We start from the raw sequence: 55,090 nt of genomic DNA, 5'->3' as shown, positions 1-55,090 counted from the left end.
GTACGCCCTGCGGGAATTGCGACAACTGCCTTACGCCGCCGCAAGTGTGGGATGGCACCGATGCGGCGCGCAAATTGTTGTCCACCATCTACCGCGTGCAGCAGCACAGCGGCATCGGCTTCGGCGCCGGTCACATCATGGACATCCTGCGCGGCAAGGCGACCGAGAAGGTCTCGCAGTTCGGCCATGCCTCGCTCAGTACCTTCGGCATCGGCAGCGAGTTCAGCGAAGCGCAGCTGCGCGGCGTGTTGCGACAACTGATTGCGACCGGCGCCTTGGCGGTCGATGCGCAGGCCTTCAACACGCTGCGTCTGACCGATGGCTCGCGCGCGGTGCTGAAAGGTGAAACGACAGTGATGCTGCGCGAATCGGTGTCGTCACCAGCCGATCGCAAGCCGCGGCGCGAGAAGGCCGCGCGCGGAGCACCTTCGCCGGCCGCCGCAGCGCTCGATGCGACGGGGCAGGCTCGCTTCGCCGCACTCAAGGCCTGGCGTGCGGAGGTCGCGCGCGAGCACAACCTGCCGGCCTACGTGATCTTCCACGACGCCACGCTCGCCGCCATCGCCGAACGCGCGCCGGCCACGCTGGAAGACCTGCAGGGCATCAGCGGGATTGGCAGCAAGAAGCTCGATGCTTATGGGGCCGAAGTCTTGCGGGTCTGCGCGGCATTTTGACGTTCCCAAAGGCGTCGGGACGTGCCGAAATTCGCTCGACAGCCATCGCAGCGCATATCAAGTCGCATGGAAAGTCCCATGGAGCCCCACCGGCAATGCACAGGACAGTTCTGCCTGCGCCACCGGCAGCACGGCGGGCCGCGTCGCGCTGCGACTGATGCACACGATGTCGCGGTATCGCCGGCCGGCCCGAAGCGGATCGACGACCGGAAAATCGCCCTCGACGGACACCACGGTGCTGACGCTGCAGCCACCCCCCGGCTTCAGTGCCACAAGCGTCAGCACGGCCCCCCGCACGTGCTCGTACTCGCCTCCCATCAGCGACCATCCGTTCAACATCCAGCGCGGATCGCTGCCGCACATGCAATCGAGACGGATGACGCCCTCGGCGTCTTCCCAGGCATTTCCAAGGTGGAAAACAATCGCCGGCGGGAACTCGTACCAGCGCGATGTCCATGACCGCTTGTCGATGACCAGCACCCGCGTCGCACGCCCGGGCATCCAGACAACCGATGCGCCGAAGGGACGGCCTGCCGCGAGCCGATCCATCCGCAGCGCCAGCGGAGAGAGGGCGAACACCAGGTGATTCTTCGTGATGGCAAAGTCATGGCCCGGCGAGAGGTCGGCGATCTCGAATTGCCGAAACGAATCAACCACCCCGGCGGCCGTGATGCCGTAGATGCGCAGAACACCGGCGACGGGATCGCATCCGAAGTTCCAGAGCAGTCCGTCCGGCTCCAATTTCGGCTGGGCCGAGAAAGGGCGAATCGGACGCGTCGACCTCCACGGCTTCGCGCCCAGGGTCTGCAGCGAATCCGGTCCAGCAGATAGGCCGAACCCGGCTCCCACAGCGCAAGCAACTCATCGTTGTGAACGCGGGCGTTGATGTTCGCGACGTTCATGCTGTCGATGTCGGTCGTCAGTTCGCTCTGGCCGGCAATGGCCGAGCCGAAGGCCCTGAACTCGAACCGGCCCGATGCGGATTCCTGCACGAACTTCTTCGTGGCGACATACCGGCCTCGATGAGACACCACGCCGTCACGGAAGCAGAAAGCCTGGACCATTCCGTCGCCGTCCCACTTGTGGGCATAGCGACCCGATCCGCGCTCGTGGCGCACAGGACCATTTCGGTACAAGGTTCCTCGAAGATCTCTCGGGATGGACCCGTTCACCTTCAACGTGCCGATTCCAGCGCGTCCTCGTTCATCGACGCGTAGGCCAGCGTCCATGCCTTGCCGCGTGCGGCTTCGAATTTGTTCTTCAACTCGCCGTTGAGCCAATTCACCACGCCAGGCTCCTGGCGATCCATGCGTCGTTCATTCTTCTTCCCTGATGGAGCGCGTATGCGCTTCTCCATATTTCTGCCTTGAAAGCAGAACGCCGGCGCGGAATCTACCAAGCTTCTTCTTGTTCGTCACCTCCGACGCGAAGACCCAGCGCCGCGAAGTGCGCGCTGCCCGGAGAACAACTACATCACGAAGCCCATGCCACGCGACTCGCGCACCTCGGGCTTGATGCGATGTTCGGCATCGAGCTGGTCGAGAAACTCGAGGGCCGAGAATTCTGCAGCCAGGATGTCGGTCTGGCGCTTGACCGCCGCGAAGTCGCCCGGACACAGTTGCGCCAACCTCGCCAGCCGCGTACGAATCTCGCCGGTCATCAGCGCCTCATCACCTGCCAGCGCCTCGGTGACGAACATGCGCTCGCGCTGTACGGGCGTCAGCGGCATGAACTTGATCTTGAAGGTGAAGCGGCGCAGCGCGGCCTGATCGATCCGGTCGAGCAGGTTGGTGGTGCAGACGAAGATGCCGTCGAAGCGCTCCATGCCCTGCAGCATCTCGTTGACCTCGGTCACTTCGTAGGTGCGCTGCGCGCCGCGCCGATCCTGCAGGAAGCTGTCGGCCTCGTCGAGCAGCAGCACGGCCTTTTCGGCCTCGGCCTCCTTGAACATGGCGGCCATGTTCTGCTCGGTCTCGCCGACGTACTTGCTCATCAGGTCGCTCGCCTGCTTGATGATCAGGGGCCGCGCGATGGCCTTGGCGATATGTTCGGCCAACGCCGTCTTGCCGGTACCGGGCGCGCCGTAGAAGCACAGCGTCCCATGGCCGCGCACCTTGAGCGCCTCGACAATGCGCGGGATCTCGAAGCGCGTCTCGACGTTGAGCATGTCGAGGTCGTAGGTGGTCACGCTGCGGCGCGCACCCAGGCCATCGACGGTGCCGAGCGCGAGGTCGGCATTCTTGAGTTGGCGCTCGATCAGGCTTTCGACCGATGCACCCTCGGTCATGGCAAGCTCCGCGAAGCGCACCGCGGTGCGGATCTGCGCCGGCGTGAGGCCCTTGCGTCCGGCCAGCTTGGCAGTGAACGCATCGGACACAGAGACACCTTCGAGCGTCTTGCGAACCAGCTGCTCGCGCGCGCCGGGCGGCGGCGACTTGAGTTCGAGGTGGTAGGCGAAGCGGCGGCGGAAGGCCGGGTCGATCTGCTCGATGCGGTTGGTGACCCAGAGCGTGGGCACGGCATTCGACTCGAGGATCTGGTTGACCCAGGCCTTGCCGCTCACGCTGCCGCTGGCCGGCGAGGGAACCTGTTCGGCGCGCGCCATGAGCTGCGCGGCCTCGGTGCTGATCGGCGGGAACACGTCCTCGACCTCGTCGAACAGCAACGCCGCCTGGGCGCTGCCCTTGAGGAACACCTGTGCGATCTGCAGCGAGCGGTAGCGGTCGCGGCCGGAGAGTGAATTGCCATCCCGGTCGGCGTATTCGACCTCGAAGAGCTCGAGGCCCGCGGCCTGCGCGACGACCTTGGCGAGTTCGGTCTTGCCGGTGCCGGGCGGTCCGTAGAGCAGCACGTTGACGCCGGGCTCCTTGCGCGCGACGGCGGCGCGCAGCAGGGTGACGAGCATCTGCGCGTCGTCCTGCACGAAGGAGAAATCGTGGGTCGTCAGTGCGCTCTTGGCGGAGGGCCGCGTGAAGACAGCCATGAGTTCGTTGTGGTCGCGGTACTCGCGCATCAGCACCGGTGGCAGTTTCTCGCTGACCTTCATCAGGTCGGCAAGGTCGGTGATGTTGTGTTCGGAGATCAGGTTCTCGACCAGGCCGATGCGTTCGAGCCGCGAACCTGCGCGCAATGCCTCGCCCACCTCGGTCGCATTGACGCCAGCGACCTCGGCGATCGCGGCATAGGCCTCGGGCGCATTGTTGACCTTGAATTCGACCAGCAGCGAGCGCAGGTCGCGCTGATAGCGCGCCAGCGTGCCGTAGAGCAGCAGCGCGCGCTCGGCCTTGTTGAGCTGCAGCAGGCCGGCGAGTGCATCGATGTTCTTTTCGACCAGCGTCGATTGCTTGCGCAGCGCATGGGTGAGCCAGTCGCGCGTGACCGAGAGGACGGCGAGCAGATCCTTGGGCTGGTCCTTGGCATATTCGTCGAGATAGAAGAAGAGCGTGCCTTCCTCGTAGGGGCCGCGCCAGACGCCATGGCGGTCGAGCATCGTGCGGCCGTCGAAGTCCTCGATGCCCTTCCAGATCTCGTTGCCAGCGCAGCGGCGGCCGAGAAATTCGCGCAGGCGCTGCAGCACGGGCGCCGGCCAGACCAGATGCCGCCCGGTGAGCGACAACAGGCCGTTGAGGTCGCGCCGCACGTTGAAGCGCGGCCCTTGCTTGGCCGCAAGGGTGAGCACGAAGTGCGAACACATGAGTTCGAGCACCGGCGCTTCCTTGAGTCCGGGCGACGGCAATGCGTGGCCGCGCGAGGCGGCGGCCACCACATCGACACCGGAACGCTTGACCATCGGGCGACCTCCAGCTAGGAGAGTGAAATTCTGAGAGCGACCATAGCGCAGACTTTTGCCTTGGGGAAGTCTTGGGTACGGTAAAAACCCTGATGTTGCGAATCCGTCCACAATCCCGCCCATGATCGGAATCGAAGCCATCGAACGCGCGGCCGGGCGGCTGCAAGGGCAAGTGCTCGACACGCCGTGCGTGGAATCGCGCACCCTGTCGGAGATCGTCGGGGCGCAGGTGTTCCTGAAATTCGAGAATTTGCAGTTCACCGCCTCGTTCAAGGAACGCGGCGCATGCAACAAGCTCGTCGACCTGTCTCAAGCCGGCACGCGCGGCGTGGTGGCCATGTCGGCCGGCAACCATGCGCAGGGCGTGGCCTACCATGCGCAGCGGCTGGGGTTGCGCGCGCTGATCGTGATGCCGCGCTTCACCCCCGGCGTGAAGATCGAGCGCACCCGCGGCTTCGGCGCGGAGGTCGTGCTGCACGGCGATTCGCTGGAAGCGGCGCGTGCGCATGCATTCGCGCTGGCCGAAAGCGAAGGCCTGGCCTTCGTCCATCCCTATGACGACGAGGCCGTCATCGCCGGCCAGGGCACGGTCGCGCTGGAGATGCTCGATGCGGTGCCCGCGCTGGACATGCTGGTGGTGTCGGTCGGCGGCGGCGGGTTGATCGCCGGCATGGCGGTGGCGGCGCGGGCACGCAAGCCGGGCATCGAGATCGTGGGCGTACAGACCGCGCGCTTTCCGGCGATGGTCAACGCGGTCCAGGGCACGCACCACCCGCAGGGACAGAGCACGATCGCCGAGGGTATCGCCGTCGGCACGCCGGGCGTGCTGACGCGCGAGATCATTACGAGCCTGGTCGACGATCTGCTCCTGGTCGACGAGGGCGACATCGAACAGGCGGTGCTGATGCTGCTCGAGATCGAGAAGACGTTGGTCGAAGGCGCGGGCGCGGCCGGACTCGCTGCGCTGCTGCGGCATCCCGAACGATTCAAGGGCAAACGCGTCGGGCTGGTGCTCTCGGGCGGCAACATCGATCCGCTGCTGCTCGCCGCGATCATCGAGCGCGGCATGGTACGCGCCGGTCGGTTGGCCCGCGTGCGTGTCAGCGTGCGCGACGTGCCCGGCTCGCTGGCCCAGATCACGGCGACCGTGGCAGAAGCGGGCGCCAACATCGACGAAGTCCATCACCAGCGTGCCTTCACCATGCTCGCGGCCCAGAACGTGGAAGTGGAGCTGGTGCTGCAGACGCGTGGGCGCGCCCATCTGGCGGCCGTGCTCGACGCGTTGCGCGCGGCGGGTTTCGAGGCGGCAGAGCAGCATTAGCGACTGGAAACCCCCTACGCCGCGCCGTGCAGCGCTGTCGGTAAAATAGTTTCAGTCTTGCGAACCCAAGGAATCCCGATGTCCAACCCTACCCCCGTCGAACCCGGCCATGCGGCCGCCGTTGAAAACGACACCGTCGAGTCGATCGTCCACCTCATGCCCCTGGTGCTGCCGGTGGCTGGCGCCGTCCTGATGCTCCTGCTGGCGTCCATCGCCGTCTTCATGGCCTGACAAGCGGTCGAGGCCATGGGCTACGAGGCGATGGCTCGCCTTCTCCCAAGGTCTTCGCCGGGTCGGACTGGCGTCCTGCAGTCAGCGCGGCTGCAGGCGCTTTGGTCATCACCTCCCGAGAGAAGCGTTTTTTCCAACGGACCTCGCCTGCTTCAGGCGCCGAGTCCCGTTCGAAAAGACGATTTTCAACTTAGGAGACATGATGAACGCACCCGTCAAGGGGCTCGCCGTCCAGGCGCCCGACTATGTCAAGAATGCGAAGCTGATCGCCTGGGTGGCCGACATGGCCGCGCTGTGCAAGCCCGAATCGATCCACTGGTGTGATGGCAGCAGCGAGGAATACGAGCGGCTTTGCCAGCAGATGGTCGAAGCCGGGACACTGAAGAAGCTCAACCCGGCCAAGCGGCCCAACTCCTACCTGGCAAGCTCCGATCCGGGCGACGTCGCTCGCGTCGAGGATCGCACCTTCATCTGCGCCCCCCGAAAGGAGGACGCCGGTCCCACCAACAACTGGATGGCCCCGGCCGACATGCGCGCCACGCTGCAACCGCTGTTCGACGGCTGCATGAAGGGCCGCACGATGTATGTCGTTCCCTTCAGCATGGGGCCGCTCGGTTCGCCGATCGCGCACATTGGCATCGAGCTTTCCGACAGCCCGTACGTGGCGGTCAACATGAAGATCATGACGCGCATGGGCAAAGCTGTGTACGACGTGCTGGGCGCGGACGGCGACTTCGTGCCTTGCGTCCACACCGTGGGCGCGCCGCTCGAACCCGGTCAGAAGGACGTGTCCTGGCCCTGCAACAAGACCAAGTACATCGTCCACTATCCCGAAACGCGCGAGATCTGGAGCTATGGCTCGGGCTACGGCGGCAACGCGCTGCTGGGCAAGAAGTGCTTCGCGCTGCGCATCGCCTCGAACATGGGACGCGACGAGGGCTGGCTCGCGGAGCACATGCTCATCCTCGGCGTGACCAATCCGGCAGGCAGGAAATACCATGTGGCCGCCGCCTTCCCCAGCGCCTGTGGCAAGACCAACTTCGCGATGCTGATTCCGCCTGCCGGCTTCGAAGGCTGGAAGGTCACCACCATCGGCGACGACATCGCCTGGATCAAGCCCGGTGCCGACGGCAAGCTGCATGCGATCAACCCCGAGGCCGGCTACTTCGGCGTCGCGCCGGGAACCAACACGCTGACCAATCCGAACTGCATGGCCAGCCTCGATCGCGACGTGATCTTCACGAATGTGGCGCTGACCGATGACGGCGACGTCTGGTGGGAAGGCATGAGCGAGCCGCCCGCCCACGCGATCGACTGGCAAGGCAAGGACTGGACGCCCGCCATCGCCAGGGAAACGGGCGCCAAGGCCGCGCATCCCAATGCCCGTTTCACCGTGGCCGCGACCAACAATCCAGCGCTCGACGACGCCTGGGACGATCCGAAGGGCGTTGCGATCGACGCTTTCATCTTCGGCGGCCGCCGCTCGACCACGGTACCGCTCGTGACCGAGGCCCGTGACTGGGTCGAGGGCGTGTACATGGCTGCGACCATGGGCTCCGAAACGACGGCCGCCGCCGCGGGCCAGCAAGGCGTGGTGCGGCGCGATCCCTTCGCCATGCTTCCGTTTGCCGGCTACAACATGAGCGACTATTTCCAGCATTGGCTGGATCTGGGCAAGAAGCTGGAAGCTTCCGATGCGCGCCTGCCGAAGATCTACACGACCAACTGGTTCCGCAAGGGCGAGGACGGCAAGTTCGTCTGGCCCGGTTATGGCGAGAACATGCGCGTGCTGAAGTGGATGATCGACCGTATCGAGCAGAAGGCCGAAGGCGTCGAGCATGTGTTCGGCGTCAGCCCCCGCTACGAGGATCTCGACTGGACGGGGCTCGACTTCAGCGCCCGGCAGTTCGATACCGTCACCAGCATCGACAAGGCCGCGTGGCATGCGGAGCTGAAGCTCCACGCCGAGCTGTTCCAGCAATTGGCGCACCACTTGCCGAAGGAATTGCCGGCCATCAAGGCGGCGATCGAGCTGCGTCTCGCGGCTTGAGCCTTTCCGCAACCAAAGAAAAAGCCGCCCTCGGGCGGCTTTTTCTTTGGTTGGTTGTCGATCAGCTCAGGCAGCCGAACGCATCTCTTGCGCTTCGTTGTGCATCGAAATCGCCTGCAGTTCACGCAGCACGCGCGGGTCGAACTGGGCGTAAGCCATGAACTCCGCGTCCGCACGGGCCGCCTCGCGGCGACGCGAAGCCTCACCGACGGCAGCGACCGTACGGACGGCAAAGCTGCGCGCCGTGCCGGCAAAGAACGCGATCCCAGCGAACGCCACGAACCAGAGAATCGCCCAGGCGGCGACCATTCCGCCATCGTCCCAGGTCGAGAGGAGCTTGTCGGCAACGACCACCACCGACGAAACCATGGCGGCGAGCAGCAAGGCGGCCAAGCCGCCGAACTTGCTCAGGCCGCGCCGCGTCGCGCGGATGCGGTCGCCCAAAGCCTCGGCGCGGGCGACGCCCGGATGTGTTGAAGGTTGTTCAACGTGGACAAAACTGGTCATGATTCATTCCTCCATACAAAAAGGCCGAAGCCGATGGAGTGATACTAGGGGTTACCCTGATGTTTTGCCAATTTATCTTGATGATGTCTATCATTCGCCACAGTGATGGATATCAACTTTCGCACGCTCGACCTGAATCTGCTGCGCGTCTTCGACGAAGTCATGGCGGAGCGCAATCTGACGCGCGCCGCGCGCAATCTCGCGATCACCCAGCCCGCGGTGAGCAACGCGCTGCGGCGTCTGCGCGACGTGCTGGGCGACGACCTGGTACGCCGGGCAGGTGCCGGCGTGGAGCCCACCGCGAGGGCGTTGGCGCTCTGGCCCACCGTGCGTGACGCGCTGCGCCAGCTTCAGCACACGCTGGCGCCAGGCGAATTCGACGCGGGCATCGCAGACACCACCTTCCTGCTCGCCATGGCGGACGCCACTGCGGCGGAGCTTGTTCCCGGCCTGGTCAGGATCGTGGAAGAAGAGGCGCCCGCCATCTCGCTGCGCGTGCTGCCGCTGACGACGCGCGATCCCCGCCGCATGCTCGAGAACGAAGAGGTCGACATGGCGGTCGGCTATTTTCCGGCGGTGATTGCCAACCTCGCGGCGCGCGGGCAATCGGGTGTCGGCGTGGCCTTCGAGACGCAGCGGCTGTACGTCGGCGAATACGTGTGCGTGATGCGGCGCGACCACCCGCTGGCCGGTGTGCCCTTGACGCTGGACGCGTTTTGCGCAGCGCGCCATCTGCTCGTGACCTTCTCGGGCCGGCCCTACGGCCTCATCGATCAGACGCTCGGCGCCATGGGACGAGAGCGGCGCATCGTTGTCACGGTCAACCAGTTCTTCACCGCCGGCCGCGTGGTCGCGAGCTCGGACTTGCTGACGGTGTTGCCACGCCACTTCGCCAAGGTCGCGGGCGTCGGCGCGGCGCTGGTCCTGCACGATCTGCCCTTCGATCAGCCGCTGGTGCATGTGGATGCGGTCTGGCATCGTGGCGCGCAGCATGGGCATGCGCACGAATGGCTGCGACAGGCCCTGCTGCGTTCCGCGCACGCGGCCTTTGCCAGCCCGCGGGGCAAGCAGGCGACACGGCAGCCGGCGGTTCCTCCACGGGCACCCTCATGAAGCTTCAGCTGCTGTCGGATCTGCACCTCGAGGTCCATCCCCATCTGCAGATCGCGCCGAACCCCGATGCCGACCTGCTGGTGCTGGCCGGCGATATCGGCTCCTACCAGGAAGGTTCGCGCCTCGCCGCACCGGACTTCGGGCTGGCACGCTTCTCACCCGGTCATGGCTGGCCGACGCCGGCCGTCTACGTTCCGGGAAATCACGAATACGACAACGCCGATTTCGACGCGGTCCATGCCCAGCTTCGCGACACCTGCGAGACGCTGGGCATCCTCTGGCTCGAGCGGGAAAGCCGTGTCATCGACGGCGTGCGCTTCATCGGCACCACGCTGTGGGCCGACTTCGATGCGTTGGTCGATGCTGCAGACGGCATGGCCGAGGTGCTCAAGAAGCGCGGCAAGGCCATGCGCGCAGCCAACTTCTACCTCCACAAGGCGGCGACGACGCGTCACGGGCGACCCTTTCTCTCCGAGGCTCTGAGAGAGCACTCACTCACGTGCCAGGCATGGCTGAGCGGCGCGCTCGCTCGACCGTTCGACGGCACCACGGTAGCGATCACCCATTTTGCGCCGACGTTGGCCAGCGCCGACCCTCGCTATGGGCTCACGCCCGGCACCGCCGGCTTCTGCAATTCGCTTGACGAACTCCTGCCGAAGGCGGAGCTGTGGCTACACGGACACCTGCATTGCCCATTCGACTACGTCAAGGACGGCTGCCGCGTCGTCGCCAATCCGCTGGGCTACGTCGGCAAGGGGGAGCAGGAAGGCTTCAAGCCCGATCTGTTGATCGACGTGCCACAACATCCCGGGCCTCGATCACGACACTGAACTATCCGCCGTGCGCAGCCGCCAGGCACTCGGCGAACAGCTGCGTCGCTCGCGAGGGTTGCGGCGATCGACGCAGCAAGCTGACGAACCGGCAGGCATAGCGAAAGCGCTGGGGCGCCACCGCCTGCATGCGGCCATGCCGCTCGAAGCTTTCCGCGTAGTGATCGGGCAGAAAACCCAGGTAGCGGCCCGAGAGGATCAGCGTCGCGATCGCCTCCTGGTCGAAACCGGTGGCCACACGCGCCAGCCGCGCCCGATGGCTGAGCTCCATGTTGGGTGAGTGATAGCCCAGGCCGGCGAACGAATGGGCCCGGAGCTTCGCCCAGGTGAGCCCCTGGTGCCGGGCGCCGAAGAGCGGGTGATCGGCGCCGCAATAGAGCAGCATGGTCTCGCCGAACAGTTCGGCGTAGGCCAGGCTCCTCGAATTGCGGTGTGCCGGAATGATGCCGACGTGAAAGCTGCCGTCGATGATGCCGCGCTCGATGGCGTTGATCGACGCCACATGCATGCTGAGACGCACCCCGGGCGCCTCGGCGGCAAAGCGCGCAATCGCCTCGCCGATATGCGCCTGCGGATTGCTGGCCGTCTTGTCGAACACCGCCACCTCGAGCTGTCCGCCCATGCGGTGATGGATGTCGTCGATGCTGCTGCGAAACGCGTCGACCGAGGCCAGCAGCCGCAGCGTCTCCTCGTACACGCGCTGGCCCTCCGCCGTGGGCGCGAAACCGGCGCGCCCGCGGCGGCACAGCACCATGCCCAGCCGCGTCTCCAGGTCCTTGATGTGGCGGCTCACGGTGGAGGTGCCGATGTTGAGTTCGAGCTCGGCCGCCGCCATGCCGCCGCATTCGATCACGCTCTTGAAGACCTTGAGCAGGCGCAGGTCCATGTCGCTCAACTGGCCGAGCACGGCGCGATTCTTGGGGCTGGTTTTTACTTTCATGAATCGTCAAGTGAACATTGATATTGCGCCATTTGCAAGACCATTGTCGAGCCCAACAATGCACCATCCCACCACCGAGGCCCGTGCGAACACGCGGGAATGCCATGACCCTCCTGACCGCAAAGTCCCAGACTTCCCCCGTGCGCACCGACGCCGCCTGGCTCGATGCCCACTGGATGCCCTTCACCGGCAACCGCAACTTCAAGGCCGATCCGCGCATGATCGTGGAGGCCAAGGGCGTCTACTTCACCGACGGCGACGGGCGCAAGGTGTTCGACGGCCTGTCCGGCCTGTGGTGTTCGGGCCTGGGCCACGGACGCCCTGAAATCACCGAAGCGGTCAGCCGCCAGATCGCGAAACTCGACTACGCGCCGGCCTTCCAGCACGGCCACCCGCAATCGTTCGAGCTCGCCAACAAGCTGAAGGAACTCACGCCCGCAGGGCTCGACTACGTGTTCTTCACCGGCTCCGGCTCGGAGGCAGCCGACACCTCGCTGAAGATGGCGCGCGCCTATTGGCGCGCCAAGGGCCAGGCCAGCAAGACCCGGCTCATCGGCCGCGAGAAGGGCTACCACGGCGTCAATTTCGGCGGCATCTCGGTCGGCGGCATCGGCGGCAACCGCAAGACCTTCGGCCAGGCCGTGGAGGCCGATCACCTGCCGCACACCCAGCTCGCCGCGAACACCTTCTGCCGCGGCATGCCGCCGCACGGCGCCGACCTCGCCGACCGCCTGCTCGACCTGATCGCGCTGCACGATGCCTCCAACATCGCGGCGGTGATCGTCGAGCCCATGTCCGGATCGGCCGGCGTGGTCGTCCCGCCGCAGGGCTACCTGCAGCGCCTGCGCGACATCTGCACCACGCACGGCATCCTCCTGATCTTCGACGAGGTCATCACCGGCTTCGGCCGCTGCGGCGCCATGACCGGCGCCGATGCCTTCGGCGTGGTGCCGGACATCATGAACGTCGCCAAGCAGGTCACCAACGGCACGCAGCCGCTCGGCGCCGTGATCGCGAAGAAGGAGATCTACGACACCTTCATGGCCGCCGGCGGCCCGGACTACATGGTCGAGTTTCCGCATGGCTACACCTACTCTGCGCATCCGGTGGCCTGCGCGGCGGGCGTGGCTGCGCTCGAGGTGCTGCAGAAGGAAGACATGGTCGGCCGCGCGAAGGCGCTGGCGCCGCATTTCGAGAACGCCGTGCACAGCCTCAAGGGCGCGAAGCATGTGGCCGACATCCGCAACTACGGACTCGCGGCCGGCATCACGCTCGCACCCGTCCCCGGCGAACCCGCGCGCCGGCCGTACGAAGTGGCGATGGCCTGCTGGAAGAAGGGCTTCTATGTGCGCTACGGCGGCGACACGATCCAGCTCGCGCCGGCCTTCGTGACCGAGAAGGCCGAAATCGATCGCCTCGTCAACGCGCTGGGCGACGCGCTCGCAGAGACGGCCTGACGAAGCCGGGGCGGTTCCGGCTGATCGGCCGAACCGCTCGATGAGGCAGGCGCGATGGGCCCCCTCCGTGCGCACCCTATGATCGGCGCGCATCGGCAGCAGAGGGATACGCGTGCTCAACGGCTTGTGGCTTGGCTTTTTTCTGGCGGCGACGGCGGCCGCGCTCGGGCGCTGGCTGATCGGCGGCGACGCGGGCGTGTTCGCGGCGTTGGTCGAAAGCCTGTTCGCGATGGCCAGGCTCTCGGTCGAGGTGATGGTGCTGCTGTTCGGCACGCTCACGCTGTGGCTCGGCCTGTTGCGCATCGCCCAGGCAGCCGGCCTGGTCGATGGGCTCGGGCGGCTGCTCGGTCCGCTGTTCAGGCGGCTGATGCCGGAGGTGCCGGCCGGCCATCCGGCGCTCGGCCTCATCACGCTCAACTTCGCCGCCAACGCGCTGGGCCTGGACAACGCCGCGACGCCGATCGGCCTGAAGGCGATGCGCGAATTGCAGACGCTCAATCCGAGCGCCACCACGGCCAGCAATGCACAGATCCTGTTCCTGGTGCTCAACGCGTCCTCGCTGACGCTGCTGCCGGTCACGATCTTCATGTACCGCGCGCAGCAGGGCGCCGCCGATCCGACGCTGGTGTTCCTGCCGATCCTGCTCGCGACCAGCGCCTCCACGCTGGTCGGCCTGTTGTCGGTCGCCTTTGTTCAGCGCCTGAAGCTGCGGGATCCGGTGGTGCTGGCCTATCTGGTTCCAGGCGCGCTGCTGCTCGCCGGCTTCATGGCGCTCTTGGCCACGCTGTCGGCTGCGGCGCTCGCCTCGCTCTCGTCGCTGCTGGGCAACCTCGTGCTCTTCGGCCTGATCGTCGGCTTCCTGCTGGCCGGCGCGCTGCGGCGCGTCAAGGTCTACGAGTGCTTCATCGAGGGCGCGAAGGAAGGCTTCGACGTCGCGAAGAACCTGCTGCCCTATCTGGTCGCGATGCTGTGCGCGGTCGGGGTGCTGCGTGCCTCGGGCGCGCTCGACATGGTGCTCGGCGGCATCCGCTGGGCCGTCGGGCTGACCGGCTGGGACGCGCGCTTCGTCGACGCACTGCCGACGGCACTGGTCAAGCCCTTCTCCGGCAGCGCGGCGCGGGCGATGCTGATCGAGACCATGAAGACCCAGGGCGTCGACAGCTTTCCCGCGCTGGTCGCGGCGACCATCCAGGGCAGCACGGAGACCACCTTCTACGTGCTGGCCGTGTACTTCGGCGCCGTCGGCATCCAGCGCGCGCGGCACGCAGTGGGTTGCGCGTTGCTCGCGGAGTTCGCCGGCGTGGTCGCCGCGATCGGCGTCGGCTACTGGTTCTTCGGCTAGAGCGCCGGCGACAGCATGGCCGGGGCCGATCGGCCAGAATAGGCCTTCACTCTTCCGCATCCTCGTGACCGCTACTGTCCGGGCGCAGCCGCCCACCTTCTCCTCGGACGAATTCCGCGATGCCCTCGGCATGTTCGCCACGGGCGTGACCGTCGTCACGGCGCGCTCGGCCGGCGGCGCGTTGGTCGGCCTCACGGCCAATTCCTTCAATTCGGTCTCGCTCGATCCGCCGCTGGTGCTGTGGAGCCTGGCGCGCAGCGCGGCCTCGATGGCGGCATTGAGCACCGGTTCGCACTACGCGATCAACATCCTCGCGGCCAGCCAGAAGGACCTGGCAGAGCGCTTCGCGACGAAGGACATCGACCGCTGGGCCGAGGTCGTCTTCAGCGAAGGCCTCGGCGGCGCGCCGGTGCTGGTCGGCGCGGCAGCCAGCTTCGAGTGCTTCAACCGCAGCCGCTACGACGAGGGCGACCACGTGATCTTCGTCGGCGAGGTCGAGCGCTGCACCCACACACCGGGCGCCTCGCCGCTGCTGTTCCACGGCGGCCGCTTCTACACCGAGCATCCGCTCTGATGGCCGGGCGCGACCGGCGTCCAGGCCATTTCGCACCAGCGGGCTACGATCGGTGGATGCCACTTCGTCCAGCCAGCCGGTTTCCGCTGACGCCGCGCGCCTGCCGCAACACGATGGCGGCGCTGCTCGCGACGGCCTGCACGGCGTCGGTGGCGATCGCACAGACCACCGAGACCGCCGCAAGTCCCGAAAAGAAGAACTGGTTCGACGACCCGTTCCTGCAGATCTCCTCCGGCGCACGCGGCTGTCCCGTTCCCGAAGGCCCGCTCTACACCGAGGCGGAACGGCGCGAGCAGATCCATTCGCGGCTCGAGCGCGGCACCACCTGCTGGCTCGCCGGCCAATGCGCCGACAGCAATGCGTACCGCTACGACAAGCCGCTCGCACCGAAGGTGCAGGCCGCGCTGGCGACGGTCCCCGGCGCGCGGCGCAGCAGTGTCTGGGCCATCATCCAGCGGCGCTGGGTCTACCTGCAGGGCTGCGTGCCTTCAGAGGCTGTCGCGCATCGGCTGGAACGCGCCGCGCGCGCGGTGCCGGACGTGGAACTCGTCGTGCCCGATCTGATGGTCGGCACCCGCGGCAAGCCGCCCTACGCCGTCGCGGCATCATGGCAAGCGTCGAAGGACAAACGCCCGCCGCACCACAAGACAAACAACGAATGATCGAACGCAAGGACCACCTCGATACTCGCGCCATCGCCCTTCTGATCGCCTGCTGCGCATTCTGGGGACTGCAGCAGATCCTGATCAAGACCACCACCGCCGAGGTTCCGCCGCTGTGGCAGGCATCGATCCGCATGGCCGGCGCGGTCGTGCTGTTGTGGCTCTGGTGCGCATGGCGCCGCGTGCCGCTTTTCGAGCGCGACGGCACCTTGCCCGGCGGGCTGCTCGCAGGGCTTCTGTTCGCGGCCGAGTTCGTCTGCATCTACATCGGGCTGCAGCACACTTCGGCTTCGCGGCTCACCGTGTTCCTCTACACCGCGCCCTTCGTGGTGTCGCTGCTGCTGCCGCGTTTCGTGCCGGCCGAGCGGCTGCGCGGCGTGCAGTGGATCGGGCTTGCGATCGCTTTCGCGGGCGTGGTGCTCGCCTTCAGCGAGAGCTTCGGCCACAGCAGTTCGCGCCAGCTGCTCGGCGATGTGATCGCGTTGGGTGGCGGCCTCGCGTGGGGGTTGACGACGCTGGCGATCCGCGCCACCAGGCTCGCGACGGCCAGCGCCGAGAAAACGCTGTTCTATCAAATCACCGTCACGGCGCTGGTCTCGCCGCTGCTGTCGCTGCTCCTGGGCGAGCAGTGGGGCTGGTCGTACTCGGGCTATGCCTGGTTCTCGATCGCGCTGCAAACCACCATCGGTGCCTTCGCGAGCTATCTGGCCTGGATGTGGATGCTGCGGCACTACCCGGCCACGCACATCTCGTCGTACACGTTCCTCGCACCGGTTTTCGCGCTGGTGTTCGGCGTGGTGCTGCTGTCCGAACCGCTCACGCTGCGCCTGGTGCTGGCGCTCGCAGGCGTGGCGTTCGGCATCGTGCTGGTGAACCGGCGCGCGAGTCCGAAGGCATGAAGACGCTCGAACGCTTCGTGTCGCGCACCGATCTTTTCAATTCTTGACATCTCGCCATGACAGATGAAACCGAAGCCCCCGGCCCGATCCAGCAAGCCACCCTTTGGAGCGACGAACTCTGGACCGCGCGCGTCATCAAGAACGAGGACGACGACGGCTGGGCCGTCTCGATGACGCGGCAGGGCGACCCGGAACCCGCATTGGTCGGGCCATGGACCATGGGCCGCGACAAGAAGAATCCCAAGCCGCTCGATGCGCCGGCCTTCCACACGCTGGTCAAGACGGCGTCCGAAGTACTGCGCCGCCACGAGCAGCAATTGCACGCGCGGCTCAACAGGAGCGTGAGCGTCGGCGCGGGATCGGAACGCATCCGCGTCTCGCTGCGGATCGTGCCCGACGAAGACAATCCGCATGCGGTGCTCAGCGCCCTCGATGAACTCGGCGCCGAACTCGGCGAGGCGCGTGTGCGGCCCGATTTCAGGCTGAGCGCCGACAGCGCTGCCGCGTGGATCGAGAGCGGCTTCCAGAAGCCGCGCTGAACGCGATCCGACGACAGGCAGCGCGCCCGGACGCGTTCTGGTCTACGCTCGGCCATGCCTCTTTTTCCTGCCGCTCTTCTTTTCCTGCACCTGCTCGCCGCCGCCTTCTGGGTCGGCGGCATGGCCGCGATGCATTTCTCGGTCCGGCCCGCCGCCGTCGCGACGCTGGAGCCGCCGCAGAGGCTGGCCTTCATGGCAAGTGCGCTGTCGCGCTTCTTCTTCGGCGTCTCGATCGCGATTGCAAGCTCGCTCGCCAGCGGGCTGCTGCTGGTCTGGACGATGGGCGGCTTCGCGCGCGTGCACTGGAACGTGCACGCGATGCTGGGCGTCGGCCTGGTGATGATGGCGCTGTTCCTGCACGTGCGCTTCGCGCCCTACCCGCGCCTGCTGCGCGCCGTCGCGGCGCGCGAATGGCCGGTGGCGGCCGCGAACCTGAACACCATCCGCAAGCTGGTTGTCGTCAACCTCGCGCTCGGCGTGCTGGTCTTCGTCCTCGCGATCGTCGGCCAGGCGTTCTAAGCGCGCTCAGGCCTGGCGAAAGGTCTCGAGGATCCGCAGCACACTCTCGGTCGCCCCGTCCAGCGACGCGCGCGGCCGATGCGCGATGCCGAGGCGGCGCACGAGCCGTGGGCTCAGTGGCAGCACCTGCAGGCGCTCATCCAGGCGTTCGTCGTCCGTCTTGTTCAGCGGCAGCACGGCCGCACCGTAGCCGGCCGCCACGAGGCTGCGCATCGCGGCGTCGTAGTTGAGTTCGATGCGCGCGCGCGGCACCTCGCCGGCGGCGGCGAACCATTCCGTCGTGAGCCGGTACATGTGCGTGCTCGCGTCGTTGAAGATCAGCGGCTGTGCGGCCAGCCATGACGGCGTCACACGCTTCGGCGCCTGCCACTTGCGCGGCACGAAGGCCATCATCGGCTGGCTGCGCCAGCGCGTGACCACGATGTCGCGCAGCGGCGGCTGCGGCACCGCGACCAGGCCGATGTCGAGCGTGCCGGTCGCCAGGCGCGACATCGCCTCGGTCGAGCCGAGGATGCTCACCTCGACATCGATGCCGGGGTTGCTGGCTTCCAGCGCTTCGAGCACCTGCGGCAGCAGGTCCACCACCACGCCGGTCGAGGTGCCGAGCCGCACGCGGCCCAGGCGGCCTTCGGCCTGACGCCGCACGGCATCGACCGCATCGTCGGCATCGCGCAGCAGCCGACGCGCGCGCTCCACCAGCGCGGCGCCGGCAGCGGTCGGCGTGATGCGGCGGCTGCCGCGCACCACCAGCCTGGCACCGAGCCGCGATTCGAGTTCGCTGATGTGCAGGCTGACGGTAGGTTGCGCGAGGTGCAACGCCTGGGCTGCGGCGGAGAAGGTACCGAGGTCGACGATGGACACCAGCGTACGCAGCTGATCGAGGTTGAGTTGTCGCATCAGGAAAGCTGATCGGTCGCTACAGAAATCTCAACTTCCACGATAGCACGCCGGACCGGAAGATGGGCGCCTTGTCGGGAGCCGAGTCATGTCACAGAGGAAACCCACCGTCGCCGTTCTTCTTTTCCAGGCGATCGCCCGCACGCTGCGCTGCAGGCGTGACCAGCGGCTGCTGGCCGCGATGAGCGAGCGCGAACTGCAGGATCTGGGTGTCGGGCGCAGCCAGATACCCGGGCTGCTGCGGGGCCTGCCGCGCCAGGGCGGCTGCACGATCCGGTGAAGCGCCGCGCGCCTCAGCGATGCCGCGGCGCCGCGTCGTGCGCGACCGATCCGTGGGCCGTGTGCTGCGGATGCCGGGCGAGCAGTGCGCAAGTGACGCCGTTGGTCCAGCCGAAGCCGTCCTGCAGCGGGTATTCACCGCCACCGCCGCCGGCCGAGCTTTCGTGCTCGACCACGCGCAGCGCGTATTTCTCGACCAGCTTGCCTTCGCGCTCGTACACCGCCGCGACGGTCGCCAGCCAGCGCTTCGCGAGGGTCGCGGACAGCGCCTCCTGCCCATAGTCGGCGAAGCCGCAGATCGCCATCCACTGCAGCGGCGCCCAGCCGTTGGGCTGATCCCATTGCTGGTCGCTGGGGCACTCGGTGGTGGCGAGGCCGCCGTGGGCGAGCAGCCGCTTCGACACCGTCTCGGCCAGTGCCTGTGCCTGGGCCGGCTCGGCGAGACCGACGAACAGCGGCACGACGCAGGCCGCCGTGAGACAGGTTCGCCGCACGCCCTGCTGCCAGTCGTAGTCGAAGAAGGCGGCCTGCTTCGGATCCCAGAAGTGCTCGACGATCGCGGCCTTGCGACGCCTCGCGCGCTCGGTGAATTCGTCCGCGGTGCTGATGTAGCCGCTGTCTCCGGCGAGCTCGGCGATCTTGCTTTCGAGCTTGTAGAGAAAGGCGTTGAGGTCCACCGGCAGGATCGACGTGGTGCAGATGCTCGCCAGCGATGCCGCGCTGCCGGCACGCACCGGCGCGGCCGCGTGCGGCGTGCCGCGCGGCGCCGGCTCGCGCAGCCAGCGGGTGCTGAAGTCCCAGCCCGACTCGCAGGCCGCGCGCAGGTCGCGGTACACCTCGGCCGCATCGCGGTCGGCCGCGCGGGCGGTGGACACGTCTTCCAGCCAGGACTCCTCGCGCGGCGTGTCGCGGTCGTCCCAGTGACGGTTGAGCAGCGTGCCGTCCGCCAAGCGCACCACGCGGCCGCGCGCAGCGCCCGGCGGCAGGCCCTCGCTGCCGTTCATCCAGTAGGCATGCTCCTGGCGCAGTTGCGGCAGGAAGTGGCGCTGCCCCACGACGCCGTGCTGCTCGGCGAGCTCGACCATCAACGCGAACAGCGGCGGCTGCGAGCGGCTCAGGTAGTAGCTGCGGTTGCCGTTGGGCACATGGCCGTAGGTGTCGATGAGGTAGGCGAAGTTCTCCACCATCTCGCGCAGCAATTGCAGATGGCCGCCCGGAACGAGGCCCAGCATGGTGAAGTACGAATCCCAGTAGTAGAGCTCGCCGAAGCGTCCGCCCGGCACCACGTAGGGATGCGGCAGCTGGAGCAGCGAGGCACGCGGCGGATGCGCCTTCGGATGGCGGGTCAGGACGTTCCAGAGGTCTTCGATGTGCGCGGCGATCGGCTGACCCGGCACCGACGTGTATTCGCTGGGCGCAGACCGGATGACCCGGAAGTGCGCATGCACGAAGGCCGCCAGATCGAAGCCCGGCGCATGGCGTGCCGCGCGGTAGGCATCGAGGATCGCGGCCGGCTCGTCGTGCGGGGCGCAGTCCACGAAGGTTTTGCTGTCGGGGAACACGCGCGCTTCCTGCACGGCGACGAAGAATTCCTGGTAGCGGTCACCGGGGGTGAGCGTGTCGGGCGCGGGTGCCTTGGCCGCTTCCGATGATCGCCGCGTGTCGCTGGGGGCACCCATGCCGTCGACCAGCGCCTTCTTGTGCAGGAGTTTCATGAGCCCGATGATGACCGGAAGCCGAAACCCGATAGACCGCTTCCGTGCTCAGGCGTTCCCGGCCATGGCGGATTCCGTCAGACCACCCCGGCCGCGCGCAGCGCCCGCCGCTCCGTCACGTCGAGGCCCAGCTCGGCCAGCACCTCGTCGGTGTGCTGGCCCAGGGCCGGCGGTGCATGGCGCAGCACGGGCGGCGTCGCCTGCAGGCGCAGCGGACTCGCGACGCCGAAGATCTGCCCGATGCCGTCGCCCGCGTCGCGCGGCAGCGAGATGGCCAGGCCGCGTGCCTTCACCTGTTCGTCGTCGAAGGCCTGCGCGATGTCGTTGATCGGGCCGCAGGGCACGGCCTTGTCCTCGAGCAGCGCGATCCATTCGGCCGTGGTGCGCGTGCGCGTCACGGCCTCCATCTGCGGAATCAGCACCTCGCGGTGCCGCACACGCAGCGTGTTGGTGGCGAAGCGCGGATCGGCAGCCCAGTCGGCATGACCGGCGGCGTCGCAGAAACGCGCGAACTGGCCGTTGTTGCCGATGGCCAGCAGCATCGCGCCGTCCTGGGTGTGGAAGTCCTGGTAGGGCGCGAGGCTGGGATGGCTGTTGCCCTGGCGCTTCGGCGCGACGCCGGTGTTGAGGAAGGCGCTGGCCTGGTTGGCGAGGATCGCCATGCCGACGTCGAGCAGCGCCATGTCGATGTGCTGGCCCTCGCCGGTGCGATGCCGCACTTCGAGCGCGGCCAGGATCGCAGTGCTGGCGTAGACGCCGGTGAACAGGTCGGTCAGCGCCACGCCGACGCGCAGCGGCCCGCCGCCCGCCTCTTCGTCGGGACGGCCGGTGATGCTCATCATGCCGCTGGTGGCCTGGATCATCAGGTCGTAGCCGGCGCGCGTGGCATGCGGGCCGTCGTGGCCGAAGCCGGTCACGCTGCAGTAGACGAGACGCGGATTGATGGCGCGCAGGCTCTCGTAGTCGAGCCCGTACTGCCTGAGTCCGCCGGTCTTGAAGTTCTCGACCAGGATGTCGCTCTGCGCGGCCATCTGCTTGAGCAGCGCCTGGCCTTCGGGTGCGGCCATGTCGATGGTGACCGAGCGCTTGTTGCGGTTGCAGGCCGTGAAGTAGGTGGCCTGGTTGGTGTCCCTGCCCTCGGCGTCCTTCAGGAAGGGCGGGCCCCAGGTGCGCGTGTCGTCGCCGACGCCGGGACGCTCGATCTTGACCACGTCGGCCCCCAGGTCCGCGAGGATCTGCGTGCACCACGGGCCCGCGAGCACGCGGGAGAGATCGAGAACCTTGAGGCCCGCGAGGGCGCCTTCCTTGGGCGCTGTCATCTCAGTTCGCGAAGGCCGCGATGCCGGTCTGGGCACGGCCGAGGATCAGCGCGTGGATGTCGTGCGTGCCTTCGTAGGTGTTGACCACCTCGAGGTTGACCAGATGCCGCGCCACGCCGAATTCGTCGCTGATGCCGTTGCCGCCCATCATGTCGCGCGCCAGGCGTGCGATGTCGAGCGCCTTGCCGCAGGAGTTGCGCTTGAGCAGCGAGGTGACCTCGACCGACGCCGTGCCCTCGTCCTTCATGCGGCCCAGACGCAGGCAGCCCTGCAGGCCGAGCGTGATCTCGGTCTGCATGTCGGCCAGCTTCTTCTGGATCAATTGATTGGCCGCGAGCGGACGGCCGAACTGCTTGCGGTCGAGCGTGTACTGGCGCGCACGGTGCCAGCAGTCTTCGGCGGCGCCGAGCGCGCCCCACGAGATGCCGTAGCGCGCGGAGTTGAGGCAGGTGAACGGGCCTTTGAGACCTTGCACTTCGGGGAATGCGTTCTCCTCGGGGCAGAACACGTTGTCCATCACGATCTCGCCGGTGATGCTGGCGCGCAGGCCGACCTTGCCGTGGATCGCCGGCGCCGACAGGCCCTTGGCGCCCTTCTCGAGCACGAAGCCGCGGATCGGGCCGACCTGGCCGCTCTCGCTCACTTCCTTGGCCCAGACCACGAACACGTCGGCGATCGGGCTGTTGCTGATCCACATCTTGGCGCCCGTCAGCGAATAGCCGCCGGCCACCTTCTTGGCGCGCGTGACCATGCTGCCGGGGTCGGAACCGTGGTCGGGCTCGGTCAGGCCGAAGCAGCCGATCCACTCGCCGGTGGCGAGCTTGGGCAGGTACTTCTGCTTCTGCGCCTCGGTGCCGAATTCGTTGATCGGCACCATCACCAGCGAACTCTGCACGCTGGCCATCGAGCGGTAGCCGGAGTCGACGCGCTCGACCTCGCGGGCAATGAGGCCGTAGCACACATAGTTGAGGCCGGGGCCGCCGTACTGCTCGGGGATGGTCGGACCGAGCAGGCCGAGCGCGCCCATCTCGCGGAAGATGGCCGGATCGGTCTCGCCGTTGCGGAAGCCGTCGAGCACGCGCGGTGCGAGGCGTTCCTGGCAGTAGGCATTGGCGGCATCGCGCACCATGCGTTCGTCGTCGGTGAGTTGCTGGTCGAGCAACAGCGGGTCTTCCCAGTGAAAGGCGGCGTGGGCCATGCGAGGTCTCCGTAAGGGCTTGAGGTTGGCACCGATCGTAAGCGCCGGGCGGTGCGAGCGCAAACGAGGATTCGACACGCAGTTATGCGCTTTGCGCACTTGGTCGGATAATCGCAGCGCAAGGCTTCATTGGTGAGCGTGTCGTCTCACCATGTCACTCCCGCATACCATGCGCCGAAAAATCCCGTCGACCCAGGCCCTGATCTGCTTCGAGGCAGCTGCGCGCCACGAGAGCTACACCCGCGCCGCGCAGGAACTCGCGCTGACGCAGAGCGCCGTGTCGCGCCAGATCACCGCGCTCGAAGACTTCCTCGGCCTGGCGCTGTTCCGCCGCACCCGCCACGGCGTGGCGCTGACGCCGGCCGGCGCCGACTATGCGCGCCAGATCGCGCGCCAGCTCGACACCATGGAACGCGACACGCTCGACACCATGGCACGCCAGGGGTCGGGCGGTTCGCTCCAGCTCGCGGCGGTGCCGACCTTTGCGACGCGCTGGCTGATTCCGCGCCTGCCCGACTTCGCGGCGAAGCATCCGGACATCACGGTGCACATCGAGACGCGCACCCGCCCCTTTCTCTTCACCGACACGACCTTCGATGCCGCGCTCTACACCGGCACGCCGGCACAGACGGCCAACTGGGCCGGCACGCAGTCGACCGTGCTGCTGCCCGAGGACGTGGTGCCGGTCTGCAGCCCGGCGCTGATCGCTCCGCGCAAGACGCTCTCGCCGGCCGCGGTCGCGAAGCAGCCGCTGCTGCAACAGAGCACGCGGCCCGACGGCTGGCGCCAATGGTTCGACGCGCAGCAGGTCGATGCGCCGCGCGCGCACAGCGGCCCGCGCTACGAGCTGTTCTCGATGCTGGCGATCGCCGCCGCGCACGGCCTCGGCGTGGCGCTGATGCCGCGCATGCTGATCGAGGCCGAGCTCGCGCGCGGCGAGTTGGTGGTGGCTTGCGACCGGCCCTTGCGCGGGGAGCGCAGCTACTTCCTGGTGACGCCCGCATCGCAGGACGAACGGTCCGCGCTGGTGCTGTTCCGCCAGTGGCTGCTGGCGCAGTCGGCAGGCGGCCGTATGGCTTAAGCGCTATAGGACGCCACCGCGCCGCGGCGTAGATTGCGCCGAGACCGCCGATCAGGAGCGCCCCATGTTCTACGATCATCAAGCCTTCGTCGCCGCCTACGAGCAATCCTTCTCCAAGCTCACCGCATCGCAGTACCAGGGCCTGGACCAGCTGTTGAGCTTCGTGCAGCTCGACCCCGACATCGACGACGACCGCAGGGTGGCCTACATGCTGGCCACGGTCAAGCACGAGTGCGCCAACACCTTCCAGCCGATCACCGAGTTCGGCGCCGATTCGTACTTCGCGAAATACGAGTCAGGCACCGCGATCGGCCGCCGTCTCGGCAACACTCAACCAGGCGACGGCCTGCGCTTCAAGGGCCGCGGCTACGTGCAGATCACGGGCCGCGCCAACTACCTCAAGCTCGGGCAGGCCGTGAACCTGGGCACGGCCTTCATCGACCAGCCGACGCGGGTGCTGGAGCCGGTCAACGCGTACCGCATCATGTCGGTCGGCATGCGCAAAGGCCTTTTCACCGGCAAGAAGCTGTCGGACTACATCGGCGACCCGGGCGTCGACTATGTCGCGGCGCGCCGCATCATCAACGGCCAGGACAAGGCCGTGGAGATCGCGGCCTACGCCACGACGCTGCAGGACGCGCTGACCCAGGCGCGCATCGACTAGGGCCGTCAGCGGCCATAGAGGCCGACGACGCTCTGCCCGCCCAGCGCATGGCCCTTGAGCGCGGCAAACAAGGCATCGCGCGTCAAACCGGCCGGCAACGCACCGGGCGCGAGATCGGAAGCGACCACGGTCAAGGTGTAGTGGTGCGGCAGATCGCCGGCCGGCGGGCACATGCCGCGATAGGCCGCGGCGCCCGCGACGTTCGGTCCGATGGTGAAGCCGGCAGCCGCCTCGGCCTCGCCCGCCTTGAGTTCGCCGCGTCCGGCCGGGATGTTGTAGGCCACCCAGTGCGACACGCCGAGGCCATTCGCGCCGTCCGGGTCCGAGAGCAGCACGGCGACCGATTGCACCTTGGCGGGCAGGCGGCTCCAGGCCACCGGCAGCGAGACGTTCCTGCCGCCGCAGTCACCGAGGCCGGCGTGCTCCGCCGGAATGCGGCCGTTGTCCGCAAAGGCGCTGGAGGTTGCGCGCATGCCCGTTGCGGTAGTGCCGGGCGGCATGACGGTGCAGGCTGCCACGAGGCCCGCGAGGGCGACCACAGAGATCGGCAGAAGGGCGGACCGGACAACAGGGTTCAGGCGAAGACGAGGCATGGGGGCTCCTGGTGGACCGCGGCGGCGATCCGGTGACTTCAACGGAATGAGGCGAGATTCGCGCCCGGATCCTAGGGCGAATCCGCATCGGCTGCTGTAGTCGGTTCGCCCGAAGCACGCCCACCGAGGCGCCGGCGCAGCCTATGCCGCTGCGAAAGCCAGGGTGCCCGTTTCCAGCAGCGATTTGAGATTGGAAAGTATGCGCGGCCAGCCGCCGGAAACGGCCTCGATGAATTTCGAGCCTTCCCGTTCGATGCTGTGCGTGATGGTCAGCTTGACCGCGCCGTCCGCCCGCTCCAGCGCCATCGTGCAGCGCGACCAGCCCTCGGCCTTCATCTCCGGCTTGAATTCGTTGCGCCACTTGATGACGAGGCGCCGCGGCGCGTCGGCCTCGACGATCTCGCCCGTGTCGGCGATGCGGCCATCGGGAAACACGAGTTGCCAGGACGAACCCGGCTTCCATTCGGAGCGGGCCTCGACGCCGAACCAGTACTGTTTCGTGAACTCCGGGCTGGTGAGCGCGGCCCACAGTTCCTCGGGCGTCGTACGGATGTAGGTGACGTAGACGAAGGTCGAATCATTCATGGCGTTTGCCTTCCAGGTTTCGTTTCAGGGCATGCAAGGCCTCGAGGCGAGGCTTGTCGAACTTGCGGACCCAGCGCATGTAGATCTCGTGCAGCGGCACCGTGTTGAGGAAGTGCAGCTTCTCGCGGCCGCGCCAGGTGATCGCGACCAGGCCTGCCGCCTCGAGCAGGCCCAGGTGCTGCGTCACCGCCTGGCGCGTCATGTCCAGGTGCTCGCACAGTTCGCTCAACGTTTGTCCGTCGCTCGCATGCAGCGAGTCCAGGAGCTTGCGTCGGCTGGGATCTGCCAGCGCCTTGAAGAGCAGGTCGGTGTCGTCCATGCGGTGATTGTCGGCACGGGTTCAGTATATGCAAGCAAATACTTGCATGTCAATGCGCGGCGAACCCCGGCCATGTCCTCGGGATCGATCGGCGTCTCGGCGCCTAGCGGCCGACGACCGACCAGCCCGCTTGCTGGTTCGTCTTGTCGTTTTCGTATTCCCAGCGCGTGCCGCAGGCATCGCACCGGTAGCTCGTGACGTTGATGGTGTGGCCGCCGTGCTCGCCATCGCTGCGCTCCACCTTGCGGCTGGACAGCTGCACGAGCTCGGCATGCCCGGGCGCGCGGCGCCAGTTGCGCTGGATGCCTGCGCAACTGGCGCACAGCACCATCTTCTTCAATTCGTCTTGTCGGTTGGACTCGGTCGCCATGGGGTTGCGGATGGCAATGCTCAGCGTGCAGTCGCCACGGTCTGGCTGATCCGGCAGTTGCCGAACTCGCAGCGCACCGGCACGACCTGGCCATTGGCGCAGGCGACGCTGTAGCGCTCGAAGCCCGGGCCCTTGGCCACCAGGGCCGCGAGCGGCGCGATGCCGCAGCGTTGCGACTTGACCAGCTTCTCGGCGTTGTAGGTGTCGACGCCGGTGGCCCGCGGCGGCGCGAGGGACCTCTGCGACGGCGGGATCCATGTGACCTTCACGGAGGGATCGGTGTTCACATAGCCCTTGCGCGCCATGCAGTTCGCGATGGAGGTTTCCTGCTTGGCTCGCCATGTGGCGCGTTGCGGCGAGTACATCCAGTAGCCGAAGCCTCCCATGGCGCCGCCGGTCCATCCGGTCGCGATCACGGTGTAGATGCCCAGGCCGGTCGAGACGACCGTCCCGATCACCGCGGTATCCAGCACGGCCAGCGCCTCGTTGTGCTCGTCCGCCCGGAAGGGAATGCTGCGCGCGCTGGCCTGGCATTTGGCGACGTCGTCGTCGTACGCCGTGGGCGCCACGGCGGGTGTTTCGACCATGGGCACATAGTCCGCTCCGACGCCGGAACCCGGCCCTGTCGCCGGTCTCGTCGCGCATCCGCCGACGAGCATGACGATGCATGCAATGCCCACCGATTGCCTCATGGCTTCTCCTGTTTGAATCTCGACCCGGCCGACATTCAACCACACATGTTGTTACCTATGGGCGAAGTCATCGCACGCGTGCATGCACCGGCGGCTGGGCCGTGGCATTTTTCCCCATGCCTCCTCGTCAGTGCCCGATCAGCCGCCTGGACGCAAAGTCGCGCACATGCCACGCATGTCTCGCAGAGCGCACCGTCTCAGGAACTTCAGGAACGACCGGCCGCTGGCGCGGGCGGTCGCCACGCGCTGGATGGCGCTGACGCTGATCACGCTGGCGGTTCTCATGCTCCTGGCCGGTCTCGGCATGTTCTTCCGTTGATGCGGCGGGCGACGCCGGCGCTCGATGACAAAGGCCGCTGAATCGTGCTCGGTGCGCTGGGTTCCCTTCATTACTTCTGGCATCTGCTGACGCGTCTCGGAGAGGCGCAGATCCTGCTGCCGGCTGCGCTGCTGACGACGCTGGGGCTGCTGCGACAGGCCGATGCGCGCGCGCTCGCGATCTGGTGGATCGCGTCGCTGGCCGTTGCCATTCTGGTGACGGCCGCCAGCAAGGTGGCGTTCATCGGCTGGGGCATCGGCTGGCCCGAACTGAATTTCACCGGCATCTCGGGACATGCCATGCTGGCCGCCGCCGTCTATCCGTTGCTGCTGGGCACGCTGGCACCTTCCGCATCGCGGGCGGGCCGCCCTCTCGCCGTGGCGGCCGGCTTCGGGCTGGCGCTGCTGATCGGCGTCTCGCGGGTGGTGGTCGGCGCGCATTCGGTGTCGGAGGTGCTGGCCGGACTGATGGTGGGCGGCATCGCCAGCGCCATGGCGCTGAACTGGGAGGATCTGCCGTCCACCGGGCCGGTCAGCCCGCTCGTCCCCGCCGTGGTGGCGCTGTGGCTGATGCTGATGCCCGTTCACGCACCCGTCTCGAGGACCCACGCGATGGTGACGAAGTTCTCGCTCCTGCTCTCCGGACACAGCTTGCCCTACACACGCAGCGGCATGCTGCGCGATCTGCGGCGGCGACAGGCCGCACCGTGCAGGACACCGGCCTGCACGCCGCCGATCGCGATGCAGGGCGGGGTCTGAGCGCGCACGGGAGGCAGGAGCCCGCGCAGGCCCGAGGCCCGGCGGACTACGCGCGGCGCGCAGCGAACGCGATGTACCAGTCGAGGCTGGCCGGATTCGCCATCGCCTCGCGGTTCACGACCTTCTCGATCGGCTGGCCGAGCAGCAGCTTCTTGATCGGCAGCTCCTGCTTCTTGCCCGAGAGCGTGCGCGGAATCTCGGCCACCTGGAAAATGTCGTTGGGCACGAAGCGCGGCGACAGCGAGGTCTTGATCGCGTCGTTGATCTTGCCGCGCATCGCGTCGTCCAGCGCGACGCCCTGGCGCAGCACGACGAACAGCGGCATGTAGCTGTCGCGGCCCAGGTACTCGAGATCGACCACCATCGAGTCGAGCACCTCGGGCAGGCCTTCGACGGCGCTGTAGATCTCGCTGGTGCCCATGCGCAGGCCCTGGCGGTTGATGGTGGCGTCGCTGCGGCCGTAGATGATGCAGCCGCCGTCCTCGCCGACCTTGAGCCAGTCGCCGTGGCGCCAGACGCCGGGGTAGGTGTCGAAGTAGCTGGAGAGATAGCGCGCGTTGCCCTCGTCGCCCCAGAAGTAGAGCGGCATCGACGGGATGGGCCGGGTGCAGACCAGTTCGCCGACCTCGCCGATCACCGGCCGGCCTTGCTCGTTCCAGGCCTCGACCGAGGCGCCGAGCTGGCGGCATTGCATCTGGCCCGGCACCTCGGGCAGTTCGCGGTTGCCGCCGACGAAGGCGCCGCAAAAATCCGTGCCGCCCGAAATGTTGCACCACCAGACTTCGCTCGCTGGCCGGGCCGCACGCAATTGCGCCGTGCCCCAGCGCTGCACGTCTTCGGGCAGGGGTGAGCCGGTGCTGCCGAGCGCACGCACGCGCGACAGGTCTCCGCAGGCCTCCAGGTCGAGACCGCTTTTCATGCAGTTCGCGAAGTAGGCCGCGCCGGCGCCGAAGAAGGTCACGCGGTGCCGCGCGACGAAGCGCCACAGCACGCCCCAGTCGGGCCTGTCCTTGCTGCCGGCCGGGTTGCCGTCGTAGAGGCAAATGGTCGCGCCGATGGCCAGGCCCGCGAGCTGGGAGTTCCACATCACCCAGCCGGTCGAGCTGTACCAGTGGTAGCGCTCGCCATGGTTGTTGGCCGTGTAGCTGGCACCGATGTCGTTGTGCAGCCCACAGGCATACATGTTGAGGATGACGCCGCCCTGCCCGTGCACGATCGGCTTGGGCAGGCCGGTGGTGCCGCTCGAATAGAGCACCCACATCGGATGGTCGAAAGGCAGCCATTCGGGTTCGAATGCGGCGGTCTCGGCATCTTTCTGCGCCACGGCCGCGACCCAGTCGATATCGGCGGCGACCGGCTCGGCGGCATGCGGCGTCTTCAGCAACACCAGCTTCCGGACGCTGGGCAGCGCCGCACGCAATTGCGCCAGCACGCCGCTGCGGTCGAGCGGCTTGCCGCCGTAGTGCACGCCGTCGGCCGCGATCAGCACCTTCGGCTCGATCTGTCGGAAGCGGTCCACCACCGCGGCGGTGCCCATGTCGGGCGCACACACGCTCCACACGGCGCCGATGCTCGAACAGGCGAGGAAGGCGATCATCGTTTCCGGCACGTTGGGCAGGTAGGCGGCCACGCGGTCGCCGCGCGCCACGCCCAGCCGGCGCAGCGTCAGCGCGAAGGCCGCGACCTGCCGCCGCAATTCGGGCCACGCGAGTTCGCGCACCTGGCCGAGCTCGTTCTCGCTGACGATGGCCGGCATGCCCGCCGCATGCGCCGCATTCGCGTGGCGCAGCACCTCGCGCGCATAGTTGACCTGGGCGCCCGGAAACCAGCGCGTGCCGGGCATGTGCGCGTCGGCCAGCACTGCATCGGCCGGCGTCGGCGACCGCATGCCGTTGTAGTCCCAGATGCTCTGCCAGAAAGCGGGCTGGTCGGTGACCGACCAGCGCCACAGCGCATCGTAGGAATCGAAGGCCAGGCCGCGCGTATCGCGCAGCCAGTCCTGGTAAAGGCGGATCAGGGGGATGAAGGCGGGAGCGGGCGTAGGTGTCACGCGCCCAGCGTAACGCCCCGCATTGCACTTTTTCAATCCGGGAAAATATTGTCCGGATGCGCGGATCGTGGTGTACTTTCCGGCTAGCTGCCGCGGCCGCTGGCATGCGGCGGATGTCCATCTTTCATCCTTAAGGAGCCACCATGTCCCTGCGCATCAACGATCTCGCACCCGACTTCACCGCCAACACGACCCAGGGACCGATCCGCTTCCACGAATGGATCGGCGACAAGTGGGCCATCCTGTTCTCGCATCCCAAGGACTTCACGCCGGTGTGCACCACCGAGCTGGGCTACATGGCGAAGATCGAGCCCGAATTCACCAAGCGCAACACCAAGCTGATCGGCCTGAGTGTCGACCCGGTCGATGCGCACGATCGCTGGGCCAAGGACATCGAGGAAACGCAGGGCTACCTGCCGAAGTACCCGATGATCGGCGACACCGACCTCGCGGTCGCCAAGCTCTACAACATGCTTCCGGCCGAGGAGCCGGGCAGCTCCGAGGGCCGCACCGCGGCCACCAACGCGACGGTGCGATCGGTCTTCGTCATCGGTCCCGACAAGCGCATCAAGCTGATGCTGACCTACCCGATGACCACCGGGCGCAACTTCGACGAGATCCTGCGCGTGGTCGATTCGATGCAGCTGACCGCGGCGCACAAGGTCGCGACGCCGGCCAACTGGAAGAACGGCGAGGACGTGATCATCGCCGGCTCGGTGTCGGACGAGGACGCCAAGAAGCTGTTCCCCGCGGGCTGGAAGTCGCCCAAGCCCTATCTGCGCGTGACCAAGCAGCCGGGCTGAGCCCCACCGGCGGCAGCCCACGGGAGCCACGCATGATCTTCGTGCAGATCGCAACCGGCGGCTGCCAGTCCTACCTCGTCGGCTGCGGCGAGACCCGCGCGGCCGCACTCATCGATCCGGAGCTCAGCCAGATCGACCACTACCTCGCGCTCGCTGCCCAGGAGGGCGTGCGCATCCGCTACCTGATCGACACGCACACGCATGCCGATCATTTCTCGGCGACCAAGGCACTGGCGCAGCAGATGAAGGTGCCGGTCGTCATGCACCGCGCGAGCCCGGCGCCCTTCGTCGACATGCGCCTGGGCGACGGCGAGATGGTGGTGCTGGGCAAGCTGCGGCTGCAGGTCATCCACACGCCGGGCCACACGGCCGATTCGATGTGCCTGCAGGTCGAAGACCGCCTCTTCACCGGCGACACCCTGCTGATCGGCGGCACCGGCCGCACCGACCTGCCGAGCGGCGACCCGGAGGCGCTCTACGACAGCCTGTTCAACCGCGTGCTGACGCTCGACCCCTCGCTCAAGGTCAATCCGGCGCACGACTACAAGGGACGCACGCACTCGACCATCGCGGACGAGATCGCGACGAACCCGCGGCTGCAGAAGCGCGAGCGCGAGGCCTTCGTCGAGATGATGCGCAGCCTCAGCCTGACCATGCCGACACACGTCACCGAGGCGCTGCGCACGAACATGAGCGGCGGCAAGACCGTGGCGCGATTGCTCGCCGAGGCGACGGCCGCCGTGCCTTTCATGTCGCTGGTCGAACTCAAGGCGCGCGTCGAGGCGCGGGAGGACAACCTGATCGTGCTCGACGTGCGCGAGCGCGATGCCTACGAGGCCGGCCACGTGCCCGGCGCGCGATTGCTGCCGCGCGGCCAGCTCGAACTGCGCGTCAACCAGGACCTGCCCGATCCCACGCGGCGCATCCTCACCTGCTGCGAGCTCGGCTACATCTCGACCCTGGCCGCATCGACCTTGCGCGACATGGGCTTCCTGCATGCGGTCGCGCTCGATGGCGGCATGAAGGCATGGCGCGAGGCGGGCTATCCGTTGAACACCGGCCGCGAGGCCTGAGCCGGCGAACTTCTTCGACGTGGGTGTTACTCATGTCGGCATCGGCGCGGCCGCACCTGGGCCCGCATTCGAGACAAGGCTTCGCTTCGCAGCTGCATCGGCACCTCATGATGACTTCTCTTCACAACTCCGCGGCCGCCCCTGCCGGGCCGGGCGTGGCGCGGCCGCCGCGCGCAGGGGCCGGATGGCCATCCGGCGCCACGACGCAGGCCTTGCTGGGCATGCTGTGCCCGGCGTTCGGCAGCGCGGTCGCGCATGCGGTGCTGCAGGCGCTCGGGCACGATCTTGGCAATCCGCGCGCACTCACGCGGCAGGAGATCGAGACCGTCGTTTCGGCGGCCGAGATCAGCCGCACCGCGATGTCCGGCCTGAGTTTTCTTTCGCGCATTCTGCTGTTGGCCGAGGGCGATAGCGCGGCGTTTCATGCCTGCGTCGCCGCCGCGGGCGTCGACCCGGAGACGCTGTCCGTCGACACCCGCGCGCGCATCGATGGCGCCTTCGCGCTCGAGATGGCGGCCGCCGGTTCCGACCGGCGCGGCGTGGACCTTCGGGCTGCACAGCCGCTGATGCAGCGAGCCATCGGCTCGGTGCTGTCGCGCACCTGGTGAGGAAACCCGCTGACGCATCTCTCGTCAGAAGAACGGCACGTCGACACCGGCCGCCGCGAGCCGTGCCCGCAACGCGGCACGCGCGCGGGACAGCCGGCTGCGAACCGTACCCACAGGCACCGACAGCATGGCCGCTGCGTCCTCATAGGCCGTTTCCTCGATCGCGACCAGTGTCAGCACTTCGCGCATTTCCCGCGGCAGCTCCGCCATCGATTCGGACAGTTGGCGCAGGGTCTGCTGCATCGACACGTTGTCTCCCGGGTCTCCATCGGGCGAGAACATGGTCTTGAGGCCTTCATCGGTTTCGAAGCGATACATCCGATGGGGCGCGCGGCTGAGGTAGTTGCGCACCAGGTTCATCGCGATGCCATAGAGCCAGGTCGACAGCTCGGACTCGCCGCGGAAGCGTTCGATGGTGCGGACCGCTTCGGCGAATGCCTGCTGCGCAATGTCCTCGGCGTCGTCGGGCTGGCCGATGTGCCGCATCACGAAGCGCTGCAAGCGCACGCGGTGCCGGTCCACCAATTGGCGGAACAGCTGGTCGGTGTCGGGCGCATCGGCGTCCTGCGCGGGCTCGAAGCCATCGCGCATTGCCACGTCCAGGGTGGGCGGTTTCATCGTCACCCTGAGGTACGCAGTACTTTGCGGGCAACTGGATCATTCCCGTGCAGCCGATCTGCGCCCTCGCGGTCGCGGCATGCTCACATCTTCTGGACGATGCTCTTCAACAGGTCCGAGAGTTCCTTCAGGAGGGCGGAGTAGATGGAACCGATGATCGTGAATTCTTCTTCGTCGAACTGCAACTGGGTCAGCTGCGCCACGCTCAAGGCCGTGCCGCCGCTCGCTGCCGCGAGGTCGGCCTTCACGGCAGCTTCTGCCGATGCGATGCCAGGGCCGACCGCATCGTTGATATCAGCCAGGGTAATGCCGCTTATTGCTGCCATGGTCGCTACCTCCAAGAATGGTGAAACAGGAAATCGGAAGGTCGGCGTGATGACTACGGACGCCATCGACCGACCGACGGTCCTTTGCGGATGGACAGTGTTCGCAAGGTACCGAGCGCAGCCTCGACCGCGCCCAGCGCGGCCTGGATCCGGTGGTATACCTCCGGTTCGTTGAGCTGCCTGCGTCTTGCCAGCAGCGTCGTCTGCAGATCCTGGAGCTGCGCGATCAGGCTCCGGCGCAGCTCGCCGTGCGGATCGGTGCTGAGACGCTCCTGGAGTTCGAGCATGAAGATGCGTTCGCCCATCGCCTACCTCGCGATCTGCCAGCGTTGCGCGCCATCGAAGACCACATCGGTGTCGCGGACCATGCTCAGCACATGGCCGTCGATCTCGCCGCCGCGATTCACGCGCACGCCCTGCCGGGTCACGATGTAGGGCGCGTCGCCGCCGACGATGGTGCGCACCTCGAGCATGGCCTTGGGCACGGCCGGGGTGAGCGTGGCATGCAGCGGCAGCACATCCCCATAGGCCTGGGTGAAAGCCCGGATCAAGGTCTCCCAGCGCGCCCGCTGCGTTTCGTCGACCGAGCCGGTCAAAGTCACCGTTGGCCATTCGCTGGTGAAGACCAGTTGCTGCCGCAGGCCCGCGGCATCGATGCGCCCCTTGAGATCGGCCAGCAGCTTCTCGGGCAGCATCACGTCGCTGATGTCGACGCTGCTCACGCCAGGCACGATCATCAGTGACAATTTCGCCGACTGCGCCGAGACTGCATGCCGAACGGCACCGCTCAGGCGCAACAGGCCCTTGCCGCCGTTCTCGATCGCCAGCACGCCGTCGGAGGCGTCCTCTTTGGCGTTCAGCACCTCGTTGGCCGCCTTGGTGATTTCTTCTTCCGAGAAGATCTTCAACGCCGGCACAGGCGTCAGATCCGCCAATCCGTCCATCAGCGTTTTCTTCTCGGTGCCGGTCGCCACGTAGCCGCTCACCAGCCACTGATCGTTCGCCTGCCGCGTGAGCGTCAATGCGTGTGCCGGATCCAGCGTGCGAAGCAGGCCGGTCAGCGCCTCGGGCGGCCCGCTGCCGGGCGCCGCCACGCTCGCAATCTCGGGCTGCGGCGCGGCGGCGCTCTCGCCGTCCAGGGCCCAGGCGAATGCGAGGCCGAGGAGTGCCAATGCGGCGATGCCCATCGCGATCAGACTGACCCCGCGCGCCCGCCGCAGCGCCGCTGGCGAAGACCGAAGTCCGCCAGCCGCAGGTGCGGTGGTGGCGCTCGATGCCGCCGTCGCGGCCTCGACCGGTGCGGAGGCCGCGTCCCTCATTGGCGCGACGGCCTGCGCATCGGGCCACGCAGCGTCGACACGATCGATGGCGATCGACACGCCGCCCAATTCGACCGGCATGCCGAGGGCAAGCACCAGTTCGTCGGCGATGGCGTTGCCCATCGCATCGCACACCGTGCCGTCCTGCGGCGCGATCCGCGCCTCTTCGTCCTGCACGACCAGCAATGCGTGCCGCTGCGCCATCCGCAGGCCGCTCAGCACGATGGCGCACTCGTCGGAACACCCGATGAGATAGTCGCCGGATGCGAGCTGCAGGCGGCTGCCGGCCTGGGGGCCGTACAGCACGCGCAGCTCGATGGGCGTCGTGCTGTCGGAAGTCATGGTCGGCTCTGGCACTGCCGTGTCCTCAGGCTTCGATCCGCGCCAAGGGCTGGATGTTGATGTCGGTCGTCAGCTCCTGGTAGGAGATGACGGGCAGCTCGTAGAGCTCCTGCTCGATCATCTTGCGCATGTAGCGCCGGATGTCCATCGAGGTCAGCAGCACCGGCCGCTGGCGGCCCGCCGACAGATCGCCGACGGTCTTCCTGATGTTCTCCACCAGCGTCTTCGACAGCTGGGCGTCGAGCGCCAGATAGGAACCGGCGGAGGTCTGCCGCACGGCGCCGCGCACGCTGTCCTCGACCGCCGGCGCCAGCAGGTAGGCGGGCAGGATGTTCTGTCCGCTCGAATGCTTGTGGCTGATGTGGCGCTTCAATGCCATGCGCACGTACTCGGTGAGCAGCACCGAATCCTTCTCCTTCTGGCCCCACTCGATGAGCGCCTCGCCCACCGCGCGCAGATTGCGGATCGATACTTCCTCGGACGCCAGCCGCTGCAGGATCTCGGCGATCTTGTGGATCGGCAGCACGCGCTGCAGCTCCTTGGCCAGCTCCGGAAAACGCCCTTCGAGGTTGGTGATCAACGCGCGCGTTTCCTGGATGCCGATGAAGTCGGCTGCGTACTTCTTGAGCACGAAGGCGATGTGGTAGCTCAGCACCTGCGTCGGCTCCATGAACGAGATGCCGGCGCGGCCGAGCGGGTCCTTCAGTTCGGCCGGCGTCCAGAGGGTCGGCATGTTGGGCAGGAACTTGCGATCGGTCTCGAAGGGGATCGACAGCGCGGTGAGGTTCTCCTCGGTTTCGCGCACCAGCAGGTAGCCGGCGCGCAGGCGTCCCTGCGAAACGGGAATCTCCGCCAGCAGGATCGAATAGGTCTCCGGCGGCAGGCGCGGGTTGTAGCGCAGCTGGATGCCGGGAAACACGATGCCGAGGTCGAAGTACAACGCGCGGCGGATCTTCATGAGCTCCTCGTTCAGCAGCTCGGCCGAGAACACGCTCTCGAGCGCATCGTTGACGTCCACCATCAGCGGCACGGTGAGCGTGAAGCCCTCGGTGTCGTCAGCCTTGGCGGCCGCCGCGGCGGCGCTGGCTGCCTTCGACTGCGCCGCGGCTTCCATCGCCGAGACCGTCGTCACGCGCCCCGTCTTGGCATCGACCTGCTGGCGCTCGCCGCGGATCAGCGTGTAGCCCACGGTGCCGACGAGGAATGCCAGCACCAGGAACGGAATGGCGGGCATCCCCGGAATGAGCGCGAAGCCGACCATGACGGCCATGCCGATCATCAGCGCCTTGGGCTGCGACAGCAGCTGCGTGCCGATGTCCTTGCCGACGTTGGAGGGGCCGCCATCGGCACTGGTGACGCGGGTCACGATCATGCCGGCGCAGATCGAGATGAAGAGCGCGGGAATCTGCGCGATGAGGCCGTCCCCGATCGTGAGGATCGAATAGACCTCGACGGCTTTGCCGATGTTCATGTTGCGCTGCATCGTGCCGATCAGGATGCCGCCCAGCAGGTTCACCGCCACGATGATCAGCCCCGCGATGGCGTCGCCCTTGACGAACTTCATCGCGCCGTCCATCGAGCCGTAGAGCTGGCTCTCCTTCTCGACCAGTCCGCGCCGGCGGCGCGCCTCGTCCATGTCGATCACGCCGGCGCGCATGTCGCCGTCGATCGACATCTGCTTGCCCGGCATCGCATCGAGCGAGAAGCGCGCGCCGACCTCGGCCACGCGCTCGGCGCCCTTGGTGATGACCACGAACTGAACGATGGTCAGGATCAGGATTCTGAGCCTTCTGGGCCTTTATTCGGAGAAGGCCGCGAACGTCGACATCCAGGAGGTGATGGAGGGCATCGGCGGCGAGGCGCGGCGCACGATCCACCTGGCGGAAAGTTTCATGGACATGGTGGAAGCGGAGTCGGGCGTCTATCGGTATGCATTGACTTTCGCGGGTGCGGCGGTGCTCGATGCGGTGGATGCCACATGGGCCTCGGCCAGCGCGCGCGGCGTGACCATCACGCCGCGGCTTGGCGCCGCGGACTGCACGATCTCGGCGGACGCTTCGCTGCTGACGCGCGCCTTCGTCAACCTGCTGAACAACGCGATCCGCTACAGCGAAAGCGGCAGCAGCATTCATGTGTGCCTGGAAGCGAACGACGAGCCGGGCAAGGTCGGTGGCGAGGTACTGATCTCGATCCGCGACGAAGGCGCGGGAATGAACGCGGGCCAGGTCGCCGGCCTGATGGACAGCGGCCTGCGCCGCAAATGGAATTCGACGCCGTCGGCGCGCGACGCGGGGCACGGCTGGGGGATCGGCATGACGATCGTGCATGCCGTCGTGGCGCATCACGGCGGCTGGATCGACGTCATGAGCGCGCCGGCCGCGGGGACGACTTTCGTGATCGGCCTTCCGATGGCGACGGACGATGTGCAGCCCGATGACGACGGCTGATCGATCTGCCCTTGTCGGGCTGCCTCAGGGGCACATGACATCGGCAACGTGATGGGCACCGACACCGTCGCGGCGAGATGGCACGAAGCGCGGCGGGTCGGCGACTTCGACGGGGCGCGCGTGTACCGCGTCGAGCAGGTAGCCGCGCCGATACACGTTGCGCAGGACGTAGCCGTTGGCGGGCTCGAGTTGCAGACGGTTGCGCAGGACCGACAGATGGGTGTCCACGGTTCGGGACTGGCCGTCGCCGGCCGTCGGCCAGACGGCGGCGCGCAGGTGATCGCGCGAGAAGAGCTGGCCCGGGCGATTGAAGAAGAAGGTGGCCAGCGCGAACATCTTGGGATTGAGCTTGATGGGAACGCCGTGGAGTTCGACGGTCGACTCCAGCGGCAGGAAGCGGTAGGGGCCGAACACCGCCTGGTTCTCCGGACAGGTCCGGTAGGTGCGCCGCAGAACGGCGTGCACGCGGGCCCTGAGTTCCTTCGAGGTGTAGGGTCTGACGATGAACTCGCTCAGCGGCGATTCGAAGGCCGGGCCCATGAGCGCCACGTTCGATGGGCTCACCGCAACCAGCACCGGCGCATCGCGATCGGCGGCGCGGACGGCATCGACGCATGCGGACGGCGACGCCTGTTCGGCGCCCATGACGAACACCACCATGCCGATCCGACGGCATTCGGCGGCCGATCGCAGCGCCTGCGGCGTCGAGAACACCGTGGGCTGATGACCGAGCGCTTCCACACTGGCGCGTGCGCGATCCACGAGAGCGCGATGGCGGCCGACGATTGCGATTTCCATATGCTCACTCTTTGAGGTACGCTGGCGCAGGCCGGCGAAAGCGAGGCGACTGATGCGTCGGCGTGCCCCTTGCCGAATGCCCGCGGCACCCTGGAGAAGGCCGCATGCACACGCGACAATGTGCGATAAATGCGCAGGAACAATCTGAACAATTGTTTCAAAGGGGCGTAGCGCGTGGTACTTTTTCGCTGCCCGAGCGAGTGCTCGGCGACAGGGTGTGCGACCGGCCGCCGATACCGAGAGCGCGCGTCCGTCAGGTCATCGCGAAGCGGCGCGGCCGCTCGACGCTCGGCAGCAGCGCCGCGACGATGCCGAGCAGCGGCAAGTAGGCGATGACGCGGTAGACGAAGTCGATGCTGGTGTGATCGGCCAGGAGGCCCAGCAGTGCAGCGCCCAGGCCGCCCATGCCGAACGCGAAACCGAAGAACAGGCCCGAGACCATCCCGACCTTGCCCGGCATCAGTTCCTGCGCATAGACGAGGATCGCGGAGAACGCCGAGGACAGGATCAGCCCGATGATGATCGTCAGCGTCGTGGTCCAGAACAGATCGGCGTGCGGCAGCAGCAGCGCGAAGGGCGCGACGCCGAGGATCGATGCCCAGATCACGGGCTTGCGGCCGATGCGGTCGCCGACCGGTCCGCCCACCAGCGTACCGAGCGCGGAGGCGAACAGAAACACGAACAGATAGACCTGCGCGCTCTGGACCGACACGCCGAACTTGTCCATCAGGTAGAAGGTGTAGAAGCTGCTGATGCCGGCGATGTAGAAATACTTCGAGAAGATCAGCAGCAGCAGCACGCCGATGGCACCGATCACCTTGCCGCGCGGCAGCGGCGGTGCGGCCGCACGTTGTGCCGGGCGCGCCTTGGCGGCCGCCTGCTGGACCGCATACCACTTGCTGACCTGCGTCAACAGCAGGATGCCGACCAGCGCGGCCAGCCCGAACCATGCCACGCTGTGCTGACCGAACGGCACGATGATCGCCGCCGCGACCAGCGGCCCGAGCGCGCTGCCGGTATTGCCGCCCACCTGGAACAGCGACTGCGCCAGCCCATGCCGACCGCCGGAAGCCATGCGCGCAACCCGCGACGATTCCGGATGGAAGATCGACGAGCCGGTGCCGACGAACGCCGCAGCGAGCAGCACGATCGCGAAGCTCGGTGCGAAGGCCAGCAGGATCAGCCCGATCAGCGTGAAGCTCATGCCGACCGGCAGCGAATAGGGCGTCGAACGGCGATCGGTGTAGAGGCCGACCATCGGCTGGAACAGCGAGGCGGTCAACTGGTAGGTGAGCGTGATCAGTCCGATCTGGCCGAAGCTCAGGTGGAAGTCGCCCTTCAGGATGGGATAGATCGCCAGGATCAGCGACTGCATCATGTCGTTGATCATGTGCGAGGCGCTGATCGCGCCGAGCACGCCGAACGAGGCGCCCGGACGGTCCGTCATGGGGGTCAGGCGAGCGGTGGAAGAGGCAGCAGTCGATGACATGGGCTGGGCGCGGTCGCTGCCGCGCGCGTTCGTTGAGACAGGACGAAGGCTGGATGTTAGAGATAGGATGTTTGCCTGTCTCGCGCCCTTCGGGCCTCGATCTTCGCGAAAAGGACATCTACCTCCTCCGGCATCGCCATGACCCCGACCCCGCACTTTCTTGCCGAGTTCCGGCGCAGCGGCATGCCGGTGACCAGCCGGGCGATCGACTACCCGGCCGGCCACGTGATCGACAGCCATGCGCATGCCGAAAACCAGCTGATCTACGCGGTGCACGGCGTGATGATGGTGGCCGCCGAGGGCGGCCAATGGATCGTGCCGCCAACGCGAGGCATCTGGATGCCGGCCGAACTGACGCATCGGATCCGCTGCATCGGCGTGGTTCACATGCGCAGCATCTACGTGCGCCCGGACGCCGCGCCGCAGCTGCCGCGGCGCTCGCAGGCGGTGGGCATCTCGCCCCTGCTGCGCGAGCTGATCCTGGCCGCGACCGAGGTCGAACAACCGTATGCCGACAATTCGCGCGCGGGACGCCTGATGCGGCTGTTGCTGGACGAACTGCAAGCGCTGCCCGTGCTGCCGCTGCACCTGCCGCAACCGGCGGATCCGCGGCTTCGGCGCATCTGCGCGCGGCTGCTCGAACGGCCGGGCGACGTGTCCACGCTGAGCCATTGGGCGCGGCTTCTCGCGGTCGACGTCAAGACCATCCAGCGCCTCTTCACGCGCGAGACCGGCATGACCTTCGGTCAATGGCGCCAGCAGGCGCGCCTGCTGCGCGCGCTGGAACGGCTGGCGACCGGCGAGAAAGTCGTCGATATCGCGCTGGCGCTCGGCTACGACAGCCCCAGCGCCTTCGCGACGATGTTCAAGCGGCAATTCGGGCAGACGCCGAGCGCGTTCTTCCGCTGAACACTCGCCCGCCCTAGGTTTTACCCGTATTCCGCGCGCATGGTGAACGTTGCCGATCGATGATCGATCGGCGGTGGGTCCCGCGGCGTTGTGGGGAAGGCTGCGTCGTTCGTACAGTGGCGCCGCGGGTCCGGGGACAAGCGTGACTTGCACATCCGCTATCCGATTCATCCACCACGGAGACAACCATGGCCAACACCGAGAAACACGAGCGCGCCAATCCCCAGTCGAAAAAGGCCGCCGCCAGCGGCTGGATCGGCTCGGCGCTCGAGTACTACGACTTCTTCATCTACGCGACGGCAGCGTCGCTGATCTTTCCCCAGATCTTCTTTCCTTCGGGGAACCCGCGGATCGCCATCATCGCGTCGCTCGCGACCTATGGCGTCGGCTACGTCGCGCGGCCCATCGGCGCCTTCGTGCTCGGGCACATGGGCGACACCCATGGCCGCAAGCAGGTCCTGATCGTCTGCATGTTCCTCATGGGCTTCTCGACGATGGCGGTCGGGCTCCTGCCGACGTACCAGCAGGTCGGGCTGTGGGCGCCGGCGCTGCTGGTCGCGCTGCGGCTGATCCAGGGCTTCGCGGTGGCCGGCGAGATTTCCGGTGCCAGCTCGATGATCCTGGAGCACGCGCCCTTCGGCCGGCGCGGCTTCTTCGCCAGCTTCACGCTGCAGGGCGTGCAGGCCGGGCAGATCCTGGCCGCGGCGGTCTTCCTGCCGCTGGCGCACTTCATGCCCGAGGACACCTTCAACAGCTGGGGCTGGCGCATTCCCTTCCTGCTCAGCTTCGTGGTCATCGTGGCGGGCTACATCATCCGCCGCGAGGTCGAGGAGACGCCCGCCTTTGCCGAAGAAGGCCAGCACGGCGAACTGCCCAAGGCGCCGATCATCCAGGCCTTCCAGCTCAGCTGGCGGGACATGATCCGCGTCGTCTGCATGTCGCTGATGAACGTGATCCCCGTGGTGGCCACGGTGTTCGGTGCGGCCTACGCGGTGCAGCCGGCCTACGGCATCGGCTTCCAGAAGGACATCTACCTGTGGATTCCGGTGCTGGGCAACATCCTGGCGGTGCTGGTCATTCCCTATGTGGGCAACCTCTCGGACCGTATCGGCCGCAAGCCGCCGATCGTCGTCGGCGCGCTCGGTGCGGGGCTGCTGTCGTTCCTGTATCTCTACGCGATCAGCATCCACAACGTACCGCTGGCGATTGTCGCATCGCTGCTCATGTGGGGCATCGTCTACCAGGGCTACAACGCCGTCTTCCCGAGCTTCTACCCCGAACTGTTCCGCACGCGCACCCGGGTCTCGGCCATGGCGATCTCGCAGAACATCGGCACGACCATCACCGCGCTGCTGCCGGCACTCTTCGCCACCGTGGCGCCTCCGGGCTCGACCAACGTGCCGCTCACCATCGGCGCGATCACGCTGGGCGTGACGGTCATCTCGGCGATCGCCGCCTTCACTGCGCGGGAGACCTACCGGGTTCATCTGAACGACCTCGGACAATCGGGCGCAGCGCCCGTCGACAAGCTGGAATACGACCGACTGCGGGCGCAAGCCATGGCCGACGCGAGGCTGGCCAAGGCCGGCGTCTGAGCAGCGGGGCGATCGGAGGATCGCCTCTCGCCCCGACGGCGCGTGCTTTTTCGGTGCGCGACGCCATGGTCCCAGGCAATCGGCACCAGGATCGCGCTCCACGGGCACCATTTTTGCTTGCGATTGGTACGCGTCCGTGCAAGGCGGACGAAGCGCACCAACTCAAGACAAAAACTCCCCATGGACGCACTCAATCAGGGCGCAAACGCGCTGTTCATTCTTCTCGGCGCCATCATGGTGTTGGCCATGCACGCGGGCTTCGCCTTCCTCGAACTGGGCACCGTGCGCAAGAAGAACCAGGTCAATGCGCTGGTCAAGATCCTGGTCGACTTCTCGGTTTCGACCATCGTGTATTTCCTCGTCGGCTACGGCATCGCCTACGGCACGCACTTCTTCGTCGGCGCCGATCGGCTCGCGCTCCAGAGCGGCTACGGGCTGGTGAAATTCTTCTTCCTTCTCACCTTCGCGGCCGCCATCCCGGCCATCATTTCGGGCGGCATTGCCGAGCGCGCCAAGTTCTGGCCGCAGCTCATCGCCACCGCGGTGATCGTCGGCTTCGTCTACCCGCTGTACGAAGGCATCGCATGGAACGGGGCCTTCGGCATCCAGGGCTGGATCGCGTCGCTCACCGGCAGTCCGTTCCACGACTTCGCAGGCTCGGTGGTCGTGCATGCGGTCGGCGGCTGGCTGGCGCTGCCGGCCGTGCTGCTCCTGGGCGCGCGCCGCAACCGCTACCGCGGCGACGGCTCGCTGAGCGCGCATCCACCATCGAACATTCCCTTTCTCGCACTCGGTGCATGGGTGTTGTGTGTCGGCTGGTTCGGCTTCAACGTGATGAGCGCACAGACCATCGACAAGATCTCCGGTCTGGTCGCGGTGAACTCGCTGATGGCGATGGTGGGCGGCACGCTGGTGGCGCTGGCGCTCGGCAGGAACGATCCGGGCTTCGTCTACAACGGGCCGCTGGCCGGGCTGGTGGCCGTGTGCGCCGGTTCCGACCTGATGCATCCGCTCGGCGCGCTGGTGGTGGGCGGCGTGGCGGGCGCGATCTTCGTTCTCATGTTCACGCTGGTGCAGAACAAGTGGAAGGTCGACGACGTGCTCGGCGTCTGGCCGCTGCATGGCCTGTGCGGCACCTGGGGCGGCATCGCGGCGGGCATCTTCGGCAGCAAGGCGCTGGGCGGGATCGGCGGCGTGAGCCTGCTGGCGCAATGTATCGGCGTCGCGCTCGGCGTGGCCTGGGCCCTGGTGGCCGGCGCCGCGGTCTATGGCACGCTCAAGGCGACGATGGGCCTGCGCCTGACGCAGGAAGAGGAGTACGACGGCGCGGACCTGTCGATCCATCACATCACGGCGACGCCGGAGCGCGAGGCGAACTGGTGATTCGCCAGGCCGCGGCGCGTCTTACCAGCGCACCCTGAGCCCGAGCGAAGCGCCGATCGAACTGCTCACGCGCGCCTGCCCGCCCGAGGCCCACAGCCTGCCGAGCTCGCCGTAGAGGCTGGTGCTGTCGTTGAGCGCGAGCGTGAAGCCCCCAGCCAACTCGGCGGCGGTGCTGCCCGTGCGGCTGGCGATGAACGTCGTCGCTGCCGGCGTGACGAAGCTTGCGACATCGCTGCCGCCCGAGGCCCGGTACAGGTTCAGCCGCGCATAGGGCTGCAGCCTGCCCGCCGCGGTGGCGATGTCGCCCTTCACGCGCACGCCGCCGCGCACGAGCCAACCGCTGCCAGCCTCCTGGCGCACCAGCGCCGAGGCGATGTTGGCGTCGTCCAGCGCAAGGTGCTGATGCACGAGTTGCAGCTGCGACTCGATCTGCCAGCCCTCACCCAGCACGAAGGCCTGGCCCACTTCGAACGAGGCGCTCAGGCTGGTGGCCTTGCCGTGGAGAGGCAGCCTGTCCAGGGCCTGCATGTCGTAGTGATGGCGCCCGGCCTGCAGCACGGCATCGGCGTAGAAGCCGCTGTCATTCGTCCAGGTGACGTAGCCACCGAGGTACTGGCTGTGCAGGCTGTTGCTGCCGACGGCGAGGCTGGGCTGGCCGAGCGCGAAGCCGTGGACGCTCATGCTGCCGTCGAGCTGACCGACGTACAGGCCTGCGTGCCAAGGGGTGTCGGCCAGCAGGTCGGTACCAGCCTGTACGCCCGTCAGGCGTCCGCCGCTGTGAGGACTAACGGTGCCGTCCTGGCGGATGTCCCGGCGGGTATCGAGGACGCGTGCCCAGGCGCGGCGGTTGCCGGTGGACGAAGGGGTGTCGGGGGCGCTTCCCTGCAGGCCGGCCGTGGCTGCGGCTTGCACGTCGTCGTCGCCGATGCGCTGATGCAGATTGCCGAGCATCGCGAGGTCGCCCTGGCGCAGTTGCTCGGGCAGCGCAGCGAAGAGCGGGACTTCGGCGCGGTAGCTCGGCACTTGCAGGGGTGGAGGTGGAGGTGGAGGTGGCGGCGCCTGTGGCGCCGGTGGTGCCGGTGGTGCCGGTGGTGCGGGTGGTGCCGGTGCCGGTGCCGGTGCCGGTGCCGGTGCCGGCGGCGGCAGTGTGCTGGTGGAGCGCAGGTACCAGTTCTCTCCCGCGCCCGCGGCGTCGCCGGGCTGCAGGGTGTAGGCGTAGGCGCCCGCATCCACATGGCCGCCCTGCAGCGCGAAGGCGTCCTTGGTGCCTTGTGCGGTGGTGGTGGCGCCGTTGAGGGCGCCGATGAGTTCGATGCCATTGCCACTGGTGAGCGCGCCCAGGCCCATGGTGTTGACGACTTGCACGGTGGTGTGGCCGCTGGCGCTGGCGCCGGGGCCGTTGAGCACGAGGCGGTCGCTGGCACTGGCGCTGTCGCCCAGGGTGGTGGCCAGGCGCAGGATGCCGCTGTTGCCGACGTAGGCACCGGTGACGGTGAGCGTGGTGCCGGGCGCTGTGCCGGCCAGGGAGACGGTGCCGGCATTGGTCAGACTTGCGAGGGTCTGGTCGAAGCCGGCCAGGTCGAGCGTGGCGCCGGCGGCGATGGTGTGTGCGGAGGCGGCGCTGAGGGAATTGACGGCACCTGCGCGCAAGGTGCCTTCAGAGACGATGGTGGCACCCGTGTAGGTGTTGGTGCCGCCGAGGACCAAGGTGCCGCTGCCGATCTTGCCGAGGTCGCCCGTGCCGGTGATGCCGCCGGCGAGCGTGGCGGTGAAGGCGCCGGTGTCGATGGTGGGGTCGCCCGCGCCGGTGAAGGCGATGGGGTTGGTGAGCGTGAGATTGTCGGCAGCGAAAGCGAGCGTCGTGCCGGGGTCCATGGCCAGGGAGCCGGTGCCCAGGGCGGTGCTGTTGCCCAACGCAAGTTGGCCTGTGTGCAGGGCGGTGCCGCCTGTGTAGCTGTTGCCGCTGGGGCTCGCGAGTGTCAGAGTGCCGCCACCGGTCTTGACGAGAATGCCGTTGCCGCTGATCGCGCCTTGCTGCGTCAGGGTCATGCCCGGGTCCGTGTCGAACGTGCCCGATCCGTTGAGGATCGTGGCCCGGTTCATCGTGAGGTTGCTCGTGGTCTGCAGCGTGCCGCCGTTGAAGCTGAGGCCGCCTGTGGGATCGCCCAGGTTCACGTTGCTGGATACGGAGACCACGCCGCCATTGAAGCTCGTGCCGCCCCTGTAGGTGTTGGGGCCCCCGAGGGTCAGCGTGCCGGCACCGGTTTTGGTGAGGGTGCCGTTGCCCGAGATCGGATTGGAGAAGGTGGCATCGCTGGGTTGATCGATGACGAGAACGGCGTTGTCGGTGATCGGACCGGTAGCAAAGCTCGCGGCGCTGCCGGCGAGCGTGCCGTCGATGATGATGGTGCCGCCCGTATAGCCATTGGCACCCAACAGCGTGAACATGCCCGTGCCGACCTTGATCAACGACCCACCGGCGCCCGAGATCGCGCCCGTGTAAGTCGTGCTCGTGTTGTCGCCGACCGTCAGCGTGGCCGTGCCAAGATTCACGCTGCCGGCACCAGCGAGCGAGCCGAGTGTCTGGCTGAAGTTGTGGAGGTCGAGCGCGGCACCCGCTGCCACGGTGAACCGGCTGCCCGACGCGAACGTGTTCGCCGCGCCGGCCTGCAGCGTGCCCGCGTTGACGTTCGTCGGGCCGGTGTAGCTGCTCGCGCCGGACAAAGTGAGCGTGCCGATGCCGGTCTTGGCGAGGGCACCCGGCCCTGAGATGACGCCGGTGGACGCGAGGTCGGCGTCGGTCTGGAAGGTACCCCCGCCATTCCCAAGGGTGACGGCACGCGCGGTCGTAAAGCTCGCGGTGGTCTGGAGCGTGCCGCCATCGAGGGTCAGGCCACCCGAGGTTGCGCCGAGATTGGCGTCGGAAGAAACAACCAGCGTGCCGGCACGGATGGCGGTCCCGCCGCTGTAGGTGTTGACGCCATCGAGCGTGAGTGCTCCGGGGCCTTGCTGAACAACCGAACCCGTGCCGGTGATCACATTCGCCAGATCGACCGCGATGGCCTGATTGAAGGTCAGGCTCCCACTGACGCCGATGTTCCCGATCAATGCCCAGCCGGACTGCAGAGTCAGCACGTTGCTGCCGCCGGTGAATGCGATGGCATTGGCGCGCGTGACGCCATCGGCCGCCAGGCCGCCCTCGATCGTTCCGCCGTTGACCACCGTCAGGCCAGCCCCGGAAACGCCCGCTCCTCCATGGCCGCCCGCGCCGGCCCTGCCGCCATCGCCAGGGCCGTCTCCGGTTCCGCCCACACCGCCTTTTCCGCCCTGGCCTCCCGTGATGCTGCTGTTGCTGGCGTTCGTCAAGGTCGCGCCCGACGCCGTGATGCCGACGCCCGTGCCGCCATCACCGCCGCTCCCGCCATTGCCGCCTATACCTTCGCCGTTTCCATCGCCCATGCCCACGCCCCCGCGGCCACCATCGCCCCCGGTGCCCCCGCTGATGGTGGATCGATTGACGAACTGCGCCGCCGCCGTCCCCAGCAGGCCGATGCCGCCACCACCGCCGCCGCCGCCGCCGGCTCCGCCGTTGAAGCCGCTCGCACCACCATTGCCGCCGGCTTGACCATTGCCACCCATCGACGATGCAGAGACTTCGAGCGGTCCTGCGCTCGTCTGACCATTGGCCCCACCATTGCCGCCACCGCCACCGCCACCGCCGTCTCCTTCGGTCCCGTCACTGCTGGCTCCGTTCTGGCCTGCCGCTCCGCCGGCACGGCCACCGGCACCCGAGCCGCCCGTTCCCCCGACAGTTGCCCCGGAACCGCCTCCGCCCCCGCCCCCGCCTCCGGCGCCGAAGCTTTGTCCGACGCCATCGCCTCCGTCCTGTCCGTCAGTGCCGCCTGCGCCACTTCGAAAGCCTCCGCCATTGCCGCCGGCGGCGTGGGCGATGGGCAGACCAAGGCACGACAGCGCGGCCATCAAGACGCACGTCCACGCCGTGCTCGAAGCGCTGCACGTTCGCTTGCCTCGCCCGGGCGTGTTTTCGGGGGCGGCAACCCAGGCACCGAGCGCGGCGTTCCAGAGACTGCGGTGGATCTTGTTCATGGCGGAACTCCCTGTTTGCTCTTCGCGTGTTGGCGACGCATTGAATGTAAAAATCAATGCCGATCCATCGTGACGATTGCGACAAAAAGCGAGATTCCAGGACCTGCTGGCGCAGTCAGCGACAGCAAATCTCCACTGCACGGCAGTAGCATCGCGCGGTATGACGCCGCGCCTGTGGGAAGACCGTAATGCCAAGGCGCACACGTGCGCCTTCCATCGCGGCGTCTGGCACGCGTTGCGCGCGCTTTCCCGGCTGAGCGAAACATGCACGCGTTCGAGCGCATCACACTGATCTCGGTCACCGGCCTGCCCGACGCTCGCGGCGCGGCGCGCGCACTGCAGCACAGCCTCGCGCAAATGCCCGGCAGCCGCGCCGTGCTGTGCTGCCCGCAGGCGCCCGACGGCCTGGCCGCCGGCATTCGCCACGTCGCCGTGGCGCCCATGAACTACCACGAGTACAGCTGGTTCATGATGTTCGCGCTCTGGCGCGTGGTGCCGACCGAGTTCGCGCTGGTCGTGCAGGACGATGGCTGGGTGATCAACGCGGCCAACTGGAACGACGAGTTTCTCGACTGCGACTACGTCGGGGCACCGATCCACCTGGCTCGCGTCGTCACGCCCGAAGCGTCCTACTGGTCCACGCGCTTCGAGTGGAGCAAGGACTACGGCCGCCCCGGTTGCGTCGTGACGCCAGTTCAGAACGGCGGCTTCAGCCTGCGAAGCCGCCGCTTCATGCGTGCACTCATCGATCATCCCCACATTCGCGTCGAGATCCCGCCGCCCGATACGGTCGAGGGCAATCCGCTCACGATGCACTGGAAGCATCGGCCGCTGCTGGAAGACGTGCAGCTGAGCGGCGTGCTGCGCCCTGCACTCGAAGATGCGGGACTGCGTTTTGCCTCCGTCGATGTCGCGCGCCGCTTCTCCATCGAGCATGCCGGCCCGGCCATCCACCACGGCTGGAATGCGCTGCAACTGTTCGGCCACCATGCCAAGGTGCGCCGACTCGCGAGGCTGTCGCCGCTCACCTTGCGCAGCGAGGTTCCGCTGTCGCAACTGGACCAGTGGTATGGCGAGCGCGAGATCCTCCAGGTGTTCGAGCGGCTCGGCTACACGATCGAATTCGCGCCGGAGCCCTCCTAGCCGATCACGCCGTTCACTTGACCTGCTGCTTGCCCAGCTTGCGCGCCAGTGTGCGCCGATGCATCCCGAGCCGGCGCGCGGTCTCGGAAATATTGAAGCCGGTCTCGGCCAGCATCTCGTGGATGCGCTCCCACTCCAGCGTCTTGATCGAGGTGGAGCGGCTGGTCAGCTCGACCTCGGTGGTTCCCGCCGCACGTCCGAAGGCCGCCTCGATGTCGTCGGTGTTGGAAGGCTTGGCCAGATAGTGGCAGGCGCCGAGCTTGATGGCCTCGACCGCGGTCGCGATGCTGGCGAAGCCGGTCAGCACCACGATCAGCATCTCGGGATCGTGCGCATGCAAGGTCTTGACGCAGGCCAGCCCCGATGCCTCGCCGTTGAGCTTGAGGTCGACCACCGCATAGCCCGGCGAATGCGTGCGCAGGAGCTCCTCGACCTGGTCCAGGTTGGAAGCGCTCATCACCGCATAGCCGCGCCGCTCGAACGAGCGCCCGAGCGTGCGCGCGAAGGCGGCGTCGTCCTCGACGATGAACAGCAGGCGATCAGCTCCCATCTTCTTCATCCTCCTCTTCGAGCGTGATCGCCGCCAGCGGCAGCGTGAGCTGCACCACGGCGCCGCCTTCGGGCCGGTTGCGCGCGGCGACCACGCCGCCCAGCGTGCGTGCCACATTGACGACCAGGAACAGCCCCAGCCCGCCGCCCGGCCGCCCCTTGCTCGACTGGTAGGGCTTGCCGAACTGCGCCAGCATTCCGGGCGCGAAGCCGGCGCCGTCGTCAGCCACCATCAGGGTCAGCGCATCGGCTTCGCGCGCCGCTTCGAGGCGCACCGATCGCCGCGAGGCCTCGCCCGCGTTGTCGAGCAGATTGCCGATCATCTGCTTGAGCGCCGAGTCGGACACCATCGGCAAGTCCGCGCCGAAGCGGTTCTCGTAGACGAAGTCGATGCCGGGATGCCGCACGCGCCAATCCTCGGCCAGCTCGCCGAGAAAAGTGCCGATGGTCGTCTTCGCCGAGGATTCGCCGCGCGCCTCGCCGGCCGACAGCAGGATGCCGCTCACGATGGACTTGCAGCGCAACACCTGGGTCTGCATCTCGCCCACTTCCTGCAGCAGTTCGGGGTTCGACGAGAAGGCCGGCATGCGGCGCCAGTCGCCGAGGATCACGGCCAGCGTGGCCAGCGGCGTGCCGAGCTCGTGCGCCGCGCCCGAGGCCAGCAGGCCCATGCGAACGATGTGCTCTTCCTCGGCCGCGCGCTGGCGCAACGCCGCCAGCCGCGCATCGCGCGCGCGCAGGTTGCGGCCGATGCGCGTGATGAAGATCACCAGCAGCCCCGCGTTGAGCGCGAAGCAGATCAGCATGCCCTGGATGTACGGACTGGCCAGGCCTCGGTAGTGATCGAGCGGCAAGGTCAGCGGCCGCGACAGCAGCGCCAGCCCCGCGAAGCAGGCGCTGGTGACGGCGACCATGGTCCAGGTCGACCAGGCCTCCAACAGCACCGCGCCCAGGATGACCTGCAGCAGATAGAGAAAGGTGAACGGATTCGTCGCGCCGCCGCTCAGATAGAGCTGCGCGGTCAGCATGCCCACGTCCACCAGCAGCGCGAAGAACAGCTCGCCGTTGGTGACCTCGCGATGCGCGCGCCAGCGCAACAGGCTCGCGGCATTGAAGGCGACGAGACAGGCCAGCACCGCCGTCATCGCGCCCAGCGGCAGGCGGATGCCGAAGCCGAAGTGCACGATCGCGATCGTGACGACCTGGCCGACGACCGCGATCCAGCGCAGCTGGATCAGCTGCTGCATGTTCTGCAGGCCGGTGGCGTCGTCGAGGCTCGCGGGCTGGTTCATGGCCGTCCCGCATTCTCGTCGGCATGGCGATGTTGGCGGCCGGTCTCCTCGCGTGCGACGCGCCATGCGGCCAGCGCGGTCATCAGCGCGAGGGCATACCAGGTGATCGCATAGACCAGATGGTTGTTGGGAAAACTGATCACCGTCAGCCCGCCGGCCGGCCAGGTGCGCGGCGCCCCGGCTGCACGTGGCGCCGCGTCGGCGTCGATGAAGAAGGGCGCGACATGGTCGAGCCCGCGCGCGCCGGCAATGGCCTGCACATCGCGCGAATACCAGCGGTTCGCGGCCGGATCGTTGTGGCGCAGAAAGCCGCCGCCAGGCTCCGTCATGCGCAGCAATCCGGTCACGCGCGTCGATGCATCGGCCTCGGCCGCCGCATGTGCCGCCGGCTCGCGCGCTTCGGGCGGAACAAAGCCGCGGTTGACCAGCACCACGCCGCCCTCCTGCATGCGCAGCGGCGTCAGCACCCAGAAGCCGGCGCCGAGCTCGGTGCTCGCCTGCACCAGCGTCTCGCGGTCGTGAAGAAAGATGCCGCTCACGCGCACATGACGGTATTCGTCATGGGCCGCATTCAGCTGCGGCCATTGCGCTGTCCCGGGCGCCGCAACGGCCGGTGCGTGCACGCGCACTTCGACGCGCGCGATCAGGTCCAGCTTCCAGGCCCTGCGCTCCACCTGCCAGGTGCCGAGCGCGACGAAGCCCGCGAAGACCCCCACGGCGCACGTCGCCAGCCCGATCCGGGCGGCCGTGGAACGTGCGGCATGGCGTTGCGACGGCGGCGTCAAGGCATGGACTTCATGTCCTGCGTCGACATCGGCATCATGTTGTGATTGAGGTGGTACATCACCCATAGGGAGCCGCTCAGCGTGATGACGACGAGCACGATCGTGAAGATCAGCGCCAGCAGCGACCACCCGCCTTCCGATCGGGTGTTCATGTGCAGGAAGTAGATCATGTGGACCACGATCTGCACCGCCGCGAAGGCCAGAATCACGATCGCCGTCGTGCTCGACTTGTCGAACACCTTGCCCATCACGAGCCAGAACGGAATCGCGGTCAGGATCACCGACAGCACGAAGCCCGTCATGTAGCCCTTGAGCGTGCTGTGGCTCGCGCCGGCACCATCGTGGTCTGCGTTCATTGCAATTGCTCCATTCCAGGAACACCGCGGAACCGGCTTTGCCGGGCCGCTGGTGTTGCCCCCTGCAAGGGGGTGGGCGGCCACACGAAGTGGGCAAGCCTGGGGGTCATTTCAATGTTCCCATCAGATAGACGAAGGTGAAAACGCCGATCCACACCACGTCCAGGAAGTGCCAGAACATCGACAGGCACATCAGCCGCCGCTTGTTCTCGGCGCTCAGCCCGCGCCGCGCGGTCTGCACCATCAGCGTGATCAGCCAGATGGTGCCGAAGGTCACGTGCAGCCCGTGCGTGCCGACCAGTGTGAAGAACGAGGACAGGAAAGCGCTGCGCTGCGGGCCGGCGCCGTCCTGGATCAGGTGCGTGAACTCGTAGAGCTCGATGCCAAGGAAGGCCGCGCCGAACAGCCCGGTGATTGCCAGCCAGGCCAGCATCGGCTTGAGGCGGTCGCGCTGCATCTCCAGCACCGCGAAGCCATAAGTGATCGACGACAGCAGCAGCATCGAGGTGTTGAGCGCGACCAGCGGCAGCTCGAACAGGTCGGCGCCCGAAGGGCCGGCCGCGTAGTTGCGGCCCAGCACCGCATAGACCGCGAACAGGCAGGCGAAGACCAGGCAGTCGCTCATCAGGTAGAGCCAGAACCCGAGCAGGGTGCCGTTCTCGACGTGATGTTCCTCGATCAGGTAGAAGTGCGGCGCATCCGGCGCCGATGCACCACTCGCGGCGGGAGCCATCACGGCGCTCATGCCCGGCCTCCCGCGGGTTGCAGCGCGGCCAGCTGGCGCGTGCGATGGCCTTCGACGCGCACGACCTCGTCGGCCGGAATGTGGAAGTCGCGCTGGTAGTTGAAGGTGTGGCCGATCGCCACCGCCAGCACGCAGAAGAAGGCGACGCCGGCGATCAGCCACATGTGCCAGATCAGCGCAAAGGCGCACACCGCGCTGAGCATCGCCAGGATGAAGCCCGCACTCGTGTTCTTCGGCATGTGGATCGGGATGAAGCCCGCGAGCGGCCGCACGTAGCCGCGCTTCTTCATGTCCCACCAGGCGTCGCTGTCGTGGATGCGCGGCGTGAAGGCAAAGTTGTACGCGGGCGGCGGCGACGAGGTCGACCACTCGAGCGTGCGCGCGTCCCACGGGTCGCCGGTGGTGTCGCGCAGCGACTCGCGCCGCCGGAAGCTCACCACCAGCTGGATGATGAAGGACAGGATGCCGAGCGCGATCAGGAAGGCGCCGAAGGCCGCAATCTGGAACCAGATCTGCAGCGACGGATCCTCGAAATGGCTCAGGCGCCGCGTGACGCCCATCAGGCCGAGCACGTACAGCGGCATGAAGGCAAGATAGAAGCCGACCAGCCAGAACCAGAACGAGCACTTGCCCCAGAACGGATCGAGCGTGTAGCCGAAGGCCTTCGGGAACCAGTAGGTGATGCCGGCGAAGAGGCCGAAGATCACGCCGCCGATGATCACGTTGTGGAAGTGCGCGATCAGGAACAGGCTGTTGTGCAGCACGAAGTCCGCCGGCGGCACCGCGAGCAGCACGCCGGTCATGCCGCCGATCACGAAGGTGACCATGAAGCCGACCGTCCACAGCATCGGCACCTCGTAGCGGATGCGGCCGCGGTACATGGTGAACAGCCAGTTGAAGATCTTCGCCCCGGTCGGGATCGAGATGATCATCGTCGTGATGCCGAAGAAGGAATTGACGCTCGCACCCGACCCCATGGTGAAGAAGTGGTGCAGCCACACCAGGTACGACAGGATGGTGATGACGATCGTCGCGTACACCATCGACGCATAGCCGAACAGGCGCTTGCCGGCGAAGGTGGACACCACTTCGGAGAACACGCCGAACACCGGCAGCACCAGGATGTAGACCTCGGGGTGGCCCCAGATCCAGATCAGGTTGACGTACATCATGGCGCTGCCGCCGAAGTCGTTCGAAAAGAAGTTGGTGCCGGCGTAGCGGTCCAGCGCCAGCAGCGCGAGCACCGCGGTCAGCACCGGGAAGGCGGCGACGATCAGGATGTTGGTGCACAGCGCGGTCCAGGTGAAGATCGGCATCTTCATCAGGCCCATGCCGGGCGCGCGCATCTTCACGATGGTCGCGATCAGGTTGATGCCCGACAGCAGCGTGCCGATGCCCGCCACCTGCAAGGACCATATATAGTAGTCGACGCCGACGTCCGGGCTGTAGGCGATGCCCGAGAGCGGCGGATAGGCCAGCCAGCCAGTGCGCGCGAACTCGCCGACGAACAGCGACATCATCACCAGCACCGCGCCGCTGACGGTCATCCAGAAGCTGAAGTTGTTGAGGAAGGGAAAGGCCACGTCGCGCGCGCCGATCTGCAGCGGCACGACGAAATTCATCAGCCCCGTGACCAGCGGCATGGCGACGAAGAAGATCATGATCACGCCGTGCGCGGTGAAGATCTGGTCGTAGTGGTGCGGCGGCAGGTAGCCCGTCGAATCGCCGAAGGCCACGGCCTGCTGCAGCCGCATCATGATCGCGTCGGAGAAGCCGCGCAGCAGCATCACCAGGCCGAGAACGATGTACATCACGCCGATCTTCTTGTGGTCGATGCTGGTGAACCACTCGCGCCACAGGTAGCCCCATACGCGGTAGTAGGTCAGCGCGCCGAGGATCGCGATGCCGCCGATGGCGACGGCGATGAAGGTCGCGAGCAGGATCGGCTCGTGGTACGGAATGGCCTCCCAGGTGAGGCGGCCGAAGATCAGCTTTGTGAGGTCGGGATGGTCGAACATCGTGCGTCCGGAATGTGGGGAGCCGTCGCCGGCTCAGTTCGGCCGGCCCGCGGCCAGATACGGCGCGTCGGGCGGATCGTTGACGCTGCACATGGCGG

At 67.2% G+C, this 55,090-nt stretch carries 54 protein-coding genes and 2 pseudogenes (2 of these 56 cut by a window edge); 26 read left to right on the top strand and 30 right to left on the bottom strand.

Annotation, left to right across the window (positions count from 1 at the left end):
- Positions 1-674, top strand: partial view of a DNA helicase RecQ gene (recQ, locus tag WDLP6_RS00825; protein ID WP_232076924.1) — the 3' end only. It extends 1,207 nt beyond the left edge of the window; only the last 674 of its 1,881 coding nucleotides appear in the window; the start codon falls outside the window, past its left edge; its stop codon occupies positions 672-674.
- 57 nt (positions 675-731) lie between these two features.
- On the opposite strand, the pseudogene WDLP6_RS00820 reads toward recQ, so the two are convergent.
- The 3 genes and pseudogenes from WDLP6_RS00820 to WDLP6_RS00810 all read right to left on the bottom strand — a co-directional run bounded on the left by WDLP6_RS00820 (position 732) and on the right by WDLP6_RS00810 (position 4,464).
- Positions 732-1,903, bottom strand: a pseudogene (locus tag WDLP6_RS00820) (carotenoid oxygenase family protein).
- Entirely contained in the window at positions 1,849-1,983 is a 135-nt protein-coding gene (locus tag WDLP6_RS35345; RefSeq protein WP_269475556.1) for a hypothetical protein, read from the bottom strand. The pseudogene WDLP6_RS00820 and the gene WDLP6_RS35345 overlap by 55 nt, the downstream one beginning before the upstream one ends.
- A gap of 159 nt (positions 1,984-2,142) precedes the next feature.
- On the bottom strand, positions 2,143-4,464 hold the full coding sequence (locus tag WDLP6_RS00810; protein ID WP_162565291.1) for an ATP-binding protein: 2,322 nt from the start codon (positions 4,462-4,464) through the stop codon (positions 2,143-2,145).
- Positions 4,465-4,585: 121 nt separating this feature from the next.
- On the opposite strand from WDLP6_RS00810, the gene WDLP6_RS00805 reads away from it, so the two are divergent.
- From WDLP6_RS00805 to WDLP6_RS00795, 3 genes are all read left to right on the top strand, one after another.
- Positions 4,586-5,785 (top strand): threonine ammonia-lyase, encoded by a 1,200-nt coding sequence (locus tag WDLP6_RS00805; protein WP_162590816.1) that lies wholly within the window; start codon positions 4,586-4,588, stop codon positions 5,783-5,785.
- Positions 5,786-5,863: 78 nt separating this feature from the next.
- Positions 5,864-6,016, top strand: a complete 153-nt coding sequence (locus WDLP6_RS00800) for a hypothetical protein (protein ID WP_174259832.1) — start codon at positions 5,864-5,866, stop codon at positions 6,014-6,016.
- 202 nt (positions 6,017-6,218) lie between these two features.
- Positions 6,219-8,066, top strand: coding sequence for a phosphoenolpyruvate carboxykinase (GTP) (locus WDLP6_RS00795; RefSeq protein WP_162590815.1), 1,848 nt, complete (start codon positions 6,219-6,221; stop codon positions 8,064-8,066).
- A 66-nt stretch (positions 8,067-8,132) separates the two neighbouring features.
- Here WDLP6_RS00795 and WDLP6_RS00790 read toward each other — a convergent pair whose 3' ends face one another.
- The gene (locus WDLP6_RS00790) at positions 8,133-8,573 is read right to left on the bottom strand and encodes a hypothetical protein (protein WP_162590814.1); all 441 of its coding nucleotides are present in this window, start codon (positions 8,571-8,573) and stop codon (positions 8,133-8,135) included.
- 105 nt (positions 8,574-8,678) lie between these two features.
- Between WDLP6_RS00790 and WDLP6_RS00785 the strand changes: the two genes are divergently transcribed.
- Both WDLP6_RS00785 and WDLP6_RS00780 read left to right on the top strand, forming a co-directional pair.
- Positions 8,679-9,686, top strand: a complete 1,008-nt coding sequence (locus WDLP6_RS00785; protein ID WP_162565287.1) for a LysR family transcriptional regulator — start codon at positions 8,679-8,681, stop codon at positions 9,684-9,686.
- Positions 9,683-10,516 carry a metallophosphoesterase gene (locus WDLP6_RS00780; protein ID WP_162590813.1) on the top strand — a complete coding sequence of 278 codons (834 nt, stop codon included), beginning with the start codon at positions 9,683-9,685 and terminating at the stop codon, positions 10,514-10,516. Before WDLP6_RS00785 ends, WDLP6_RS00780 begins: the two co-directional genes overlap by 4 nt.
- Position 10,517: 1 nt before the next feature.
- Here the strand turns inward: WDLP6_RS00780 and WDLP6_RS00775 are convergent, their stop codons facing one another.
- Entirely contained in the window at positions 10,518-11,456 is a 939-nt protein-coding gene (locus WDLP6_RS00775) for a LysR family transcriptional regulator (RefSeq protein ID WP_174259831.1), read from the bottom strand.
- A gap of 104 nt (positions 11,457-11,560) precedes the next feature.
- Here WDLP6_RS00775 and WDLP6_RS00770 point away from each other — a divergent pair, with 104 nt between their 5' ends.
- The 7 genes from WDLP6_RS00770 to WDLP6_RS00740 all read left to right on the top strand — a co-directional run bounded on the left by WDLP6_RS00770 (position 11,561) and on the right by WDLP6_RS00740 (position 17,448).
- Complete coding sequence (locus WDLP6_RS00770; RefSeq protein ID WP_162590812.1) at positions 11,561-12,913, top strand: aspartate aminotransferase family protein; 1,353 nt, start codon at positions 11,561-11,563, stop codon at positions 12,911-12,913.
- Positions 12,914-13,025: 112 nt separating this feature from the next.
- Positions 13,026-14,255: a nucleoside recognition domain-containing protein gene (locus tag WDLP6_RS00765; RefSeq protein ID WP_162590811.1), complete on the top strand. Its 1,230-nt coding sequence runs from the start codon at positions 13,026-13,028 to the stop codon at positions 14,253-14,255.
- A 64-nt stretch (positions 14,256-14,319) separates the two neighbouring features.
- Positions 14,320-14,829: a flavin reductase family protein gene (locus WDLP6_RS00760; protein ID WP_162565283.1), complete on the top strand. Its 510-nt coding sequence runs from the start codon at positions 14,320-14,322 to the stop codon at positions 14,827-14,829.
- Between the two features lie 56 nt (positions 14,830-14,885).
- Positions 14,886-15,491, top strand: coding sequence for a BON domain-containing protein (locus tag WDLP6_RS00755; RefSeq protein WP_232076923.1), 606 nt, complete (start codon positions 14,886-14,888; stop codon positions 15,489-15,491).
- On the top strand, positions 15,488-16,390 hold the full coding sequence (locus tag WDLP6_RS00750) for a DMT family transporter (protein WP_162590810.1): 903 nt from the start codon (positions 15,488-15,490) through the stop codon (positions 16,388-16,390). The genes WDLP6_RS00755 and WDLP6_RS00750 overlap by 4 nt, the downstream gene beginning before the upstream one ends.
- Before the next feature lie 56 nt (positions 16,391-16,446).
- Complete coding sequence (locus tag WDLP6_RS00745; protein ID WP_162590809.1) at positions 16,447-16,929, top strand: hypothetical protein; 483 nt, start codon at positions 16,447-16,449, stop codon at positions 16,927-16,929.
- A gap of 54 nt (positions 16,930-16,983) precedes the next feature.
- Positions 16,984-17,448, top strand: coding sequence for a CopD family protein (locus tag WDLP6_RS00740; RefSeq protein WP_162590808.1), 465 nt, complete (start codon positions 16,984-16,986; stop codon positions 17,446-17,448).
- A 6-nt stretch (positions 17,449-17,454) separates the two neighbouring features.
- On the opposite strand, the gene WDLP6_RS00735 is transcribed toward WDLP6_RS00740, so the two are convergent.
- The gene (locus WDLP6_RS00735) at positions 17,455-18,345 is read right to left on the bottom strand and encodes a LysR family transcriptional regulator (protein ID WP_162590807.1); all 891 of its coding nucleotides are present in this window, start codon (positions 18,343-18,345) and stop codon (positions 17,455-17,457) included.
- A gap of 88 nt (positions 18,346-18,433) precedes the next feature.
- On the opposite strand from WDLP6_RS00735, the gene WDLP6_RS00730 reads away from it, so the two are divergent.
- Entirely contained in the window at positions 18,434-18,625 is a 192-nt protein-coding gene (locus WDLP6_RS00730; RefSeq protein WP_162590806.1) for a DUF1127 domain-containing protein, read from the top strand.
- A gap of 13 nt (positions 18,626-18,638) precedes the next feature.
- On the opposite strand, the gene treF is transcribed toward WDLP6_RS00730, so the two are convergent.
- The 3 genes from treF to WDLP6_RS00715 form a co-directional block, all read right to left on the bottom strand.
- The gene (gene treF / locus WDLP6_RS00725; protein WP_197910125.1) at positions 18,639-20,339 is read right to left on the bottom strand and encodes an alpha,alpha-trehalase TreF; all 1,701 of its coding nucleotides are present in this window, start codon (positions 20,337-20,339) and stop codon (positions 18,639-18,641) included.
- A 77-nt stretch (positions 20,340-20,416) separates the two neighbouring features.
- Positions 20,417-21,658, bottom strand: a complete 1,242-nt coding sequence (locus tag WDLP6_RS00720; RefSeq protein WP_162590805.1) for a CaiB/BaiF CoA transferase family protein — start codon at positions 21,656-21,658, stop codon at positions 20,417-20,419.
- A gap of 1 nt (position 21,659) precedes the next feature.
- On the bottom strand, positions 21,660-22,856 hold the full coding sequence (locus WDLP6_RS00715) for an acyl-CoA dehydrogenase (RefSeq protein ID WP_162565276.1): 1,197 nt from the start codon (positions 22,854-22,856) through the stop codon (positions 21,660-21,662).
- Positions 22,857-23,025: 169 nt separating this feature from the next.
- Here WDLP6_RS00715 and WDLP6_RS00710 point away from each other — a divergent pair, with 169 nt between their 5' ends.
- Both WDLP6_RS00710 and WDLP6_RS00705 read left to right on the top strand, forming a co-directional pair.
- Positions 23,026-23,937, top strand: coding sequence for a LysR substrate-binding domain-containing protein (locus tag WDLP6_RS00710; protein ID WP_162594922.1), 912 nt, complete (start codon positions 23,026-23,028; stop codon positions 23,935-23,937).
- Between the two features lie 64 nt (positions 23,938-24,001).
- Positions 24,002-24,601 (top strand): hypothetical protein, encoded by a 600-nt coding sequence (locus tag WDLP6_RS00705; protein ID WP_197910124.1) that lies wholly within the window; start codon positions 24,002-24,004, stop codon positions 24,599-24,601.
- Positions 24,602-24,606: 5 nt separating this feature from the next.
- On the opposite strand, the gene WDLP6_RS00700 is transcribed toward WDLP6_RS00705, so the two are convergent.
- From WDLP6_RS00700 to WDLP6_RS00680, 5 genes are all read right to left on the bottom strand, one after another.
- Positions 24,607-25,194, bottom strand: coding sequence for a YbhB/YbcL family Raf kinase inhibitor-like protein (locus tag WDLP6_RS00700; protein ID WP_332105430.1), 588 nt, complete (start codon positions 25,192-25,194; stop codon positions 24,607-24,609).
- Positions 25,195-25,335: 141 nt separating this feature from the next.
- Positions 25,336-25,779: an SRPBCC family protein gene (locus WDLP6_RS00695; RefSeq protein WP_162590804.1), complete on the bottom strand. Its 444-nt coding sequence runs from the start codon at positions 25,777-25,779 to the stop codon at positions 25,336-25,338.
- Complete coding sequence (locus WDLP6_RS00690) at positions 25,772-26,098, bottom strand: ArsR/SmtB family transcription factor (RefSeq protein WP_162590803.1); 327 nt, start codon at positions 26,096-26,098, stop codon at positions 25,772-25,774. The genes WDLP6_RS00695 and WDLP6_RS00690 overlap by 8 nt, the downstream gene beginning before the upstream one ends.
- Positions 26,099-26,201: 103 nt before the next feature.
- Positions 26,202-26,468: a hypothetical protein gene (locus tag WDLP6_RS00685; protein ID WP_162565273.1), complete on the bottom strand. Its 267-nt coding sequence runs from the start codon at positions 26,466-26,468 to the stop codon at positions 26,202-26,204.
- 20 nt (positions 26,469-26,488) lie between these two features.
- Positions 26,489-27,160, bottom strand: coding sequence for a hypothetical protein (locus WDLP6_RS00680; protein ID WP_162590802.1), 672 nt, complete (start codon positions 27,158-27,160; stop codon positions 26,489-26,491).
- 175 nt (positions 27,161-27,335) lie between these two features.
- Here WDLP6_RS00680 and WDLP6_RS00675 point away from each other — a divergent pair, with 175 nt between their 5' ends.
- Both WDLP6_RS00675 and WDLP6_RS00670 read left to right on the top strand, forming a co-directional pair.
- Entirely contained in the window at positions 27,336-27,479 is a 144-nt protein-coding gene (locus WDLP6_RS00675; protein WP_162590801.1) for a hypothetical protein, read from the top strand.
- 44 nt (positions 27,480-27,523) lie between these two features.
- A complete protein-coding gene (locus WDLP6_RS00670) occupies positions 27,524-28,237 on the top strand; it encodes a phosphatase PAP2 family protein (RefSeq protein WP_162590800.1) in 714 nt (237 codons plus the stop codon).
- A gap of 46 nt (positions 28,238-28,283) precedes the next feature.
- On the opposite strand, the gene WDLP6_RS00665 is transcribed toward WDLP6_RS00670, so the two are convergent.
- Entirely contained in the window at positions 28,284-30,287 is a 2,004-nt protein-coding gene (locus WDLP6_RS00665; protein ID WP_162590799.1) for an acetoacetate--CoA ligase, read from the bottom strand.
- 143 nt (positions 30,288-30,430) lie between these two features.
- Between WDLP6_RS00665 and WDLP6_RS00660 the strand changes: the two genes are divergently transcribed.
- The 3 genes from WDLP6_RS00660 to WDLP6_RS00650 all read left to right on the top strand — a co-directional run bounded on the left by WDLP6_RS00660 (position 30,431) and on the right by WDLP6_RS00650 (position 32,771).
- Complete coding sequence (locus tag WDLP6_RS00660; protein WP_162590798.1) at positions 30,431-31,090, top strand: peroxiredoxin; 660 nt, start codon at positions 30,431-30,433, stop codon at positions 31,088-31,090.
- Positions 31,091-31,122: 32 nt separating this feature from the next.
- Entirely contained in the window at positions 31,123-32,163 is a 1,041-nt protein-coding gene (locus tag WDLP6_RS00655) for an MBL fold metallo-hydrolase (protein ID WP_162590797.1), read from the top strand.
- A 107-nt stretch (positions 32,164-32,270) separates the two neighbouring features.
- Positions 32,271-32,771, top strand: coding sequence for a hypothetical protein (locus tag WDLP6_RS00650; RefSeq protein ID WP_232076922.1), 501 nt, complete (start codon positions 32,271-32,273; stop codon positions 32,769-32,771).
- Between the two features lie 24 nt (positions 32,772-32,795).
- On the opposite strand, the gene WDLP6_RS00645 is transcribed toward WDLP6_RS00650, so the two are convergent.
- The 5 genes and pseudogenes from WDLP6_RS00645 to sctV all read right to left on the bottom strand — a co-directional run.
- The gene (locus WDLP6_RS00645; protein ID WP_232076921.1) at positions 32,796-33,389 is read right to left on the bottom strand and encodes an RNA polymerase sigma factor; all 594 of its coding nucleotides are present in this window, start codon (positions 33,387-33,389) and stop codon (positions 32,796-32,798) included.
- An 83-nt stretch (positions 33,390-33,472) separates the two neighbouring features.
- Positions 33,473-33,781, bottom strand: a complete 309-nt coding sequence (locus WDLP6_RS00640; RefSeq protein ID WP_162590795.1) for an EscF/YscF/HrpA family type III secretion system needle major subunit — start codon at positions 33,779-33,781, stop codon at positions 33,473-33,475.
- On the bottom strand, positions 33,769-34,020 hold the full coding sequence (locus tag WDLP6_RS00635; RefSeq protein WP_162590794.1) for an EscE/YscE/SsaE family type III secretion system needle protein co-chaperone: 252 nt from the start codon (positions 34,018-34,020) through the stop codon (positions 33,769-33,771). The genes WDLP6_RS00640 and WDLP6_RS00635 overlap by 13 nt, the downstream gene beginning before the upstream one ends.
- 3 nt (positions 34,021-34,023) lie before the next feature.
- Entirely contained in the window at positions 34,024-35,376 is a 1,353-nt protein-coding gene (gene sctD, locus WDLP6_RS00630; RefSeq protein WP_162590793.1) for a type III secretion system inner membrane ring subunit SctD, read from the bottom strand.
- A 25-nt stretch (positions 35,377-35,401) separates the two neighbouring features.
- Positions 35,402-37,153: pseudogene (gene sctV / locus WDLP6_RS00625) on the bottom strand (type III secretion system export apparatus subunit SctV); the annotation flags it as partial.
- Between sctV and WDLP6_RS00620 the strand changes: the two are divergent.
- Positions 37,140-37,823, top strand: a complete 684-nt coding sequence (locus WDLP6_RS00620; RefSeq protein ID WP_162590792.1) for a sensor histidine kinase — start codon at positions 37,140-37,142, stop codon at positions 37,821-37,823. The pseudogene sctV and the gene WDLP6_RS00620 overlap by 14 nt on opposite strands.
- Positions 37,824-37,847: 24 nt before the next feature.
- On the opposite strand, the gene WDLP6_RS00615 is transcribed toward WDLP6_RS00620, so the two are convergent.
- Positions 37,848-38,621 (bottom strand): response regulator transcription factor, encoded by a 774-nt coding sequence (locus WDLP6_RS00615; protein WP_162590791.1) that lies wholly within the window; start codon positions 38,619-38,621, stop codon positions 37,848-37,850.
- A gap of 253 nt (positions 38,622-38,874) precedes the next feature.
- Complete coding sequence (locus tag WDLP6_RS00610) at positions 38,875-40,068, bottom strand: MFS transporter (protein ID WP_232076920.1); 1,194 nt, start codon at positions 40,066-40,068, stop codon at positions 38,875-38,877.
- Between the two features lie 180 nt (positions 40,069-40,248).
- Between WDLP6_RS00610 and WDLP6_RS00605 the strand changes: the two genes are divergently transcribed.
- The 3 genes from WDLP6_RS00605 to WDLP6_RS00595 all read left to right on the top strand — a co-directional run bounded on the left by WDLP6_RS00605 (position 40,249) and on the right by WDLP6_RS00595 (position 43,997).
- Positions 40,249-41,019, top strand: a complete 771-nt coding sequence (locus WDLP6_RS00605) for an AraC family transcriptional regulator (protein ID WP_162590789.1) — start codon at positions 40,249-40,251, stop codon at positions 41,017-41,019.
- A 188-nt stretch (positions 41,020-41,207) separates the two neighbouring features.
- Positions 41,208-42,614, top strand: a complete 1,407-nt coding sequence (locus WDLP6_RS00600) for an MFS transporter (RefSeq protein ID WP_162590788.1) — start codon at positions 41,208-41,210, stop codon at positions 42,612-42,614.
- 180 nt (positions 42,615-42,794) lie between these two features.
- Positions 42,795-43,997, top strand: a complete 1,203-nt coding sequence (locus WDLP6_RS00595; RefSeq protein ID WP_162565256.1) for an ammonium transporter — start codon at positions 42,795-42,797, stop codon at positions 43,995-43,997.
- 21 nt (positions 43,998-44,018) lie between these two features.
- Here WDLP6_RS00595 and WDLP6_RS35340 read toward each other — a convergent pair whose 3' ends face one another.
- Positions 44,019-48,104, bottom strand: coding sequence for an autotransporter outer membrane beta-barrel domain-containing protein (locus WDLP6_RS35340; RefSeq protein WP_162590787.1), 4,086 nt, complete (start codon positions 48,102-48,104; stop codon positions 44,019-44,021).
- A 264-nt stretch (positions 48,105-48,368) separates the two neighbouring features.
- Here WDLP6_RS35340 and WDLP6_RS00585 point away from each other — a divergent pair, with 264 nt between their 5' ends.
- A complete protein-coding gene (locus tag WDLP6_RS00585; protein WP_162590786.1) occupies positions 48,369-49,247 on the top strand; it encodes a DUF5672 family protein in 879 nt (292 codons plus the stop codon).
- Between the two features lie 13 nt (positions 49,248-49,260).
- On the opposite strand, the gene WDLP6_RS00580 is transcribed toward WDLP6_RS00585, so the two are convergent.
- The 7 genes from WDLP6_RS00580 to cyoA all read right to left on the bottom strand — a co-directional run.
- Entirely contained in the window at positions 49,261-49,797 is a 537-nt protein-coding gene (locus tag WDLP6_RS00580) for a response regulator transcription factor (RefSeq protein ID WP_197910123.1), read from the bottom strand.
- Positions 49,787-51,088, bottom strand: a complete 1,302-nt coding sequence (locus tag WDLP6_RS00575; protein ID WP_162590784.1) for an ATP-binding protein — start codon at positions 51,086-51,088, stop codon at positions 49,787-49,789. Before WDLP6_RS00575 ends, WDLP6_RS00580 begins: the two co-directional genes overlap by 11 nt.
- Positions 51,085-51,873: an SURF1 family protein gene (locus WDLP6_RS00570; RefSeq protein WP_232076919.1), complete on the bottom strand. Its 789-nt coding sequence runs from the start codon at positions 51,871-51,873 to the stop codon at positions 51,085-51,087. Before WDLP6_RS00570 ends, WDLP6_RS00575 begins: the two co-directional genes overlap by 4 nt.
- Complete coding sequence (cyoD, locus tag WDLP6_RS00565) at positions 51,870-52,229, bottom strand: cytochrome o ubiquinol oxidase subunit IV (protein ID WP_162565250.1); 360 nt, start codon at positions 52,227-52,229, stop codon at positions 51,870-51,872. Before cyoD ends, WDLP6_RS00570 begins: the two co-directional genes overlap by 4 nt.
- A 106-nt stretch (positions 52,230-52,335) precedes the next feature.
- A complete protein-coding gene (gene cyoC, locus WDLP6_RS00560; RefSeq protein WP_162590782.1) occupies positions 52,336-52,974 on the bottom strand; it encodes a cytochrome o ubiquinol oxidase subunit III in 639 nt (212 codons plus the stop codon).
- Positions 52,971-54,992: a cytochrome o ubiquinol oxidase subunit I gene (cyoB, locus tag WDLP6_RS00555; protein ID WP_162565248.1), complete on the bottom strand. Its 2,022-nt coding sequence runs from the start codon at positions 54,990-54,992 to the stop codon at positions 52,971-52,973. Before cyoB ends, cyoC begins: the two co-directional genes overlap by 4 nt.
- 33 nt (positions 54,993-55,025) lie before the next feature.
- Positions 55,026-55,090, bottom strand: partial view of a ubiquinol oxidase subunit II gene (gene cyoA, locus WDLP6_RS00550; RefSeq protein ID WP_162565247.1) — the final stretch only. 1,006 nt of this gene lie beyond the right edge of the window; 65 of the gene's 1,071 nt are visible here — the last part of the coding sequence; its start codon lies off the right edge, out of view; it ends in the stop codon at positions 55,026-55,028.

This window comes from Variovorax sp. PBL-E5 (assembly GCF_901827185.1).
Classification (GTDB): Bacteria; Pseudomonadota; Gammaproteobacteria; order Burkholderiales; family Burkholderiaceae_C; genus Variovorax.
The sequence above is the reverse complement of the archived record's forward strand: the minus strand, read 5'-3'. Positions and strand labels throughout refer to the sequence as shown.

Bases quoted from the DNA above. Each gene is read 5' to 3' on its own strand.
- WDLP6_RS35345 (WP_269475556.1), bottom strand. From the start codon at position 1,983: ATGGATCGCCAGGAGCCTGGCGTGGTGAATTGGCTCAACGGCGAGTTG.
- WDLP6_RS00810 (WP_162565291.1), bottom strand. From the start codon at position 4,464: ATGGTCAAGCGTTCCGGTGTCGATGTGGTGGCCGCCGCCTCGCGCGGC.
- WDLP6_RS00805 (WP_162590816.1), top strand. From the start codon at position 4,586: ATGATCGGAATCGAAGCCATCGAACGCGCGGCCGGGCGGCTGCAAGGG.
- WDLP6_RS00800 (WP_174259832.1), top strand. From the start codon at position 5,864: ATGTCCAACCCTACCCCCGTCGAACCCGGCCATGCGGCCGCCGTTGAA.
- WDLP6_RS00795 (WP_162590815.1), top strand. From the start codon at position 6,219: ATGAACGCACCCGTCAAGGGGCTCGCCGTCCAGGCGCCCGACTATGTC.
- WDLP6_RS00790 (WP_162590814.1), bottom strand. From the start codon at position 8,573: ATGACCAGTTTTGTCCACGTTGAACAACCTTCAACACATCCGGGCGTC.
- WDLP6_RS00785 (WP_162565287.1), top strand. From the start codon at position 8,679: ATGGATATCAACTTTCGCACGCTCGACCTGAATCTGCTGCGCGTCTTC.
- WDLP6_RS00780 (WP_162590813.1), top strand. From the start codon at position 9,683: ATGAAGCTTCAGCTGCTGTCGGATCTGCACCTCGAGGTCCATCCCCAT.
- WDLP6_RS00775 (WP_174259831.1), bottom strand. From the start codon at position 11,456: ATGAAAGTAAAAACCAGCCCCAAGAATCGCGCCGTGCTCGGCCAGTTG.
- WDLP6_RS00770 (WP_162590812.1), top strand. From the start codon at position 11,561: ATGACCCTCCTGACCGCAAAGTCCCAGACTTCCCCCGTGCGCACCGAC.
- WDLP6_RS00755 (WP_232076923.1), top strand. From the start codon at position 14,886: ATGCCACTTCGTCCAGCCAGCCGGTTTCCGCTGACGCCGCGCGCCTGC.
- WDLP6_RS00750 (WP_162590810.1), top strand. From the start codon at position 15,488: ATGATCGAACGCAAGGACCACCTCGATACTCGCGCCATCGCCCTTCTG.
- WDLP6_RS00745 (WP_162590809.1), top strand. From the start codon at position 16,447: ATGACAGATGAAACCGAAGCCCCCGGCCCGATCCAGCAAGCCACCCTT.
- WDLP6_RS00740 (WP_162590808.1), top strand. From the start codon at position 16,984: ATGCCTCTTTTTCCTGCCGCTCTTCTTTTCCTGCACCTGCTCGCCGCC.
- WDLP6_RS00735 (WP_162590807.1), bottom strand. From the start codon at position 18,345: ATGCGACAACTCAACCTCGATCAGCTGCGTACGCTGGTGTCCATCGTC.
- WDLP6_RS00730 (WP_162590806.1), top strand. From the start codon at position 18,434: ATGTCACAGAGGAAACCCACCGTCGCCGTTCTTCTTTTCCAGGCGATC.
- treF (WP_197910125.1), bottom strand. From the start codon at position 20,339: ATGAAACTCCTGCACAAGAAGGCGCTGGTCGACGGCATGGGTGCCCCC.
- WDLP6_RS00720 (WP_162590805.1), bottom strand. From the start codon at position 21,658: ATGACAGCGCCCAAGGAAGGCGCCCTCGCGGGCCTCAAGGTTCTCGAT.
- WDLP6_RS00715 (WP_162565276.1), bottom strand. From the start codon at position 22,856: ATGGCCCACGCCGCCTTTCACTGGGAAGACCCGCTGTTGCTCGACCAG.
- WDLP6_RS00710 (WP_162594922.1), top strand. From the start codon at position 23,026: ATGCGCCGAAAAATCCCGTCGACCCAGGCCCTGATCTGCTTCGAGGCA.
- WDLP6_RS00705 (WP_197910124.1), top strand. From the start codon at position 24,002: ATGTTCTACGATCATCAAGCCTTCGTCGCCGCCTACGAGCAATCCTTC.
- WDLP6_RS00700 (WP_332105430.1), bottom strand. From the start codon at position 25,194: ATGCCTCGTCTTCGCCTGAACCCTGTTGTCCGGTCCGCCCTTCTGCCG.
- WDLP6_RS00695 (WP_162590804.1), bottom strand. From the start codon at position 25,779: ATGAATGATTCGACCTTCGTCTACGTCACCTACATCCGTACGACGCCC.
- WDLP6_RS00690 (WP_162590803.1), bottom strand. From the start codon at position 26,098: ATGGACGACACCGACCTGCTCTTCAAGGCGCTGGCAGATCCCAGCCGA.
- WDLP6_RS00685 (WP_162565273.1), bottom strand. From the start codon at position 26,468: ATGGCGACCGAGTCCAACCGACAAGACGAATTGAAGAAGATGGTGCTG.
- WDLP6_RS00680 (WP_162590802.1), bottom strand. From the start codon at position 27,160: ATGAGGCAATCGGTGGGCATTGCATGCATCGTCATGCTCGTCGGCGGA.
- WDLP6_RS00675 (WP_162590801.1), top strand. From the start codon at position 27,336: ATGTCTCGCAGAGCGCACCGTCTCAGGAACTTCAGGAACGACCGGCCG.
- WDLP6_RS00660 (WP_162590798.1), top strand. From the start codon at position 30,431: ATGTCCCTGCGCATCAACGATCTCGCACCCGACTTCACCGCCAACACG.
- WDLP6_RS00655 (WP_162590797.1), top strand. From the start codon at position 31,123: ATGATCTTCGTGCAGATCGCAACCGGCGGCTGCCAGTCCTACCTCGTC.
- WDLP6_RS00650 (WP_232076922.1), top strand. From the start codon at position 32,271: ATGATGACTTCTCTTCACAACTCCGCGGCCGCCCCTGCCGGGCCGGGC.
- WDLP6_RS00645 (WP_232076921.1), bottom strand. From the start codon at position 33,389: ATGAAACCGCCCACCCTGGACGTGGCAATGCGCGATGGCTTCGAGCCC.
- WDLP6_RS00640 (WP_162590795.1), bottom strand. From the start codon at position 33,781: ATGGCGTCCGTAGTCATCACGCCGACCTTCCGATTTCCTGTTTCACCA.
- WDLP6_RS00635 (WP_162590794.1), bottom strand. From the start codon at position 34,020: ATGGGCGAACGCATCTTCATGCTCGAACTCCAGGAGCGTCTCAGCACC.
- sctD (WP_162590793.1), bottom strand. From the start codon at position 35,376: ATGACTTCCGACAGCACGACGCCCATCGAGCTGCGCGTGCTGTACGGC.
- WDLP6_RS00620 (WP_162590792.1), top strand. From the start codon at position 37,140: ATGGTCAGGATCAGGATTCTGAGCCTTCTGGGCCTTTATTCGGAGAAG.
- WDLP6_RS00615 (WP_162590791.1), bottom strand. From the start codon at position 38,621: ATGGAAATCGCAATCGTCGGCCGCCATCGCGCTCTCGTGGATCGCGCA.
- WDLP6_RS00610 (WP_232076920.1), bottom strand. From the start codon at position 40,068: ATGACGGACCGTCCGGGCGCCTCGTTCGGCGTGCTCGGCGCGATCAGC.
- WDLP6_RS00605 (WP_162590789.1), top strand. From the start codon at position 40,249: ATGACCCCGACCCCGCACTTTCTTGCCGAGTTCCGGCGCAGCGGCATG.
- WDLP6_RS00600 (WP_162590788.1), top strand. From the start codon at position 41,208: ATGGCCAACACCGAGAAACACGAGCGCGCCAATCCCCAGTCGAAAAAG.
- WDLP6_RS00595 (WP_162565256.1), top strand. From the start codon at position 42,795: ATGGACGCACTCAATCAGGGCGCAAACGCGCTGTTCATTCTTCTCGGC.
- WDLP6_RS35340 (WP_162590787.1), bottom strand. From the start codon at position 48,104: ATGAACAAGATCCACCGCAGTCTCTGGAACGCCGCGCTCGGTGCCTGG.
- WDLP6_RS00585 (WP_162590786.1), top strand. From the start codon at position 48,369: ATGCACGCGTTCGAGCGCATCACACTGATCTCGGTCACCGGCCTGCCC.
- WDLP6_RS00580 (WP_197910123.1), bottom strand. From the start codon at position 49,797: ATGGGAGCTGATCGCCTGCTGTTCATCGTCGAGGACGACGCCGCCTTC.
- WDLP6_RS00575 (WP_162590784.1), bottom strand. From the start codon at position 51,088: ATGAACCAGCCCGCGAGCCTCGACGACGCCACCGGCCTGCAGAACATG.
- cyoD (WP_162565250.1), bottom strand. From the start codon at position 52,229: ATGAACGCAGACCACGATGGTGCCGGCGCGAGCCACAGCACGCTCAAG.
- cyoC (WP_162590782.1), bottom strand. From the start codon at position 52,974: ATGAGCGCCGTGATGGCTCCCGCCGCGAGTGGTGCATCGGCGCCGGAT.
- cyoB (WP_162565248.1), bottom strand. From the start codon at position 54,992: ATGTTCGACCATCCCGACCTCACAAAGCTGATCTTCGGCCGCCTCACC.